At 39.5% G+C, this 40,777-nt stretch carries 44 protein-coding genes; 16 read left to right on the forward strand and 28 right to left on the reverse strand.

Annotated elements, in window-relative coordinates; genetic code table 11:
• Positions 1–610: 610 nt before the first annotated feature.
• Positions 611–787, reverse strand: a complete 177-nt coding sequence (locus tag ACM44_RS15370; RefSeq protein ID WP_160304032.1) for a hypothetical protein — start codon at positions 785–787, stop codon at positions 611–613.
• Positions 788–846: 59 nt separating this feature from the next.
• On the opposite strand from ACM44_RS15370, the gene ACM44_RS12020 reads away from it, so the two are divergent.
• Positions 847–1,359, forward strand: a complete 513-nt coding sequence (locus tag ACM44_RS12020; protein ID WP_048500299.1) for a metallophosphoesterase family protein — start codon at positions 847–849, stop codon at positions 1,357–1,359.
• Between the two features lie 81 nt (positions 1,360–1,440).
• A complete protein-coding gene (locus ACM44_RS12025) occupies positions 1,441–1,989 on the forward strand; it encodes a hypothetical protein (protein ID WP_183325440.1) in 549 nt (182 codons plus the stop codon).
• A 25-nt stretch (positions 1,990–2,014) separates the two neighbouring features.
• Here the strand turns inward: ACM44_RS12025 and ACM44_RS12030 are convergent, their stop codons facing one another.
• Both ACM44_RS12030 and cdd read right to left on the reverse strand, forming a co-directional pair.
• Positions 2,015–2,902, reverse strand: coding sequence for a Ppx/GppA phosphatase family protein (locus ACM44_RS12030; protein WP_048500300.1), 888 nt, complete (start codon positions 2,900–2,902; stop codon positions 2,015–2,017).
• Between the two features lie 282 nt (positions 2,903–3,184).
• A complete protein-coding gene (gene cdd / locus ACM44_RS12035) occupies positions 3,185–3,664 on the reverse strand; it encodes a cytidine deaminase (protein WP_048500301.1) in 480 nt (159 codons plus the stop codon).
• Between the two features lie 152 nt (positions 3,665–3,816).
• Between cdd and namA the strand changes: the two genes are divergently transcribed.
• Together namA and ACM44_RS12045 are read left to right on the forward strand one after the other, a co-directional pair.
• Positions 3,817–4,863, forward strand: coding sequence for an NADPH dehydrogenase NamA (gene namA / locus ACM44_RS12040; protein ID WP_048500302.1), 1,047 nt, complete (start codon positions 3,817–3,819; stop codon positions 4,861–4,863).
• A gap of 69 nt (positions 4,864–4,932) precedes the next feature.
• A complete protein-coding gene (locus tag ACM44_RS12045; protein ID WP_048500303.1) occupies positions 4,933–5,172 on the forward strand; it encodes a hypothetical protein in 240 nt (79 codons plus the stop codon).
• A 122-nt stretch (positions 5,173–5,294) separates the two neighbouring features.
• On the opposite strand, the gene hemL is transcribed toward ACM44_RS12045, so the two are convergent.
• The 15 genes from hemL to ACM44_RS12125 form a co-directional block, all read right to left on the reverse strand.
• A complete protein-coding gene (hemL, locus tag ACM44_RS12050; protein WP_048500304.1) occupies positions 5,295–6,578 on the reverse strand; it encodes a glutamate-1-semialdehyde 2,1-aminomutase in 1,284 nt (427 codons plus the stop codon).
• 131 nt (positions 6,579–6,709) lie between these two features.
• Positions 6,710–7,759 (reverse strand): glucosaminidase domain-containing protein, encoded by a 1,050-nt coding sequence (locus tag ACM44_RS12055; protein WP_048500305.1) that lies wholly within the window; start codon positions 7,757–7,759, stop codon positions 6,710–6,712.
• Positions 7,760–7,918: 159 nt separating this feature from the next.
• A complete protein-coding gene (locus ACM44_RS12060) occupies positions 7,919–8,824 on the reverse strand; it encodes a 1-aminocyclopropane-1-carboxylate deaminase/D-cysteine desulfhydrase (RefSeq protein ID WP_048500306.1) in 906 nt (301 codons plus the stop codon).
• A gap of 325 nt (positions 8,825–9,149) precedes the next feature.
• Positions 9,150–9,686 carry an AAA family ATPase gene (locus ACM44_RS12065; protein ID WP_083993726.1) on the reverse strand — a complete coding sequence of 179 codons (537 nt, stop codon included), beginning with the start codon at positions 9,684–9,686 and terminating at the stop codon, positions 9,150–9,152.
• Positions 9,687–9,719: 33 nt separating this feature from the next.
• Entirely contained in the window at positions 9,720–11,096 is a 1,377-nt protein-coding gene (locus ACM44_RS12070; RefSeq protein ID WP_048500308.1) for an MBL fold metallo-hydrolase RNA specificity domain-containing protein, read from the reverse strand.
• 8 nt (positions 11,097–11,104) lie between these two features.
• Positions 11,105–11,944, reverse strand: a complete 840-nt coding sequence (locus ACM44_RS12075; RefSeq protein WP_048500309.1) for an ATP cone domain-containing protein — start codon at positions 11,942–11,944, stop codon at positions 11,105–11,107.
• Positions 11,945–12,131: 187 nt separating this feature from the next.
• The gene (locus ACM44_RS12080) at positions 12,132–12,581 is read right to left on the reverse strand and encodes a heme-binding domain-containing protein (RefSeq protein WP_206540197.1); all 450 of its coding nucleotides are present in this window, start codon (positions 12,579–12,581) and stop codon (positions 12,132–12,134) included.
• Positions 12,582–12,591: 10 nt separating this feature from the next.
• Entirely contained in the window at positions 12,592–13,803 is a 1,212-nt protein-coding gene (locus ACM44_RS12085; protein WP_048500310.1) for an efflux RND transporter periplasmic adaptor subunit, read from the reverse strand.
• 12 nt (positions 13,804–13,815) lie between these two features.
• Positions 13,816–15,066 carry an efflux RND transporter periplasmic adaptor subunit gene (locus ACM44_RS12090; protein WP_048500311.1) on the reverse strand — a complete coding sequence of 417 codons (1,251 nt, stop codon included), beginning with the start codon at positions 15,064–15,066 and terminating at the stop codon, positions 13,816–13,818.
• Positions 15,063–16,310, reverse strand: coding sequence for a TolC family protein (locus ACM44_RS12095; protein ID WP_048500312.1), 1,248 nt, complete (start codon positions 16,308–16,310; stop codon positions 15,063–15,065). Before ACM44_RS12095 ends, ACM44_RS12090 begins: the two co-directional genes overlap by 4 nt.
• Before the next feature lie 17 nt (positions 16,311–16,327).
• Positions 16,328–18,292 (reverse strand): efflux RND transporter permease subunit, encoded by a 1,965-nt coding sequence (locus ACM44_RS12100; RefSeq protein WP_048500313.1) that lies wholly within the window; start codon positions 18,290–18,292, stop codon positions 16,328–16,330.
• A 2-nt stretch (positions 18,293–18,294) separates the two neighbouring features.
• On the reverse strand, positions 18,295–19,578 hold the full coding sequence (locus ACM44_RS12105) for an efflux RND transporter permease subunit (RefSeq protein WP_048500314.1): 1,284 nt from the start codon (positions 19,576–19,578) through the stop codon (positions 18,295–18,297).
• A 15-nt stretch (positions 19,579–19,593) separates the two neighbouring features.
• A complete protein-coding gene (locus tag ACM44_RS12110; RefSeq protein WP_048500315.1) occupies positions 19,594–20,208 on the reverse strand; it encodes a DUF3347 domain-containing protein in 615 nt (204 codons plus the stop codon).
• A 37-nt stretch (positions 20,209–20,245) separates the two neighbouring features.
• Positions 20,246–20,644 carry a hypothetical protein gene (locus ACM44_RS12115; RefSeq protein ID WP_048500341.1) on the reverse strand — a complete coding sequence of 133 codons (399 nt, stop codon included), beginning with the start codon at positions 20,642–20,644 and terminating at the stop codon, positions 20,246–20,248.
• A gap of 779 nt (positions 20,645–21,423) precedes the next feature.
• Positions 21,424–21,753: a hypothetical protein gene (locus ACM44_RS12125; protein WP_048500317.1), complete on the reverse strand. Its 330-nt coding sequence runs from the start codon at positions 21,751–21,753 to the stop codon at positions 21,424–21,426.
• Between the two features lie 39 nt (positions 21,754–21,792).
• On the opposite strand from ACM44_RS12125, the gene ACM44_RS12130 reads away from it, so the two are divergent.
• Positions 21,793–21,975 (forward strand): DUF5522 domain-containing protein, encoded by a 183-nt coding sequence (locus tag ACM44_RS12130; protein ID WP_048500318.1) that lies wholly within the window; start codon positions 21,793–21,795, stop codon positions 21,973–21,975.
• A gap of 2 nt (positions 21,976–21,977) precedes the next feature.
• Positions 21,978–22,505, forward strand: a complete 528-nt coding sequence (locus ACM44_RS12135; RefSeq protein WP_048500319.1) for a DUF4136 domain-containing protein — start codon at positions 21,978–21,980, stop codon at positions 22,503–22,505.
• Positions 22,506–22,743: 238 nt separating this feature from the next.
• Here ACM44_RS12135 and ACM44_RS12140 read toward each other — a convergent pair whose 3' ends face one another.
• The 5 genes from ACM44_RS12140 to pafA form a co-directional block, all read right to left on the reverse strand.
• A complete protein-coding gene (locus tag ACM44_RS12140; protein ID WP_048500320.1) occupies positions 22,744–23,307 on the reverse strand; it encodes a M23 family metallopeptidase in 564 nt (187 codons plus the stop codon).
• Positions 23,308–23,319: 12 nt separating this feature from the next.
• On the reverse strand, positions 23,320–23,742 hold the full coding sequence (locus ACM44_RS12145; protein ID WP_048500321.1) for a hypothetical protein: 423 nt from the start codon (positions 23,740–23,742) through the stop codon (positions 23,320–23,322).
• 814 nt (positions 23,743–24,556) lie between these two features.
• On the reverse strand, positions 24,557–24,754 hold the full coding sequence (locus ACM44_RS15205) for a hypothetical protein (RefSeq protein ID WP_152669353.1): 198 nt from the start codon (positions 24,752–24,754) through the stop codon (positions 24,557–24,559).
• Positions 24,755–24,782: 28 nt separating this feature from the next.
• A complete protein-coding gene (locus ACM44_RS12150) occupies positions 24,783–25,049 on the reverse strand; it encodes a hypothetical protein (RefSeq protein ID WP_048500322.1) in 267 nt (88 codons plus the stop codon).
• A 243-nt stretch (positions 25,050–25,292) separates the two neighbouring features.
• A complete protein-coding gene (gene pafA / locus ACM44_RS12155) occupies positions 25,293–26,939 on the reverse strand; it encodes an alkaline phosphatase PafA (RefSeq protein ID WP_048500323.1) in 1,647 nt (548 codons plus the stop codon).
• 757 nt (positions 26,940–27,696) lie between these two features.
• Between pafA and ACM44_RS12160 the strand changes: the two genes are divergently transcribed.
• The gene (locus ACM44_RS12160; protein WP_048500324.1) at positions 27,697–30,825 is read left to right on the forward strand and encodes an ATP-binding protein; all 3,129 of its coding nucleotides are present in this window, start codon (positions 27,697–27,699) and stop codon (positions 30,823–30,825) included.
• A gap of 39 nt (positions 30,826–30,864) precedes the next feature.
• Here ACM44_RS12160 and ACM44_RS12165 read toward each other — a convergent pair whose 3' ends face one another.
• Positions 30,865–31,230 (reverse strand): hypothetical protein, encoded by a 366-nt coding sequence (locus ACM44_RS12165; RefSeq protein ID WP_048500325.1) that lies wholly within the window; start codon positions 31,228–31,230, stop codon positions 30,865–30,867.
• Between the two features lie 292 nt (positions 31,231–31,522).
• On the opposite strand from ACM44_RS12165, the gene ACM44_RS12170 reads away from it, so the two are divergent.
• From ACM44_RS12170 to ACM44_RS12210, 9 genes are all read left to right on the forward strand, one after another.
• The gene (locus tag ACM44_RS12170) at positions 31,523–31,897 is read left to right on the forward strand and encodes a hypothetical protein (RefSeq protein ID WP_048500326.1); all 375 of its coding nucleotides are present in this window, start codon (positions 31,523–31,525) and stop codon (positions 31,895–31,897) included.
• Between the two features lie 28 nt (positions 31,898–31,925).
• Entirely contained in the window at positions 31,926–32,723 is a 798-nt protein-coding gene (locus ACM44_RS12175) for a hypothetical protein (protein ID WP_048500327.1), read from the forward strand.
• A gap of 95 nt (positions 32,724–32,818) precedes the next feature.
• A complete protein-coding gene (locus ACM44_RS12180) occupies positions 32,819–33,226 on the forward strand; it encodes a bulb-type lectin domain-containing protein (protein ID WP_083993728.1) in 408 nt (135 codons plus the stop codon).
• 98 nt (positions 33,227–33,324) lie between these two features.
• The gene (locus ACM44_RS12185; RefSeq protein WP_048500329.1) at positions 33,325–33,882 is read left to right on the forward strand and encodes a LemA family protein; all 558 of its coding nucleotides are present in this window, start codon (positions 33,325–33,327) and stop codon (positions 33,880–33,882) included.
• A 42-nt stretch (positions 33,883–33,924) separates the two neighbouring features.
• Positions 33,925–34,650: an RsiV family protein gene (locus ACM44_RS12190; RefSeq protein ID WP_048500330.1), complete on the forward strand. Its 726-nt coding sequence runs from the start codon at positions 33,925–33,927 to the stop codon at positions 34,648–34,650.
• Between the two features lie 13 nt (positions 34,651–34,663).
• Positions 34,664–35,719, forward strand: a complete 1,056-nt coding sequence (locus ACM44_RS12195; RefSeq protein WP_048500331.1) for a DUF3137 domain-containing protein — start codon at positions 34,664–34,666, stop codon at positions 35,717–35,719.
• A gap of 4 nt (positions 35,720–35,723) precedes the next feature.
• Complete coding sequence (locus ACM44_RS12200; RefSeq protein ID WP_048500332.1) at positions 35,724–36,212, forward strand: hypothetical protein; 489 nt, start codon at positions 35,724–35,726, stop codon at positions 36,210–36,212.
• Between the two features lie 46 nt (positions 36,213–36,258).
• Positions 36,259–36,732, forward strand: a complete 474-nt coding sequence (locus ACM44_RS12205) for a hypothetical protein (RefSeq protein ID WP_048500333.1) — start codon at positions 36,259–36,261, stop codon at positions 36,730–36,732.
• Positions 36,733–36,975: 243 nt separating this feature from the next.
• Positions 36,976–37,422, forward strand: coding sequence for a hypothetical protein (locus ACM44_RS12210; protein WP_152669354.1), 447 nt, complete (start codon positions 36,976–36,978; stop codon positions 37,420–37,422).
• 109 nt (positions 37,423–37,531) lie between these two features.
• On the opposite strand, the gene cas2 is transcribed toward ACM44_RS12210, so the two are convergent.
• From cas2 to ACM44_RS12230, 4 genes are all read right to left on the reverse strand, one after another.
• On the reverse strand, positions 37,532–37,870 hold the full coding sequence (cas2, locus tag ACM44_RS12215) for a CRISPR-associated endonuclease Cas2 (RefSeq protein WP_048500335.1): 339 nt from the start codon (positions 37,868–37,870) through the stop codon (positions 37,532–37,534).
• 50 nt (positions 37,871–37,920) lie between these two features.
• On the reverse strand, positions 37,921–38,814 hold the full coding sequence (gene cas1 / locus ACM44_RS12220) for a type II CRISPR-associated endonuclease Cas1 (RefSeq protein ID WP_048500336.1): 894 nt from the start codon (positions 38,812–38,814) through the stop codon (positions 37,921–37,923).
• A 3-nt stretch (positions 38,815–38,817) separates the two neighbouring features.
• Positions 38,818–39,969 carry a hypothetical protein gene (locus ACM44_RS12225; RefSeq protein WP_048500337.1) on the reverse strand — a complete coding sequence of 384 codons (1,152 nt, stop codon included), beginning with the start codon at positions 39,967–39,969 and terminating at the stop codon, positions 38,818–38,820.
• 82 nt (positions 39,970–40,051) lie between these two features.
• Positions 40,052–40,777, reverse strand: a 726-nt coding sequence (locus ACM44_RS12230; protein WP_262486483.1) for a thymidylate synthase, incomplete at its 5' end; no start/stop codon positions are given.

Consider the following 40,777-nt stretch of genomic DNA (forward strand, 5'->3'; position numbering starts at 1 on the left):
CAGATGAATAATGTGGAGGCAGAATACTAGTCGTGCATTCATGGCGATTTTTTGTCGATGTCAATCTGCGTGATCGGCGTCATCTGCGGGAATATTTTTTCTTGCCCTGAAATCGGAGATTCGACGGAGTGAATGGACGAATGATTTTTTGTCAATGTCAATCTGCGTCATCTGCGGGAATATTTTTTTGCCACGAAATCGAAGATTCGACGAAGTCAATCCACGAATTTTCGACTTGATAATACGTCTTTATTTCATTAGTGAATTCGTGGCAGATAAACTCCTATCTCAATTTTTCTGCAAAATTAGCGGAATCTGCAAGAACAGCTTCAGGACAAAAATTGAAAGAATTCCCGCAGATTTCACAGATTGCGCAGATTGCTGGTTACAATCAGCAAGAATAGAATCGCCATGAAATCATAGATTTCGCGGATTTCTCAGATGAATAATGTGGAGGCAGAATACTATTCGTGAATTCGTGGCAGATAAACTTCTACCGCAATTTTTCTGCAAAATTAGCGGAATCTGCAAGGACAACTTCGGGGAAAAAATTGAAAGAATTCCCGCAGATTTCACAGATCGCGCAGATGAATAATGTGAAGGCAGAATACTATTCGTGAATTCGTGGCGATTTTTTGTCGATGTCAATCCGCGTGATCTGCGTCATCCGCGGGAATATTTTTTTTGCCACGAAATCGGAGATTCGACGGAGTGAATGGACGAATGATTTTTTGTCAATGTCAATCTGCGTCATCTGCGTCATCTGCGGGAATATTTTTTTTGCCACGAAATCGAAGATTCGACGCAATCAATGTACGAATAAGAAAATTCCATTATTTTCGTGTCATGAAAATCCTGCTCCTCTCCGATACCCATTCCTATATGGACGAAAGAATTCTGGAATACGCCAAGAATGCCGACGAAATATGGCATTGCGGAGATTTCGGAAGTATTGAAGTGATCGAAGAATTGGAAAAAATCAAACCCGTTCGCGGGGTGTATGGAAATATTGACAACGAAAAAATACGAAAGATCTTTCCGGAAGTTTCTAGGTTTACCTGTGAAAAGGTGGAAGTTTTGATGATTCACATCGGTGGTTATCCGGGGAAATATTCGCCTTTAGCCAAAAAGGAGATTGCAGAAAATCCTCCGAAACTCTTTATTTCAGGGCACTCACATATCTTAAAGGCCATGTTTGACCCAAAAAACAACCTGCTCCATCTCAATCCCGGTGCGGCAGGAAGCCAGGGATGGCATAAAGTACGGACGATGATGCGGTTTGAAATCAATGGCGATAAAATCGAGCATCTGGAAATCATTGAATTGGGAGCAAGAGGAGTGGTTAAGTCGAATAATTAATGTCGACCTATTCCGGGCTAAATAATTTAACAGCCATGACAAAAGCGCATCAATTTTCCTTAAATTTGAAAAAAATCCGCCATGAGAAAGAAACTCGAAGAAATGCCGCTATACAGGAAAGCAGAAGAAATTCGCCAAACCGTGAGAACCATCTGCGACCTCATTCCGGAGGAAAACAATTACCTCCAAGAAACCAAGATGCACATGCTTGAAAACACATTGGTCATGCAGGCGAAAATCGCCGGAGCCTATAGTGTAAATCTTTGGGACCTGAAAATGGAAAACGCAGCGATCATCAGAAAATGCGCCCGGGAATTGCTGGTGAGTTATCACAGTTTGACGGCTTTCGGTTTCGATGAGGCGGATTATTATTTGATTGTCCGCAAACAGTTGGAAGAATTCCGTTTGCTTTTTCGGGAATGGGTGGCTTCTTTTGACCCGAAAAAATTCATCGTGGATGAATGGGGTCTTTTCAATCCGCCGGGGATTCCGCAGGATTATGTGCAAAGCGATGCGGAACTCGACTTCCTGGACGAAGATGATGACGGGCTCGATTTCGGTTTTGATCCCGGGGATTTCGAAGGATATGATTCCAGTGATGACAATTTCGAAGACGAAGGCGGAGATTGATGGGCCCTGAGAAACCTTCCCCCGACTATTTTTTTTTCTTCAAATCATCATAAATCTGATGAATCAGACCATCGGCAACCGATATTTTCGGAACGAAGATTTTGTTGATGTCGCTCCAAGTCATCACTTTGGTGAAGATTTCCAGAGCGGGCACCAAAACATCGGCACGGTCTTCACGGAGGTTGTGTTTGGTCATTCGCTGCTCCACCGATAAACCGCTCAATTCCTTATAAGTATTTTTCAATCCCGAAAGAAACAGGGGTTTTCCGTCTTTTGTTTTGCTCATGGAGAAGACTTTGTTGATATTTCCGCCGGAACCGATTGCCACCACCGTTTTCTTGCTGTTGATATTTTTTCGGATTTCCTCACGCATTTCCTTCCAAAGGTCTTCGGAAACCAGATTATTCAGCAACCGGATCGTTCCGATATTAAATGAGTTTTTATATTTCAACTTGCCGTTTTCGTAGAAAGTGAGTTCGGTGGAACCCCCTCCCACATCTACATACAAATACGCAAAATCTTTGTCAAGTCCTTCTGCAATGTGGTTTTCGAAAACAAGCGATGCTTCCTCGTCACCAGAAATAATTTCAATAGCGATTCCGGAACTTTTCTTTACCTGCTCTATGATTTGTTTTCCGTTTCTCGCATCACGCATCGCAGAAGTAGCACATGCGCGAAAATGTTCCACCCCATAGATCTTCATTAAATCCGAGAAAACTTTCATGGAATCCACCACCATTTTTTCTCTTTGCGCACCGATTTCGCCTTTCGTAAAAACATCCATCCCCAATCGCAGCGGAATCCTGAGCAGGTTGAGTTTCGTGAATTCTGGTTTTCCTTTTTTGGGTTCCAGGACTTCGTTGATCAAAAGTCGCGCGGCATTACTTCCGATATCGATGGCAGCTATTTTCATTGAAATTTCAGTTTAAAATTGATGTTGGAGAAACATTTTGAAATATTATTTCAAAATTAAGGACATGAAGTTATTAAGGACATTCACGAAGCTCATGGTTAAGTTTCACCAGTGAAAATTAAGCAATAAAATTAAACATTTTGATGCGAAATCCCTTAATCAATTCACAAAAAATCCTAACAATAGGAAGCATGATTTCCCTTAACTCCCTATTTGTCTTAAAGGGTAAAAATATGCAGCATCAAAAACTACATCATTTAAATAACAAAAAAATTCTTTCCTTTAAAGATAAGAAGAATCAAAAGAAAAAGGAAGCAGATCCCGAATGGATTTCGTTTTATAGATTTCGCCATCCAAAGAAGCAAAGTAGATTTCGATTTCCTCTTTCTGCTTCGATTCGTATTCCAGAATGGATTGCCGGCACGCTCCACAAGGAGGAATTGGTGTAGAAGAAACCGCATCTTTCGGGGCACCGATCACAAAAAGTTTCTTGATCTTCACCTCCGGAAAATTGGCGGAAGTCCAAAAAATGGTAGTTCGCTCTGCACATAAACCCGATGGATATGCTGCGTTTTCCTGGTTGCTTCCCGTGATGATTTCACCATTTTCCAAAAGAATTGCGCAACCGACATGGAAATGGGAATACGCCGCATAGGCAGTTTGACGAACTTTTTGTGCCGCATCGAACAGTTTTTTCTCGGTCTCATCAAGCGCGTCATAATTGCTGATGGCTTCAAAAGTGATTTTAAATTCTTTTTCCATATTTAAAAATCGGGAAGCAAAGATAAGGAAAAATGGTTTTGGTTGTTGAAAGTTGGTGAAATGTTGGTTCAGTGGATTCAAGATTAACAGTCTATATTTTTGATGTAATTTTGTACTTCTCAACTCTAAGCAAACGCATCAAATAAAATAATATGCTCTACTCAAAAATAAAATTCCGCAACCTTGAACTGAAAAACCGCTGGGTCATGTCGCCGATGTGCATGTATTCCTGCGAGAACGGTGTTCCGAACGACTTTCATTTCGTGCATTACGGAAGCCGCGCCCAAGGCGGAACCGGACTGATTATCGTGGAAGCGACCGGCGTGGTTCCCGAAGGAAGGATTACCAACAAATGCACCGGAATCTGGAATGACGAACAGGCAGCAGCTTTCAGCAAAATTGTAAAATTCGTGCATGAAAACTCCGAAACCAAAATCGGAATCCAGCTGGGTCATGCCGGGAGAAAGGGTTCCACCTGGAACGGAAAGCAGATTTCCTTGGAAGAAGGTTGGGAAACCGTGGCTCCATCGCCAATTCCCTATCTGGAAGGGGAAAGAGTTCCCCATGTTTTGACTGTTGAAGAAATCATGAATTTGGTTCAAAGTTTTAAAAATGCCGCAAAACGCTCGGTGGACGCAGGATTCGACTTGGTTGAAATCCACGCCGCACATGGATATCTGATCCACCAGTTTCTATCGCCGTTGTCGAATATCAGAAAGGATGAATACGGCGGAAGTTTTGAAAACAGAATTCGATTTTTGTTGGAAATTGTTGATGCCGTGAACGAGGTTTTGGATGAAAATCATCCGCTTTTCGTGAGGATTTCGGGAACTGATTATACCGAAAACGGTTGGGATATAGCGCAAAGCATTGAATTGGCAAAGATCCTAAAAACCAAAAACGTAGATTTAATCGATGTTTCCAGCGGCGGCAATATCCATGGTGCGAAAATCACCCTGTTTGATGGTTACCAAGTTCCATTCGCCTCCGAAATCAAAAAGCAGACGGGAATTCCGACGGGTGCCGTAGGATTGATCAAGACCGCAAAACAGGCGGAGGAAATTCTTCAGCATGGGGATGCAGATTTGATTCTCGTGGCCCGTGAAATTTTGAGAAATCCTTATTTGGCGATACAGAATTCATTTGAAGGAAAAGAGGAGTGCTTCTTTCCGCACCAGTACGAAAGGGCAAGATTGTAGCTTTAAAGCTGCGAATATTAAACCACTTTCAAATTATTCATCTGCGAAATCCGCGAAATCTACGATTTCATGGCAAAAAAAATATTCCCGCAGATCACGCAGATCACGCAGATTGACATCGAGAAAAAATCATTCGTCCATTCACTCCGTAAAATATCCGATTTTGTGGTAGAAAAAATATTCCCGCAGATCACGCAGATCACGCAGATTGACATTCACAAAAAATCATTCGTGCATTCACTCCGGCGAATCTCCGATTTCATGGCAAGAAAAAATATTCCCGCAGATCACGCAGATCACGCAGATTGAAATTGACAAAAAATCGCCACGAATGCAAGAATAGTATTCTGCCTTCACATTGTTCATCCGCGAAATCTCCGATTTCGTGGCAAGAAAAATCCGCTCCATATAATTGAAGCGGAAGCATGTTTTTAAGAATACTCAAATTTTCGGATCACCTCCAAGGTTTTGTCGATTTCCTTTTCCTGGATCGCATTTGAGATGAACCAGGTTTCATAACCGCTTGGCGGAAGATAAATTCCATTTGCCAAAAGTTGGTGGAAGAAATTGTTGAACAAAGAATGATTCGCCATCGCGGCCTCATCAAAATTGGAAACCGAATTTACATGGAAGAAAACGCTCATCATGGAACCTTTTCGATTGATTCGGTGTGGAATATTTTTAGAATTCAGGATTTTCCCGATTTCGAAATCTAAGGTTTCTGCAGCTTTATTGATTCTTGGATAAAAATCGGGATCGTTCTTAATGAGTTCCAGCGTCGTTAAACCCGCTCTCATCGCCAAAGGATTTCCGCTCAAAGTTCCGGCTTGGTAAACTGCTCCCTTCGGTGCGAGCGCATCCATAATCTCGTTTCTTCCGGCAAATGCGCCTACCGGCATTCCACCGCCGATGACTTTTCCGTAGGTCACCAAATCGGCTTTCACATTGAAAATTTCCTGTGCACCACCGAAAGCCAAACGAAATCCTGTCATCACCTCATCAAATATCAGAAGCGTTTTGTTTTCGTCGCAGATCGTTCTCAGTTTCTGCAGGAAATTGTTTTCAGGCAAAACACAGCCCATATTTCCGGCAACCGGCTCGATTATGACTGCTGCAATTTCCCCTTGATTGAGTCTGAACAAATCTTCCACCTGCTCGAAATCGTTGTATCTCGCCAGTAAAGTATCTTTTGCTGTTCCAGCGGTAACTCCGGGTGAATTTGGGTTTCCGAAAGTTGCGGCACCACTTCCCGCCTTTATTAAAAACGAATCGGAATGGCCGTGATAGCAACCTTCAAACTTGATGATCTTGTCCCTTCCGGTGTAGCCTCTCGCCAAACGGATTGCACTCATGCATGCTTCTGTCCCCGAAGAAACCATTCTGATTTGGTCGATATTCGGTACATTTTCCACAATTAACTTTGCGATTTCAGTTTCGAGTTCGGTGGGCGTTCCAAATGAAAATCCCTTTTCGGCCTGCTTCTGTATGGCTGCCAAAACTTCGGGATGCGTGTGGCCAAGAATTGCCGGACCCCAGGAATTGATATAGTCGATATAGACCTTGTCATCCGCATCGGTCATATATGCACCTTTCGCGGATTTCATGAAAACCGGCACTCCACCTACAGATTTAAAGGCACGAACCGGAGAATTCACGCCGCCGGGAATATATTTTTGGGCTTCGTCGAACAAAGCTGAACTTCTTTGATATAACATTATTTAGTTTGGGGTTTAAAGCCTGTCTGCCGACAGGTAGATTTGAGGTTTGAAGCCTGTCTGCCGACAGGTGGATTTTAGATTTAAAATTTGCTCGAGGAAATTGGCAGCGAAGCAAATTCCTCCGCCAATCATCCTCTCGGTTTTTTCGCCTGCAGATAAATTAATTGTCCCGGTTTCGGCTGCTGCCCGTAATCCATTCGGTTTTTGGAATATAATTTCTTGAGTTTGATTCCGAATTTTTGGGAGATATCATGCATAGATTCACCAGATTGTGATTGGTAAGTTGCCACATTTCCAGTGGAAGATTTCGATTCCAAAAAAAGGATATCGTTTTTTCTGAGTTGGCTACCGTCGAGCTCATTCCATTTCATGAGCTTGCTTTCGCGAATTCCAAATTTTTTCGCAACCGATTCCAAATCCAAATCTTCCGGAATGATGATGAATCTTCGGTTTTCATTGGGGTGACTTTTAATCAGAATGGAATTGAGTATTTCGGTTTTGCTTAATGAGCCTTCTTCATTTTTCTTCGGTTGTGCAAAAATGGTTTTCGGAGTTGAATTCACTTTGACCTCCGGCTTCTTCACAGCGTTGGTCTGGTCAAGCTGCGCCATGAAAATTCTGTCGTTTTGCAAAGCGGGGTACAATTTTAGGACGGCATAAAAAACCTCCTTTGAATTGGTATTGTCGAATTCATAAAGTTTATACTTTTCGATTTTGTCTATCAAAATGTAGGCATATCGCGGATTAGTGGCATATCCTGCTTTTTTCAGTCCATGCGCCCAACTCCGGTAATCTTTCATGTCGAGTTTGAAGAGATTCTGATAATATTTCCGGAAAGCCAGGAATTTTGAATGGTCTTCATAGGAATCCCGCGGATCTTCGTAAACGCGGAAACATTCATTTGGCGCGTCATCAGTGTGCGTCATGGTTTTTCCGGTCCAGTCTTCCTTGCACTTGATTCCGAAATGGTTGTTGCCCTGAATGGCGAGTCGGCTTTGTCCACCGCCGGTTTCCAGGAGTCCCTGCGCCAAAGTAATTGAGGCAGGAATTTTATATTTTTCCATCTCCTCCACCGCAAACGGCGCAAATTTCTGAATGTATTGGTCTTCAGTTTTCCAAGTCTGAGCCTGGAATTTTGATAGAATAAGAATTGCTAAAGCAAATATTATTTTTTTCATAAAGTGATTAGATTTAGGTAAAATCACATTTTTTATTAAAGTTTCTTTTTGTCTTATTTATAAAGGAAACAAAAAATCAAGACTCCTTACTTTGCGCAAAAATCTGATGGGTAAAACCCATTTTGCAAAAATTCGTGTTATGTAATAAAGTCCCGAATTTCATTCAATAATCAAAGTTCTACCTTGTTTTCGTAACATTTCGTTGGCTCCTTCAATTCCCTGCAAACCACCCGTGTGAAATGCTAAAATTTTGCTGCCTTGCGAAAAAAAACCTTCGTCCATCAGTTCAAAAATCCTCTGCATCATTTTTCCCGTATAGATGGGATCCAATGGAATTCCGAATTCATTTGAAAACCAATTGATAAAACGAATATTTTCGTCAGTTATTTTACCATAACCTCCGAAATGTGCATCCAACAATGGGATCTGATCTTTTCCGGAAAGCTCCGAAATCCTTTTGCCGAGTGAGGAATCATCAACCACTTTGAATCCTAAAATTTTCTGGTTTTTTTCAGAAAACTTCGAAATTCCAGCAACCGTTCCTCCGGTTCCAACGGCGGTGCAAAGATAATCAAAACTTTTTGTTCGCTCGTCGAGCATGTGTTTTACCCCTTCCACAGCGAGAAAGTTCGATCCACCTTCCGGAATGATCAACGCGTTTGGGAATGCAATCTCAAAGGTTTTGGTCAAAGATGGCTTGTCCCGATATTCCGTTCTGGTGACAAATCTGAAATCCATCCCATTTTTTTGGGCATGACTTAAAGTTGGATTTTGCTGCCATTTATTGGAGATTTCTTCGCCGCGGATGATTCCCAATGTTTTTATCCCTAAAGATTTCCCCAGTGCGGCAACCGCTGAAATATGATTAGAGAAAGCCCCTCCGAAAGTGATCAAGAGCGGATTGGAGGTTTGAAGATCCAAATAATGATTGATATTGTAAAACAGTTTCCAGTATTTATTTCCCGAAATTTCAGGATGAATAAGGTCTTCTCTTTTAATGAAAAGACGGATGTTTTTGTTTAATGGGATTTCAGTGATAGGAATCTCAATTTCGGGGAGTTTCATTTTCCGGATTTTCTCATTGCTGATGCAAATTACGGAGAATTAAAATAATTTTTTCCTTGGAGGAGAACGAAATTTCTTGTTCAACCCAAATTTTGAACGACACGGAATCTGATCTCCAGATTGAAGCCGATGTTTTAACCCTTTTTGTGGCATTGCGATGCTTAAATTGGCAAATCGAAGATTCAACATCGTAAGTAATTCCTATTGCTGCCTAAAGTGAATTTTTTCATGATCTAATTTTTTATGTTAAATCTGTCAGGTAATAACAGTTATTTCAGGTAAGATCATTTCTTAACTTCTAATGTTCTGGGTGACTCTTCTTCGTTTATAAATTATTCAAAATAAATTGCACCCGTTCCTCCGGAGGCAAAACCGGAACAAAAACAATTGGAAAACCGAGATTGGTATAGGTTTCTATGATTAATTGATGAATTACTTTTTGGTCATCTTCATTTTCGGTTCGCGCATAGTCTTTCGTAAAAGGCAATCTTTCTAAAATAAAGATTTTTTTATAGGAAACTTCGTTCACTGCTTTCCGTAACTCTTCATCATAATCCAGCTTCAAAAATTGATAATATGCCATGGCATCGGGAATGGCCCGGTCTAGAAAAACCAAATCGTCTTTATTGAGCGAGGCTTCCTGAGCGATTTGCATTTCTAACACTGCCAATTGAAATTTCTTTTTGTTGCTCCTGATTTCTTCTACAGAATCCCCCACATTACGCATGGTATCAATATAATGTCTGGCGTATTCGATAGTTGTATGGTAGCCAAGTTTCTGCAGCAGGTCAATAGTGGTGGTTTTCCCTGTACTGGGTCCGCCGGTGATCACATACCAGTTAGTCTTTTTTGAATTCAGCACTGTGCTATTTTTTATGATCTTTTTACCTTGAAATTATAGTTCTGCTATATCATAAAGTTGCGGTATTTTAGCTTCCCAACCATAGGTTTCTTTTATTCCTGTTTGAAGTGCTTCCGCGCTTTCTTTTTCGCCATGAACGACATAAATTTCTTCGGGCTGATGTTTTATTTTACTCATCCAGTTGAGTAATTCTTTATGATCGGCATGTGCCGAAAGTCCTTCAATATTCACGAGGCGCATTTGAAAAGGCTGCCATTTTCCAAAGATTTTGATTTCTTTATCGCCGTCGAGCAGTTTTCTGCCGCGGGTTCCCTCTGCCTGAAAACCAACAAAAAGCAGGGTATTGTCCGGATTCTCCGACTGTGTTTCCAGATAGTTCAGCATTCTGCCACCGGTGAGCATACCGCTTCCGGCTATGACGATTTTAGGTTCGTTATCGGATCTTAGAGTAATTGTTTCCTGATAACTGCTTACAATGGTAAAGTGAGCGCACATCTCATCACATTCCTCCTCACTGAGTCTGTGCCAGTCCCTGGTTTTATGAAAAAGTTCTAGCACACCGGCGCCCATCGGACTGTCCATAATCATTGGGACCTGTGGTATTTTTCCTTCTTTCAGCAGCCTCCAGAATATCAGCATCATCAGTTGGGCACGTTCTACGGCGAAACTTGGGATAAAAAGACTTCCACCGGAATTTAAGGTTTCATTCACCAGTTTTTCGATTTCGGGAACAGCTTCTTCTTCATTAGGATGAAATTTACCCCCATACGTAGATTCTATAAAAAGCACATCTGCTCTTTTGGGTTTTTTTGGCGGAAACAAAAGTAAATCTTCGGCACGGCCGATGTCTCCAGAAAATACCAAACGTTTTCCGTGTACATCCAACTCAATGTAAGTGGCACCTAAAATATGTCCAACATACTGAAATCTTGCTTTAATGCCTTCAAAAAGCACCATCCATTGTGAAGGAGCTATTCCTTTGAAAAGAGGCAGTGTTTTTTCCACATCTTCCAGATCATACAACGGTTTGGCGGGGTTGTGTTTGGAATACCCTTCTTTATTCGCACGTTCGGCTTCCTGCTCCTGAATTTTGGCGCTGTCGTTCAGGATAATTTTCGCAATATCCAAAGTTGGATAAGTTCCATAAATGGGTCCCTTAAAACCATGTTTTACAAGTCTTGGCAGATAGCCTGTGTGATCCATGTGGCCGTGGGTGAGCAGCACCACATCGATTTGTGAAACATCCACAGGTGGATATTCCCAGTTTTTCTCGCGAAGTTCCTTTAAACCTTGGAAAAGTCCGCAATCGACCAGGATTTTTTTATCTCCGGTATCCAGAAGATATTTTGAACCGGTGACCGTTCCTGCTGCACCTAAGAAATGAATCTGTAAATTTTGGTTGGTGTTCATAGCTTAATTTATTTTTGTCCACACAACTCCCGGGAATCTTCCAGGATTTTTTTCTGTCTTGATTTATTAATTCCGATATGATCCAGGAGTTCCGGCTGATTCGCCAGTTCTTCACAAATAACAATTCCGCTTTCGAGCAGCTGGCTTTTCTCATTTTTAGTAAGTATTGAAAGCGCAGTTAGCGGATACATCCCGGCATCCTCGATCCTGTCTTTCAGGGCACCATTTTCCGGATAATCCCAGCTCACCAGCATCAGTCCGACACAGGAGCCATATTTTATGGCATCAGTACTGAACCGGGTATTGGTAAAAAGAGCACCGAGATGCATTTTGTGGGCGTGCTCCACCTGCGTCTTCCAATGCTGTTTGATGTCCAGAAATCTGGATTGAACGTACAGCGGGATTTTCACATCACAAACCCGCCCGGGATCGCTGTGGTATTTGCATTCGATCATGTAATGACTGTCGGTTCTTTCGGCAATCACATCTACTTCGTGAGAAACACAGTTTCCCTCCACGAAAACGCCAATTTGAGTTTTAAACCCATCTAATTCCATGAGTTTGCCCACTAATTTTTCAAATGGAAATCCGGTGGGGCCCAGTTCCATGAGCGATTTCTTCAGTTTGTACCTTGATGCAGTGGTTCGGGAACTGTTTTTAAGCATGTTGAATGCCATTTGGTAGATCTTTTTAGTAGTCATCCCTTCTTCAATCCGGCCTAAAATATTACTGGCAACCTCCTGAACCAAATCTTCGTCGGCTTTGGAGCGGCGCAATGAACGGATCAGTTTGTTGACATCAAAATTCTCGAATTTCCCAGAGTTTTTCTTTATTTTAAACGTTTTCATTGCATTAAGGTTTGGGCATTTTTGCTAAAGTTTAATAGCAAGTTTAAATTTACTCAAAATTCTGCAATGAATATCTTTAGGAACCGTTTAATTGCAATCCATTTTAATGGTGATTAAAATCCCTGGTAATGCGATGGTAATTTATATCTGAAGATTATTAATATTCATCTTATTTTCAATTAATCAATTATTGAGATTTCAGTATTTCAAAATAACTGGTCAGCACTTTTTTGTTCTTTTCTGAAAGTGCCGCATCTTTATGCATGAACAGATAAGATTTTAGCGGCATTTTATTCTGTTCAATCTGTTCAATAATTCCCGTGAATCTGGACCGTTGCTGTCTTTTACCCAAATTTTTTAGCTCATCAAAATTCAATTTTTCCTTTCCTTCGGAAATATGATTGGCGAGGAGCATACCAATGGGTTGAATCTCTGCATACCAAGGATATGCTGTATTATTGCTGTGACAGTCGAAACAGGATTTCTGCAGAAGAATTTCAACATCTTTCGGTGGATTAAAACCATGAACAAAATTCTGCGTATAAGGAACTGTCGAAACATTTTTCGGGGATGTGATAAACTGCAGAATCATCCCAACAAAAATTATCCCAATGACGATTCCTATTCTAAAATTCATGATCAAAAATTTACATACTTCCATGGTCGTGGCCCGCCATTGGGTCAGCACCGGTTTTAAAAATATATTCGCTGTTGAGGAGATACGCACCGGAAGTAACCACTTCTTCACCAGCATTCAATCCGGAAAGGATTTCAATCTGATCGTCGAATTCCAAACCGGTCGTTACCATTTTGCTTTTATAGGTGTTTTGATCTGTTTTCACCCACACTGTAGCCATTTTTCCGTCTCTGATCACCGCATTGATTGGCAAGGTCAAACTATTTCTTTTGGGATGTTCAATCGTTACATAGACCGGCATTCCCGGTTTTAAGGTGCCATCAGGATTTGAGATTGAAATTCGGATTAAATTCACTCGGGAATCGGTCACCAGTTCCGGATTGGTAAAATCAATTTTGCCGGTCATTGTTCTGTTGTCCAAATCGGGAATCTGAACAATGGCCTTGCTTTGACGATTGATTAATGGCATCTGCGACGAATACACCTGCGCTTCTGCCCACAAATTCGAGAGATTTGCTAAAGTGACAATCGTTCCGCCTTCGCTTACGTAATCGCCTTCCACGATATCCAGCTGGGTGATATAGCCCGCAGCACTGCTGAAAATTGTGGTAGTCGTGGGCGCCGATTTAGCTCTCGAAAGTGCTGAAATCTGAGCTTCCGACATTCCCCAAAGCAAGAGTTTATTTTTAGCACTTCGAACTACTTGTTCAAAATCTATGGAAGTACTTTCGGACAGGACTTTCCTTCGTTCTAAAGCAAGCAGATATTCCTGTTTGGCATTATTGAGCTCTTCACTGTAAATTTCGGCTAAAGGTGCACCTTTAGGAACGTAATCACCAATGTTTTTGTAATGAAGCTTTTCAATTCGCCCCATTACTCTGGAACTTACCGACTGCATATTATACTGATTAAAATTCAAAGTTCCAGTGAGCGTAAGATGATCTCCCACGGAACCTTCTGTAATCTTTTCAGTTTTAATATTTCCAAGTTGAATTTGAGTATCATTGAGGTGTACTGCATTTGGATCTGTATTTTTATTCTTTTTCACCTTCACCAAATCCATGTGACAAATCGGGCAAGTTCCCGGTTTATCGGAAACAATTTGTGGATGCATGGAACAGGTGTAGTACATATCGTCGCCATGATCGTGTGCTGTTTCTTCTTTTTTAGAACAAGAAAGCAGCAAAACCAATGCAGCGAGGACGGTTATTATATATTTCATTGTCATCTGATTTTAATTATTTGTTTTAATAAAACTTTCACTGTCCACCAGGAACTGTCCGTTTTCGGCAACCTCATCGTCAGCTGAGAGTCCTTCACTAATTTCGATTTTCCCATTGGATTCAATTCCGGTAATGACTTTATGCGCAACGAAACCGCTTTCTTTCCTGAGAAACACCACTTTTTCTTTTCCTAAAGAAACTACTGAAGATCTTGGCAGCCAGTCGGAAAGTTTGGTATCTCCTGAAATCACAGCTTTCACCTGACTCCCTATTGGAATCTGTGCGCCGGAATTATCGAAATAAACCCTTGCCGAAAGCGTTTTGCTATCAGGTCTGAAGAAAGGTTCTATAAAGCCGATGGTTCCCCGAAAAGACTTATCGGGAGCCGCTTCAGGAATAACATGAACCGGTTTGCCTTTGGAAACCAGCGAAACATCCTCAGCGAAAATATTGAGCCGTGCCCAAACCTTTCCCGCATTGTACACCGAGAAGATATTTTCACCTTTCTTCACATACATTCCTTCTTTAATAGGAAGTTCTGCGGTAGTCGCTGAAATGGTTTGCATCGGCTGATTCTGCACGGAACCTGGATTCATTCCACCACCTGCTCCGGATTGCTGAATATGCCCGGAATAATTACTAAAAACCGGTACGGTGAGATCGGGTTTTCCTCTACGGATCACGTTCTGAATCTGCTGTGCCGGCATCCCTAAAAGAAGGAGTTTCTGTCGGGAAGCATCGATCATCATTTTATTGGAAGGATCATTTTTCAGCACAAACAGCAGATTTTCCTGAGCGGTAAGAAGTTCCGGACTGTAGATATCCAGAATACGCTCTCCTTTGGAAACCTTCTGATATTTGTAACGCACATAGAGTTTTTCAATTCTTCCTTCCACTCGGGAAGAAATACTGCCCACATTGCGCATATCGTATTCAATCACGCCCACAGCTTCCACTTCCGTTGGCCTACTTTCACGAGCTATTTTCACTAATGGGATGGAAGAAACCACAAACTGATCTGTTGGCTGAAGGAGCGTTTCCAGTTTAATTTCAGCTTTTTTCGTGGCCGGATCTTCTTTTTTCACCAAATCCATTTTGCAGATCGGGCAAGTTCCCGGCTGATCCGAAATGATTTCCGGGTGCATCGGGCAAGTATAAACTGTTTTGCCATTTTCCAACTGATGATCGGGATGTTTTGAGGTTTCGTTTTTACATGAAACCGACGCTACAGCCAACATCAGTACTAAAAATAAATTTCTCATCTTCTTTCAATTAAACGGTCAATTTCAGTTTGGGTTTTCAGTGCTTTGGTCAGGATTTCCAAATATTCTAGCTGAGTCATATTCAGTTTTTCCCACGCGTCGTAAAGCATGAAAAGTTCTTCGGTATTCTGTTCATATCCCAGCTGCATCGCTTTGTAATTGTTTTTCAACGCCGGAATTATGGTGTCTTCATACAGTTTCAGCCGATTTTTACTGAGTTCGAGTTCATTGCGCATTCCGTATGCCATTCCACTGTATTCATTCACCATCATTTTCTTTTGCGATACCAACGCTTCCTTTTTAAATTCTAAACTTTCGATATTCGCTTTGTTCATCTTCGAAGACCAGGACACAAAAGGCAGTTTTGCCATCAGCATCAGTGAAAACTGAAACGGCTGACCACCGAAACCATACATATTGTCGTATTTCACTCCAAATTCTGGTTTCAGATTCTGCCTTTCAAGATCCTGCTGAAGTTTTGCGATTTCAATCTGGCGGTCAACAGCACGCAAATCACTTCTTTTTTCCTTGAAAAGTGCCTCATCAAAATTCTCCAAACTATAATCGTTTAGGGTGTAATTCGGTTCAATTTCAAGCGGTTCCATCGCATTTCTACCCATCAGTGCATTCAGGCGGATTCTCTTTTCACGGATGTCGTTATCGTACATCAGTTGCATGTCCTTAGAAGTTCCCAAAGCGGCTTTTGCTTTGTAGTACGCCGACATTTTATCGAGTCCGTTTTTATATCGGATTTCAGCATTTTTGATCATAAAGGAGAGCATCTGTTCATTTTCTTTTACGATTTTCTGCTTTTTATCAATAATCAGCCAGTCGAAATACAGAGCTTTTGCATTCTGATAATTTTCATTGAGTGACGCGTATAGCTTTTCCTTTTCTACAGACGACATTGCCTTCATCAGATTTTCGTTGGCATCGAGTTTTTTTTGATTTGGAAACATCTGCTGCACAGAGAACATCGCTGATCCCATTCCGTTCATATCACCGTTTTTTTGCCAAAGATTGACATTATATGGCGCCATGAAAATTCCGGCTTCCACTTGAGGCGGCATCCAGCTTCGGGCACCTTTTACGGCAGCATCCATTGATTTTATTTCCGCATCATACATCTTCACCACGGGATTTCGGGCAGAAATAGAATCCAGTATTTCAGGTAAACTCATTTTTTGTGCGGCGACATTCCCGATGGTGAATATTGTAATAATTACTATAATTACTTTTTTCATAATTCTAAACATTAAGGTTAATGGCTGGCATCCAGAATATCTATTTTGCCTAGTTTTCTAAGTTCCCATTCTTTCTGAAGTGAGAAAATAATCGGTGTGACCAAAAGGATATGTATCGCTGAAGTGAAAACACCGCCCACCATTGGCAAGACTATTGGTTTCATCATATCACTTCCTACACCGTGGCTCCACAAAATGGGTACTAAACCGAATAAAGTAACGCAGACCGTCATGATTTTCGGTCTCAGTCTTTTGGCGGCACCATAGATTACATATTCCCGGATATCTGCATTGGTAATGGTTTCTCTGGAATTTCCTTTTTTCTCCACCAACTGTTGCATGGCATCATTCAGATAAATCACCATCACAATACCTGTTTCTACCGCAAGTCCGAACAAAGCAATGAACCCAACGGCGACAGCAATGGAAAGGTTGACCTCCCAAATGGTAATCATCACTACCCCGCCAATCAGCGCAAACGGAATACTGATGAGATTGAAAAATGCTTCACGAAAGGAGTGAAATGCGAAATACATCGCCAGGAAAATCACCACCAGCACGATGGGAATAATCATTTTCATGGTCTGTTCCCCACGGATCAGGTTTTCGTACTGTCCGCTCCATTCCACGAAATAACCTTTCGGCATTTTGGTGACCATCGCATCCAGCTTTTGCCTTGCTTCCTCCACGGTACTTCCTAAGTCACGGTCTCTTACATTGAAAAGGACGGTTCCCCGAAGCATGGCATTTTCTGAATTGATCATTGGTGGACCGTCGGAAAGTCTTACGTCAGCCACTGCACTTAAAGGAATTGAGCCAAATTCCATGGTCTGTACCGGAAGTCTTTTAAGCGCTTCAATATTATTCCGGAAGTCCTGTCCATAGCGGGCATTCACCGAAAAACGCTGCCGTCCTTCAATGGTTGTAGTGAGTTTCATTCCACCCAAAGCAATTTCCACTACAGCATTCACATCATCAATGCTGAGTCCGTACCTGCCTATTTCGTTTCGGTTGATATCGATATCAATATATTTTCCACCGGTGATGGGATCTACATACATATCTTTCACACCCTCAATACCTTGAAGTTCATTTCTGATTTTGGTAGAAAGTGCATAAATACTGTCTAAATTCTGACCATACACTTTAATTCCGACATCTGTCCGAATTCCGGTGGAGAGCATATTGATCCTGTTAATAATCGGCATGGTCCAGCCGTTGGTAACACCGGGAATTTGCAGTTTTGCATTGAGTTCTTCGATGATGTGATCCTTTGTATATCCAGCACGCCATTCCTTTTGAGGTTTCAGGAGAATGATGGTTTCAATCATTGAAATCGGGGAATTATCGGTTGCGGTACTGGCCCGTCCGGCTTTTCCCAGTACGTGATCCACTTCGGGAACGGATTTAATGATTTTGTCCTGAACCTGAAGAATTCTTTTCGCTTCAGCGTTGGAAACATCTGGAAGCGTCACGGGCATGAAAAGAATAGAACCCTCATCCAGTGGCGGCATGAATTCGCGACCGAGATTCATAATCATTGGAATACTGATGATTAAAGCAAGAACGTTGATTCCCAATGTGGTTTTTCTGTATTTCATACACCAACGAATGATGGGTTCATATACACGCTCCAATCCTCTGTTGATGGGATTTTTATGATCATCTTTAAACTTGCCTTTCATAAAAAATGAAATCAGCACCGGTGCTAATGTGAGCACCAGAATGGCATCAACTACCAAAATAAAAGTCTTGGTGTACGCCAGTGGATGGAAGAGTTTACCTTCCTGTCCGGTGAGCATAAATACCGGCAGAAATGACACTACGATAATGACTGTGGAAAAGAAAACCCCTCGGGAAACTTGTTTGCAGGCTTTTTCGATGATGCTCATGCGCACCTCTTCCGGAATTTTTTCGTAATCTTCTTTATCCTCGGAATCTTTATTCCGTTTTTTGAATCTATTTTTAAACCAATTTTTCATTGTTATTCTTTTTTATTGTGTCGTTCGTTTTGCCACGCCGACAAACTTCGGTAGGCGTTTTCAGACATAATGATTCCGTTGTCCACAATTACCCCAATGGCAAGTGCAATACCAGTTAAAGACATGATATTTGACGAAATACCCAAGGCATCCAAAATGATAAAACTGATGGCAATGGTAAGTGGAATCTGAATGATAATACTTAATGCACTTCGCCAATGAAAAAGGAAAATCATGACGATAATTGCAACGACCGAAATTTCTTCAATCAGTTTAAATTTAATATTGTCGATGGCTGCTTCAATAAAAGTACTTCTATCATAAGACGGTTTGATGGTTACTCCTTCGGGCAATCCTCTTTCGAGATCTTTGATCTTGGTTTTCACATCGGCAATCACCTGATCAGCATTTTCGCCGTAGCGCATCACCACGATTCCGCCTACTACTTCACCGGTTCCGTCCATATCAAAAATACCGAGGCGTGTATCACCTCCCATCTGCACAGATCCAATGTCTTTTACTCTTACAGGAATACCGTTAACATTTGTCAATGCGATGTTTTCAATGTCTTCTATATTTTTAACATATCCTAAACCCCGAATGATGTAGGCCATGTCTGACATTTCGAATTTGCTTCCACCGACGTCGTTATTATTGGCTTTCACTTTATTCATGATATCCATCAGCGTGATATTGTAAAACTGAAGTTTTACAGGATCAATTACCAGTTGGTACTGTTTTTCAAAACCACCGAAGGAGGCTACTTCCGCGACACCGGGAACGGTCTGCAACCCAAATTTGAGATACCAGTCCTGCAGTGCACGCTGTTCGCCAAGATCCATTTTCGGGGCATCGAGATGATACCAATAGATATGCCCTAAGCCGGTTCCATCGGGACCCAACGCCGGAGTAACTCCCTGCGGAAGTAACCGCTGCGCATAATTGAGCCGCTCCATAACCCGGGTTCTGGCCCAATAAATATCTACATTATCCTCGAAAATAACATACACGAAACTCATCCCAAACATGGAGGTTCCCCGTACATTTTTGATTTTCGGAATACCCTGCATATTGGAAACCAGTGGGAAAGTCACCTGATCTTCGATAATCTGCGGACTTCTTCCCATCCATTCGGTATAAACGATGACCTGATTTTCACTGAGATCGGGTATTGCATCAATTGGATTCCGCTTAATTGCAGAAATTCCCCAAACGAAGAGTCCTGCGGCAATCAACAGCACGACGTATCGGTTTCTCAGGGATAATTCAATTAATTTTTTAACCATAATTTATAGGTTTTATCATTTAATTTCTTCCTGAACCACTCCACAGGAAATCATTTCCTGACCGTAGTATGGATTTTTCACTTCTTTTGAGGTACTGATCCAGTAGGCTCCTTTGTTTTCGTTGTACATTGGGCAGTGGATTTTGTAGAGGGTTTTTCCTGTACCAAATTTCGTCGCAATTTCATAGAAATCCTGGCTCAGCAAATCAAGATGTTCCCTCTGGTGCTTAATATTTCCAATATTTTCTTTGATGTGCTCGGCATGTTCTTTCATGTCCGCTTCCAGGTCTGCATATTCTTTTGCCTGATCCGCGGAAAGGGCAACTTTATCCACTTTGGCTAATGCTTGCAAAATTCCGTTGGCACCGTTTGCAGCTTCTTTATCATCATCCGAGGCGAGTGCTGAGGTAAGATACTGGTAATGTGAATACAATTCTGTAAAATCTGCTTTCAAATTTTTAGGACTTTCGATGACTTTTACATCACTTTCAGGCATCCCAGCATGATTCATGGAACTCATTTCGTGTTCCTGACCTGTGGTTTTGGTCGTTGAAACTTGATCTTTTTTATCAGAACATGATGTAAAAGTAAACAGCAACGCTGCGAGAATTGTTAAAATAATGGCTTTCATAATATTGATTAAATTTTAATGGTTGTTTAAAGGTTTATTAATTTGTAATACCTGATTTATATTTTGCAAAAGACTCTTTGCTTTCAAAATACATCACCTCGTCGCGGTCGCCGGTAATGGCAATCACTGCGGTGGCTTTGTCCACCCCTTTTCCTGTTATCGGGTCGATGGCGATTCTGGCGCTGGTTTCGGTCGGGATTATTTTCTGGCAGTTTTCGCAGCATCCGAAATAGGTTTTGCCTTCGAATTCTACTTCGAACTGTTTTTTGCCCATATAGGCATTGTTGACCATGCACACCTGATCAGCAGGAACAATATCTCCTTTTTTATACTGAAGCGCTGTGGTTTGAATTTGGTTTTCGGCAGCTTTGTTTTCGCTGCAGGAATAAAGGAACAATGACGAAACCGCCAGAATTCCGAAAAATAAATTTTTCAATGTGAATGAATTTGTTGGGTTAATACTCCTCCGGAAAATCATCGGCCTCAACATTCATCAGCAACTGCTATACAATATTACTGGAAATTAATGATTTACGCGGAAATAATTGTTAGATAGCACCTCTTCTTCAGACCTTTAGGTTCACGAAAAGACACAGTTTTGGCTGTACAAAAAAGTATTAACCTATTTTAGGCGGTTGCCAAATGGAATGAAACCCGAATGAATAGTGCGGGTTTAGATAGAAAAAATTATTCTTTTTGGAGGATATGGCAAAAGACATATCACTAAGATCAGATTTTTGGTTCTCCATAAAAAACTGGAAACCGGCGGGTGAAGAACAGGTACTGCCACCACAACTTCCGTTGCAGTTGCCCTGCTGGCAGTGATGTGAAGTATTATTGCAACAGTCATCTTTACAGTGACCGGTATCGCAGGCAGAAAGACCATGGGTATTATCTTTCAAAGTTACTTTTTCAGTTTTTACCTGATGATTTGCGGGTTCTGTGTGTTTTCTTGCACAGGCATACGACAAATCCGGCATCAGGAAAAGCCCTAATGTAAAAAAGAACAGCGATATTTTAAGAACATTGCGCATGTAAATTTGCCCTGTAAAGTTGTACAAAGTTAGGAAATAAATTGAATTAACTGCGGAAATTAACTTATTTTAAACTGTTTGAGTATTTCAAAACAGCATTGTTTCTGTGCAATGAGGCCGATTTGTCAGATATATTTGAACTGAACTTTAGACTGCCTTCCGTTTACAGAAAGGATTCAAATCAAGACCTGTATTTCCAAAAGCTCCAGAGTTTCCGTTTTTGAAGGTACTGCAAATCAGCTTCCATAGCGAAGGCTTCACGCTCGAAAGAGATGTATTTATAGGCTAAGAAATGATCGTTGAGTTTGAAATACCAATAATAATACTCGATGACATACCAAAGATAAAAGAAAATCACCAACAGCTCCAGCTGCTGACGAAGGTGGATTTTTTCATGATTGATGAGAACAGCGTTGGTCCGGTCTTCCGGTTTGCGCAGGAAGATGAAAGGAAAAAGGGTAATCCCGTTAATTTTCGTATTTTTGAGTACTGTTTTGCAAACAATTATCATAAGGCAAATATAAAATTTTCAGCGATTTCGATTTAACCAATGGATCATAAAACCATCAAAGAACACGAAGACTTCTATTATAATGAACAGGGCTACAAAGTTTTTACAGCGCAATATCACCTGAAACGAGGTTATTGCTGCAAAAGTGGCTGCAAGCACTGTCCGTATGGTTATGATAAAAAGACGGATACCTTTAAGAAAACAATAAAAAAACAATCATAGAAATGAAAAAATATGTTTTACTTGTACTCGCTGCCGGGACAATGGGACTCACCTCCTGCAGTCCGTTTCAGGTACGGTCTGATTATGCGGAAACCGCCAATTTCAATTTGTACAAAACGTATAAACTAAGAATTGACGATTTGAAACTGAACGATATCGATAAAGACAGGGTATTGAATGAGCTTTCCAAACAGCTTCAAACTAAAGGATTGCATCCCGGAGAAAATCCGGACTTGATTGTGAATGTGAAAGCCAACCACAAAAAAGTTCAGGATGTGCAGTCTTCAAGACCTTACGGAATGTACGGATGGGGAGGCCCTTACGGATGGGGAGTTGGAATGAGCAGAACCTGGACTTCCAATTATAATGAAGGAACTTTGATTGTGGATTTGATTGACGCTGCCTCCCAAAAATTGGTTTGGCAGGGAATCGGAAGTGGTATTTCTGTGGATTCGCCAAAATCAAAACAGCGACAAATCCCGGAAATCGTGGCCGAGATTATGGCCAATTATCCGCCGCAAAGGAAATAATCTTTAACTTATATAGAACTGCAGTTTATCGAATTGAACTGCAGTTTTTTTTAACTTTTTTCGTTCCATATCTTACAAAATTATTACATTTTTTGGTTTATAATTTGGGGCTGAAACATCGGGCTTTTGCTGTAATCGCCAGAAACACGCCGTACGTACATACTTACAAATTTGCCTCCTAATTTTAACGGTTTTTATTTGGTTTTTGTCATAGAATGCGGCAGCGGGGGGGGCAAAATCACATACCATAAATTTTAGGTTGGCAATTTTCACAAATAATAGTTTCACAAGTTATTGTATCAATAGATATAGGATTGTGTATCATATCCCCAGTTTTACTATCAATGTAATAAAAACTCAGGTTTATGCTATAGATTTCTCCATCGTAATTTAAAATTTTTTTATAATTCTTCGGAGCAAAACTATTTAACTTGACCTCACCTAATATTGTACCTTTCTCTACAATATCATTTCTTTTAAGAACAACATCTTTCATTAAATCATAAATAATAACCTGATTATCATCATATATTATTGCAATATAATCTAATTCACTACCAACAGCAACTACTTTACCATTCACAATTGATCTTACTACAGCACTCTCATTATTAGTTATAATAGTTAAATCAACGGGAGTTATATCAGGATTATCCTTTAGAAAAGTTCCTTTATATATCTGTTGAGCCTCATTATTTTTATAACCCTTTACTACTTTTCCACCATCTATAGGACAATTACAGGATTGAGAAAATATTTGCTGAGATAAACAAAAAAAAAGTAGTATATAATAAATCTTCATTTTTCCTTTTTTTTAATTTCCTTCTTGTTTAGTTTTTTTGATTTCATTTTTAATAGCTGTTTTTATAGGACTAACAGGAGGAGTAAAGTCTTTTACTTTTGTTTTAGATAATGGTCCTTCTGTAACAATAGGATTAGCATCTTCATAATCATTTCTAGCGGTAACCCCATTATTAGATTTAGTTTCTGCTTCAACAACCTCATATTCAGATATAGAAGATTTAAATCCTTCGATAGGCGTTTCATTATATATACCAAGTGTTATACCTTCGTCAACAGCCCATAAATTAAAATGATTAAGTTCATGAACTAGAACAGATGCAGGAGATAAAACTTCTCCTGTTGTAAGTCCCTCCAACCCAAGTGTAGTATTCCAACTTAGTGTTTGATCACTATCACTAAAAACGGAGCCGTAATTTGTTTCTCTCAGGCTCACTGTCTTAGAACTATTCAACCCCGCTCACGCGCGAATCTTTCGCGTGTGTAGCTCTTTCAACACTCCCCGCTATCCCATAAAATTGAAGATTCGACGAAGTCAATCTTTTGAACCCAATCTTTTGAACCCAATCCAATACCACGTACTTTCAACATCAATGAAATCTCTGTTTTCAGATGATGTAAATCACAATTCCTGCTCATACCAGGTTATCGCGTAAAAATACTGTTTTTAAATTGTTGAACAGAAATTATTTGAACTTCAGAAATTAATCTAATTGTGGCCACGCGAAAGATTCGCGCGTGAGCGGGGTTACAAATCCGTGCTATCGGGTTACCATTCATTTATAATAAACCCTAATCCTAAAATAATTAAAGCAAACGCAAGCATCAGCATCCTAATATTACTTACTTTTTCAAATAAAGTATTACCTTCGTCTCGAAACCATGTATTTTTTTTGATAAAATACATATAAAGTATGAACAATCCTGTTACTATGCAAATAATCCCCAACATATAATTAATATATTTTAATAGCACGTTCTAATATTTGGAGTCCCAATATCTCCAGCTACAAATGACGTAAAAGTAGATGCTGTTTCTGATCTTATTGTTAACTCCTTTACAGCCTTTTCTCCACCAATTTTACTGGCTTTTAAAACTTCTTTTGAAGAGGCTAATGTTTTATAAACTAATCTACCACCTGCTCTATCTAATACTATCCCTCCCAACTCACGCACTCACGCGCGAATCTTTCGCGTGTGTAGCTCTTTCAATACTCCCGTTATCGCACAAAATCGAAGTTTTCACGAAGTTAATCTAAAATACCTTGGACAAATAAAATTACCCCTACAAGAAATAACGTAGAAACACCGCCCCAAAAACTAATTATTTCTGGACTAATATAAAAATAGTTTCTAGGAGGATCTTCTTTGAAAATCTTTCCTTTCACCTTAAAATAAATCAAAAAGACAGCTATTATTATGCAAAATATCCCCCATATAGCTTTCATTAGTATGATGTTTTAGTTGTACGCTCTATTATTGGCATAGTGATTTCAGATGTGAGCATTTCCACTGTTTGTTTCCCAAAATCCCCATTATATCCTCGAAAAATATTCCCCCGCTCATGCGCGAATCTTTCGCGTGTGTAGCTCTTTCAATACTCCCCGCTACCCCACAAAATCGAAGATTCGACGAAGTCAATCTTTCGTGTGGCCAATCTTTTGAACCCAATCCAATACCCCATACTTTCAACACTAATGAAATCTCTGCTTTCGGATGATGTAACTCGCAATTTCTGCTCATACCAAGTTATTGCGTAAAAATACTGTTTTTAAATTGTTGAACAGAAATTATTTGAACTTCAGAAATTAATCTAATTGTGGCCACGCGAAAGATTCGCGCGTGAGTGGGGTGGCCAAGATTATGGCCAATTATCCACCGCAAAAAGGAAAATAACAAGAATTCCATATACAGAAAAAACCGCTTTATAGCGGTTTTTTGTTTTTTTATCCTGCAAGGATGCGAGATCGTTTCAGGAACCAATTTTTATTTTCCGATTACTTCCACAATGGGATTTCCGATGTTTCCACTTGGGAATTGGATCCTCAGTAAAGATGCTATGGTGGGAGAAATATCCGTCATATTGTATTCCTTATTGCTTTCGCCGTTTTTAATTCCCCACCCCATGAAAATGAGCGGAATATGGGAATCGTAAGAATTCCAAACACTGTGGGTAGTTCCGGTTTTTGCGTATGGAGGCAGCATGGAATCATGAGAAATCAGTTGGATATCGCCACTTCGCTGCCAGTTGTAACCGTTAATGATTCGGGTTTTTATCGGTTCCGGGATGGGTGCGCTACCCAGCTCTTTTAAACTGACTGCAAACAAAACGGTTTGGTCCTTGTTCATTTCATCCACCACATATTTTGTCACCTCATCCAAATTAAGTTTGTGGTCTTTGATTAACTTTTGGTCAAGATAAATCTGATAATTATTAATCGACATCACCATTTTATCTAACCCGAATTGATCTTTAAGCATTTGGTTGATGTTTTTTTCAGCATTATCTCCAAAAATTCCGGTTGGCATTTTGTGTTCCTGCATAAATCCTACTGCATGTGCTCCACCGTGGTCTGCGGAAAGAAAGACGGTATATTGATTTTTGCCGACTTTCGAATCCAAATATTTGAAGAATTCTGCCAAATCCTGGTCTAACCTTAAATAAACATCTTCCACTTCAATGGAATTGGGACCAAATTTATGCCCGGCATAATCGGTGGAAGCAAGGTTGACTGCCAGAAAATCGGTAATTTGGTCTTTTCCTAAACTTTCCCCTTCTATGGAGGCTTCCGCAACTTTTAAAGTCAAGGTATTTCCAAATGGGGTATATCGAATATTGTCTTTTTTGGCTTGGTAATCTGCCGCCAGATTATTGTAGGGGAAGGTAGGCGTTTTGGCACTTCCCAAAAGTCCTTCCCACGGCGAATTGTCAGGTGAACTTTCGGTGTATTGGTTGATGGGCAGCAAAGTATTCCACCCGTTTGCCACTAATTTATCGGGAAGGTTTTGCGAGTTGAAGTTTTTCAACCATTGTGGCAAGTCGTTCATATAATAGGAACTTGTCACAAAATTTCCGGTGGAATCATCAAACCAGAAAGCACCGGTAGGATTGTGACCAGCCGGCAGAATCGACGCTCTGTCCTTTAATGAAACGCCCACCACCTTCGCCTGGAAATTGGTTGCCAACCGAAGTTCATCTGTAATGGTGGTGGACCAAAGGTTTTTCGGGGAATGACTTCCCACTTTCACGTTGGTTGTTCCCACCGGTTTCACGGATTCGTCCGTGGTACAGTAAACATTTTTTCCGGTCGCTTTATCCGTCCAGTCGTTTCCGGCAATCCCGTGGATGGCGGGAACCGACCCGGTATAAATAGAAGTATGACCAATTGCAGTTACCGTGGGAATGTAATTGATGTGGACATTGTTCAGGGAATAGCCTTGATTTAGAAGTCGCTTAAAACCATCATTCCCATATTTGTCATAATAACGGTAGAGATAGTCCCATCTCATTTGATCCACCACAATACCCACGACGAGTTTAGGCTTCTGCATGGAGGTATTGGAATTTTTCTGAGCATGAAGTCCGGAGGTTCCCAAAAGGATCACAGCCAGCATGGTAATTTTTCTGAACATAATAACGGTTTTATTGACATACAAAGATAAGTCCTTTGTTTGGGATGTAGGTTAAGCAAAACTTAAAGTTCGGCGGGAGTGGTGAGAAAACAGTTCAATCTGAGCTATTAGGCATACTATATCCATACTATATCCATGCTATATCCATGCTGTATCCTACAATGGACTATCTTTGGTTAACGCTTTAATCTTCGCTGAGATGGCAGTATTTCAAGGGCGTCTTAAAATTACCGAAAAGCTGGACCGGCTTTCGTTTTATAAAATGAAAGTCAAGATCATCGTGAGGCGGTAAGTACCATTAATTCATACTGCATGAGTTCAGCAAATCGTTTGTAAGTAACGTTTTGTTTGAAATTCCTCCCGCTCACGCTTCTGCACGTAGGAAATGTAAAAGTGTTTAAATATACTAAAGCCGCTCAGTTTAAAAAGGATCATGATGGTCATGACTTCGGCGCTGCTCATTTTTTGGGTTCTTCTTTGGAGGGTTTCCAATTAAAAAAGGTTGGGTGAATATTTCAAACTCAGTACAAAATTCATCAACCATAGAAAAAACATCGGTGATTTCATCAAAGTCAATCAAGAGAAATAGTTAATAAAAATTTGAATGTCATCAACTTAAATACTGAACCTTTTCTCTTTGTATGTATTATTTTTATTCAAAAACATTCATTGAGCTCCCATTTTATGCTAATTATTTATATTTTCCAGGGATTTCTTATGAAAAAAAATAATAAATTGCAGCTTATATTATTTTTTAATGAAAAAACTAATACTCCTGTTATCGATCATTTTGATTGGCTTATGCGGATCAGCAGCAAAAGCCAATCTGCCTTCAGAAAAAAGCATCGATTCCCTTAAATTGGCTTTATCAAAAGCTAAAGACCGTTACCAACATGTGGATATTCTCAACCTGCTGAGCCAACTGGAAAGGGGCCGCGAAAATGGTGGTAAAAAATCTGCTTTGAACTATGCGAAATCTGCTTTTTCCGCTGCCAATAAACTGAATTATGCCGAAGGAAAGGCAGACGCCTTGCTCAACATCGGCATTGCAGAAAGGGAAATGAAAAATTACGATTCCGCTCTTGCCAGTCTGGAAGCGCTCATTCACCTCAGCAATAAAACACGTAACATTACCGCGAAAGCCGAAGCTTATGACCATATTGCGCATACTTATCGTGAAAAGGAGGACAAAAAGCAAGCGCTGAAATATCATTTTTGGGCATTGACTCTTTGGGAGAAATTAAAAAACCAAAGTAAAATTGCGGCCTCGAACAATCATATCGGGAAAATTTATTTTTGGAATCTGGATGCCTATTCGCTATCTCCTCCCTACTTTAAAAAAGCGCTTTCGATCTATGAAAAGCTCAATAACAAAGAAGAAATCGCTAAAACGCTAAGCAGCCTAGTAATGAATTACAGGTTTTTGGAGAAAAATACCGAAATGCTTCAGTATGCCCAAAAAATGCTGGAAGTTTCTGAAGAAATAAAGGAAAACGCTTTAATTTCTGAAGCCTATCAAGCTATTGGCAATGTGTACTTTAATGGGGGAGATTATAAAAAAGCCAAACAATACTTCGAAAAAGCCGTGAAAATATCCGAATCGGCGAATGATTATGTCATGGTCATGCAAGGCTATTCCTGGCTTTCCAGTATTTACAAACAGCAACGGCTGTGGAACGAAGCAAAACGAAGCTATGACAAACTGTTATTTTTCGCTAAAAAAAACGATAACAAAATAATGATCACCGTAGCTTATTTTGGTATTGCGACCATCCTCAACAGGGAAAACAAATCAGACGAAGCCTTAGCGTATCTGGATTTGGCAGAAGAGAATGCCAACAAAAATTTTGTAGCCGTGATACAAGGATTAAGAGCAATTATCTACAATAAGAAAAAAGAATACGCAAAAGCAAAAGCATACGCGGAGCAGTCACTGGCATTTCATAAACAAACGGGAGAATTTACAAAACTGGTTGAAAATTATGGAACCCTATCTTCCATCAACGAAAATATGGGCAATTACAAGAATGCATTAGAATATTATAAACTGTTCCATACTTATCAGGATAGTCTAAAACTTGATGATACCTCGAAATTGGTAATGAAATACGAGTTCGACAAAAAAGAGACTGAAATGAAAGCTCGCCAGGAATCCGAAATCACAAGAAAGAACACCATTTCCAATGTGGTTTACGGCATTTTGGGCACGTTGATCCTATTGATTGCCTTAATTTTATACATCTATTGGATCCGAAATAAAAAACTGAAATTAGAAAAGCAAAACCTCGAGCTCAAAAGGCGCGAAGCAGAGCTCGCCAAAGAAACAGAAACATTCAAATCACGGTTTTTGTCCAACATTTCACACGAGTTCCGCACACCGCTTACCTTAATCAACGGACATTTGGAAATCCTCAAAAGAGACGGCAGTGAAAAAGATAAAAAACGTTTTAATGAAATGGAATTCAGCGGGCAAAGGCTGCTCCAGCTCATCAACCAATTGCTTGACCTTACCCGATTGGAAAAAGACAAATACCGGATTTATTTCAAGAAAGGAAACTTGCTGAACGAAGCACAAAATTATGTGCAGGCATTTCAGTCCCTTGCCCAGCAACGAAATATTAACCTGACCATGAAAATCACGGAATCTGCAAAAGATAAATTTTATCAAAGAGATTTTGCCTATTCGTCGGAAACTTTGGCGAGCGTTTTCAATAATTTGATTTCCAACGCTATAAAATTTACACCGAACGGAGGAAACGTGCAGTGCAAAATAGATTTCAGGAAAAACAAATTGATTTTTTCAGTTTCCGATACCGGACCAGGAATTCCCGAAAAAGATTTGCCGCATATTTTTGATCGTTTTTACCAGGTGGCTACCGAAGAAAAACCAATATATGAAGGCTCAGGAATCGGTTTGGCTATTGTGAAAGAATTGGCTTTGCTGCATAATGGTGATGCTTTTGCAGAAAACAATGAAAATGGTGGATGCACCTTTACGGTCTGGTTGTCGGAAGGCAAAACCATTTCTGATTCCGAACATCCAAGGACTTCAATTCCGCCAATAATCCCCAAAAAAGAAATTTCTGTAGAAGAAATTTCTACAGACGAAGAAAAGCCCTTGATTTTAGTAGTAGAAGACCAAAGAGAATTAAGAAAATTTGTAGTAGAAAATCTTGGGAACAGCTTCCGATTTTTGGAGGCAGAAAACGGAAGGCAGGGAACGGAACTCGCTTTGGAACATCTTCCGGATGTGGTCATCAGCGATGTGATGATGCCCGAGATGGATGGCTTTCAGCTTTGTGAATCGTTGAAAGAAAACGATATCACCAGTCATATTCCTATCATTCTGTTGACTGCGAAATCGGATCAAAATGATAAGATCGAAGGTCTGCAAACCGGTGCAGATGATTATCTTACAAAACCATTTTCGATTTCAGAACTCGCTTTGCGGGTACAAAACAGAATTAATCTGCAGAAAAAACTTCAGCGGAAATTTGTGGGAAATGCAATTCCCGTTCATGAAGATGCTCCCGAACTGAACCAAAGGGACCGAAATTTCCTAGAAAAACTGAACAAAATAGTTCTTGATCATACCGGAATGGAATTTAGCGTTACCGATTTGGCTTCGGAAATAGGACTGAGCTCAAGCCAACTGACCCGCAAACTGAAAACGATTTCAGGACAAACGCCGGCAAACTTCATCAAAAACATCCAAATGGAGCTTGCTTTGCAAATGCTGAAAAATGGAGATTCCGTCTCGGAGACGGCTTGGAATATCGGATACGGCGAACCGGCGTACTTTACCAAAGTTTTCAAAAAACATTTCGGGTTTCTGCCTTCAGAAAAGGAAAAGCTTAAAGGCCATAAAATACACTATTCAAAATAAAAAAGACCGGAGATTATTCCGGTCTTTTTGATTGGGGATTTATTGTCTGAGGGTAAGCTTCCAGCCAGCGCCGATCGCTTTTCTGTTATCGTCAATATTAAAGACCCAGATGTAGCCGTCTTCATAATAATCAATTTGGTAACCGTTCAGTTGTCCATCAATTACAAAGGCATTGAAAACCGCCTTGTTCCCATTTCTTGACTCAAGCACTTCGAACTCGGTCCATGTTTTTGCTCCTCTGCTTGCAAATTTCACATTTTCTGCCGTTCCGTTTCTCACGGTAAACATCACCGAGAATTCTTTTCCGTCATAGACTTCGTAATCCTGTGCTTTAAGCGTGGAAGAAAAGGCAGCAACCAAAATCAGGCAAAAAGTGATTGCCAATTTTTGAAATACATTTTTCATTTTAAAAAATTTTTAAAGTTTTTTGTTTTTGTTTATCATCAATTATTGGTGATGAAACAAATTTATGTCGCCCACCACCAACTCGGTTAGTAGAAATAAGGCATTTTTCAGGTAAAAATCACGCAACTATAGACCTGATTTTCAGAAAAAACGCAGACCGTTGATTACAAGATGCCGCCTGTTTTTTATCTGTAATTTGCGTGTATTTTACTAACTGTATTCCAGCATTGCCGTGTAATTTTGTCTCGAATTTAAACCGAAAAATAAAGCCGGTTTTTTTAAAATAAGCACGATGAAAAAATTAGCTTATACCATTTGTCTGATGATGGCGAGCTTTATCACCGCTAATGCCCAATCCAAATCATCCATAACCATCGGAGGAAAAGTATTTTCTTATGATAAAAAGAGCGGTTATGGCTGTCTATTTGTAGATTCGGAAATGGTAAAACAAGGCATTACGATAGGTTTCGGGAAGAAAACTGCCGGCACTAAATGCATCAGCAAAAAATACGGAAACGGTGTTGCCATTAATTTTTCAGGACTAAATCCCAACAGCGATTATTCTTATGCCCCACAGCAGAACGTTTTGATTTCCGTCACCGGCAAATGGATTAAGAAAGGGGAAACCTATGAGTTTTACGCTACCGAATGGGAACCTTTCTTTTAATTAAAATCTAAAATCAATTCTTTGGAATATGAGAAATCTAATCAACAAAATCACCATAATAGGCTTTTCAATTTTTTCCCTTATCACTTTCGCCTGCAGTTCTTCTGATGAAGTACCGTACACCTTGGCGAAAAATTATTTTGTGAAAAATAATTATCCCGACCGAAATCTCCACATGCTCAAAATCACAAATGATGAGAAATTCAATAGCGTTTTCGGAACGGCTCCAGTGATGGGGGAAAAAGGAAAGCCCACGGAAATCGATTTTTCCAAAAATTTCGTCATCGCACTGATTGACGATACCAGTACTATTTCTGCCGGAGTTTCCGTGAAATCCCTTGTGATGGAAAATGGCACTTTGAGGCTGACTTATGACCTCGAAAGAAAGAATAATCCGGACACCGCCTATTTCAGGCATTTTACAATCTTAATTGTAGATAAAAAATATGAGTCCCCCGTTTATGCAAATATAGCTCCACAAAACGGTTATCCGCTAACCGGAGGAGATTTGGACGATTCCGGTTGTAAACCTTCTACAGGATATTCTTGGAGCATTTTAGAAAACGACTGCATCCAACCTTGGGATACGAAATATGTTTTTGAGGGTGAAATAAATAATGCCCCACTTATTTTCAGCAAAGACCATAACCAAGCAGAAATTATGAGAAACGCCAAGTTTCCTGACAATCTGATCCTGACAAAAAAGCTAAAAAGCAAATTAAACACTTGGGCAAAAGGAGACTTAATGCTGATACAAATCAAAAAAGATTCCTTCGTTCTAAAGGAAAAAAATAGAGCAATCGGCATTGGAAAACCGAGGAAATAGTCAACAATCCATTTTTATAATGTTTGTGATAGAAAAAAGGGTCACCGTCTTATCCGAAGAACGAAAACGGTAGGAAAAATCAAAAAATCGTCATTATGAAAAAAGCAGTTTTATTTTTAAGTTTCATGGTATTCGGTGCATTTTCTGCCGTGGCACAGACTCCTGCTGTGTCAAAAATTGTGTCCTGGAATCCAGGCGGAACCATTATGAGGTCAATGAATGGAATTTTCACGCTGAGATTTCAGAATGACGGCAACCTGGTTTTATACAAAAACGGCAACAATCCGATCTGGGCATCGCAAACCCATGGAAAAACCTCCAAAAAATTCCGTTTCCAGGATGATGGAAATCTGGTGATCTACAATGCTGCCGACAGCGCAATCTGGTCAAGCAACACCCATGGCAAGAATGGTTCCTATATGGTATTGCAGGATGATGGCAATCTGGTGATTTATACGATCAATAATCAGTCGATTTGGGCAACCAATACAGGTGGCCTGTAAATTTCAAATGTTTTTGCCGGAGCAAAAAAATTTCAGACAAGTTCACACTCCGGCAATGCATTGATAGGAAGAAAAATTAACCCTGAATTATTAAAACAATGACCACAATCATCATTTTTGGAGCACCTATCCTGCTTCTTACCATCTATTATTTCAATCACCTGATCAGGCGAAAAAATGAGGTGGACAATGCAAGCGGAAGCATCAATGTAATGCTGAAAAACCGATACGACCTCATTCCAAATCTTGTGGATACCGTAAAAAATTACATGACCTACGAATCCCAAATATTGGATAAATTGACTATGATGCGGACACAAGCTCTTTCTTCTGACACTTCTGATGTGGAGAAAATGAAGCTGAACAATGACATTGGCGGTGCCCTGAAACAAATTATGGTTTCTGTAGAAAATTATCCGGACCTGAAAGCCAGCAACAATTTTCTGCAACTGCAGGAAAGTTGGGCAGATATCGAAGACCGAATTTCGGCTTCCAGAAGGTTTTTCAATAATGCGGTTACCGATTACAATAATGCCGTGGCAAGCTTTCCGGGAAATATTTTTGCTGGAATGATGGGCTACAAAACCAAATCCACTTTTGAAACGTTGACAGAAGAATCTCAAAACCTAAAAGCAAAAGACCTGTTCGTTGGTTAGAATAATATTTCTTGGAACCATAAACATAAACCCTGTTGCAGAATGAAATTCTTCTTATTATCAATGGTCTTTTTCTTCATCTGTTCTTGCCGAAAAAACCCTAATGCCCCACAAAATACAGAAACGTCAATATACGAGTCCATCTTGGATTCTTCGGGCAACTTTATCATTAAAGCAAAATATCCTGTTTCTGCACAAGATACCGCAAACGGGATCAAAAAATTAGTGGACCTCATCATTTCCCAAGAAAAAGAAAACCGGGAAAAGATCGATTTGCCCAAAATTGAAAATCTGCGGGTATCCATTGATTACGAAGAATTTGATGACCCCAAAAACGGAATAAAAAGCTATCTGATAAAAAAGCACTTGAAAGCAGGAACAGAACCGGAAACCGCCAAGGTTTGGACAATTGTTTTCCAAAACCAAAAAGAAATAGATATAGAAACATTTTTGGATTTATCAGGCGACATGGACCTTCAAGTCACAAAACTGCTGTCACAGCATGCGATGAGGCAAAACAAAAAAATGGACAAAAATCTGCTTGATCAAGGATTGGGACTCTATTATTTGGCTGCCGACGGCAAAACCCTTGACCCTAAAAAATTCCATGGTGACGGATATCTGTTCGCTTCCAATCTTCAGAATTTTGTGGTTGAAGATTCCGGATTCACTTTTTACTTCGACAGTGGAGCTATCGCGCCCAATTCAGAAGGTGTACAGAAAATTCATCTGACCCGGGAACAATTAAAGCCTTTTTTAAGGCCGTAACAAATTAAGATTTATGGTATTTTCAGAAACAATTCAACAAGAAATTCAACAAAATTTTCGAGAAGACCGGGATTCCGATTTATCGGATCTCGAAAGACTGCGAAAAGAGACCGCCCTGAAAGCAGGAGCTGCGTTGGCGTTTTGGGGCTTATTGATTTTATTTGTTTTGATATTTCTGACCTGGAAAACAGCCGAAATCACCTTTCAGGAATTCCGAATCCACGAAAACGATAGCGACATTATTTTGGCAGGCGTCGGATTTTTGCTGTTCCTTTATTTGATGGCATTTATTATTTTTTTCAACATCAAGAAAAAAAATATTTTCCACCGATATCTTTATACGGGAAAATATGCCGCACAATACCGGAAAGAAATCAAGAAAAAAATCATTCCCTACTTAAAAGGAAGCATGACCTTCCATCCGGAACAAGGTATTTCCAGAGCCGATTTTACGGAAAGCGGTTTCCCGATGTTCAACCGTCCGAAAAGGTATTATTCTTCAGGAGCAACAACCGGAGAAATCGGAAAAACGACTTTTACTTTTGCCGAAGTCTTAGCGGAAGATTTGCAGGAAAGTTATCATCATTTTTTTGGCAGTGCGCAATATACCGATCTATTTCGGGGTGTATTCTTTGTTGCCGATTTTAACAAAAACACCGATTGGAACACATTGGTTTATCCCGATGGCTACAAATATATTTCGCCGCTGATTTTTATAGAAACACAGGAAAAGTATAAACGGATCAAGCTGGAAGACGTTGAATTTGAAAGATATTTTGAGGTTTACGGCACCGACCAGGTGGAATCCCGATATGTTCTTTCTCAGGCTTTGATGGCAAGAATGGTAGATTTCAAAAAGAAATCAAAAAAGAATATTCAGTTTTCCTTTAAAGACTCCAAAGTGTATTTCGGCATCCATTATCCTAAAGGGAAAGACCTCTTCACACCGCCTCTATTTCGGTCTGTGCATAACTTTAAAGCTATGGAAAATTACATTTCAGACATCCAAATGATGCTGGACATTATTGAAGAACTCAATTTGAATTCCCGATTGACTTTCAAATCATAAACCCATGAAAACTACAAAATACCTCGCACTAAAAACAGGAGCTGTATTCAGCGTGCTCTCCTTAATATTCACGTTCACCATCGTGGTTCCTATGTTTTCAATCATGCATGCGCTCTTTTTGGAACAGGCATTTCAGTTGATTTTCCCGGAAATGAATTATGCCAACGGTGGCAAGATCACTTTGTTATTTTTCAGTGTTTTATTTGTAATCACTTTGGTTTTGCTGACGAAAAGAATAAAAACTTTGGTTTGGAAACACCAGAATATCCGACTCGGGGAAAGCATTTTAGTTATGTTGATTTTTTACGCTATCGTTCATCCTATTGGATATTATCTTTTGCTCTGGCTCCAAGGTTTTCCGGTGGATGCCCTGAATTCCATTATGAGCGTTATCAGTTTTTTGTTCTCAAGCTTTGCCTTCGTCATTCTTGGATTTGTGATAGATTGGTACTGGAAAAAATTAAATAACCGTGAAAATAATGCAGTGTTTTAGATCAATTATAGACTCAAATCATTATTAATAACATAAATTTTTTACAATGAAAAAATCATTTTTTACTATTTGTCTTTTATTGTCCGGTGTGATGATGGTATTGGCCCAGACAGGAACCATTTTGGGTTCTCAGATTAGAATTGCCGAAAAAAAAGCCGGGAAATATGTCGGCTGGACCACCGATTGGATTGAACTTTCAGGAAACGATCGTCCAATCCTGGAAATTACTGCAGATACCTTAGTTGATGCCGGTACCAAGTATTTCGTTTATTACATCAAATTTACCTATGAAGGGGAAACCACGGAGGGAACTTATGTTTATGATTCCGTGAAATCAGAGGCCGTGCGAAAAGAATGGAACAAAAAAGTGGTAAACTGCTATGTGGACGAAGAAGGCGACTATATCTATGTAGAAGACATCTCGCTGCAGCAATTGGCAAAAGATTCGAATACTTGGGCGAAATATCCAAATTCAACCATTCAGTTTATCAATAAGGACATGAATATTGCGTTTAAATAAAATAAACAATTCATTTTCAGCAATATGCAATTAAAGAAAAGGTCGGAAAAATAAATTTTTCCGACCTTTATTTTGCATTAATGGGTTTCTTCAAAAAAGAAAAAATCAGAATTTCAAGTCGCCATTCAATTCTCTTACAGCATTTGCTGCCTGTGCGAATTTTTCTTTTTCAACATGAATTTTTTGAATTACTTCTGAATTAATTTATTATTTTCGTGAAAACACTGCATTTAGTATCTGAAATTGCAAAAATACCATGTTCATTTATTCTTAAATCAATCTATTATGAAATTAAAAATCACACTTTTTATTGCCGCATTCTTCTTCAGTTCTATTTCATTTGCGCAGAAGAAATTTGAGGGGACTTTTTCAAATGGTTACAAAGGTTCCAAACTAAGTTTCATTTTATCTGCTGATGGCAAAGAAATAAAGGATTTTACTTTTCAAGGTTACTGGAGATGTGGTGGCTCTACAGAAATGATCACACTTGGTCCAGAAAAAAAATTTCCGGTAACCAATAATAAGATCAATGGAATCATTGTAGAACCAGAAAATGGCGGAGCATCAGCCATTCGTTTTCAACTGGAAGGTTTAATAAATGGGAAAAAAGCGTCCGGTATTTATAGAATGAGTATTACGGGATTGAGCTGCGATACTTATGAATTAAAATGGACGGCTGCAGCCAAATGATTTTTTTGTGAATTGCTTTCAGAATTTATTACCTTCGTGACGAAGCACAACCTCAATTCAAAAACCTCCTGATCCAGGAGGTTTTGATGAGGTTTTTAGCATTCAAAAATCAGAATAATTCAAGCTGCTGATACGTCGGTGGCGGCTCTTCTTTGCTTCTGGCATAAAACAGTTCGATGTCACCAAACTGTTTATCGGTAATATTCATAATGGCGACCTTACCATATTTTGGCAACCAACTTTTCACTCTTTTGATGTGTACCTGGGCATTTTCGCGACTGGGACAATGCCGTATATAAATTGAAAACTGAAACAAGGCAAACCCGTCATCCTCCAATCTTTTCCTGAAAAGATTGGCGGCCCGCTGCATGGCTTTGGTTTCAGTCGGCAAATCGTATAACACCATGACCCACATAATTCGGTAAGCGTTAAATCGTTCGGCGTTCATTTTTTATGGTGAAAGATACCATGTAAAAAGTACAATGGCCTTCAAATAATTCAAATTAAAACAGGAAAAGAGATGATCCGTTTTTCTCCCGTATAGCACTTGTATAAGGAAGAAACGGTTGTTTTTACTGCCACCATCAGTGGACGGTTCAGCCGGTCAATATTGGTGTCTTTTGTTGCAATACTGATCAAATACGCTTTGAGTTCTTTGGTCAGCTCTTCGGCATCGGGATGTGTTTTCAGCCAGTTCATCACCATTAAATCCACATAAGGGCGATACGGCTCCATTAAATCATCAGCAAGACAGTACGGATTGTATTTATTTTTATGAAATATCCCCAACACAGGAAGTAATCCGGTTTCTACAATCGCCCTAGCAACAATGCTTCGCAAAACAATATATCCAAAATTGAATAGATGGTTCGGACTGTCACCATATCTGCCACGCAGGAAATCCGGATGGATGAGATATTTCCAATAATGTTGGGCGGCAATCCCTTCCATATTGGTGATATCACCCGATTTCACATTTTTTAGATACTCGTGCATGGGTTCGAAATAATTGCCTAACTTTTCCAGAACAGCGATTTGGTTGGATATTTTACATTCTACGGTTTGCTTCCACAACTGTTTTTTCAGCGGTTCGCTTGCTTCTAACTGATTTTTCACTCTTTCCGAATGTTCAGTATGACCAAAAATCGGAAGCATCTGACCTTTCGGCATGTGCTGTTCATCACAACTGATGACGACTACATTATGGTCCATCATTTTCTGAATCAGCTGGTGTGAAAGTGTAATCTGAAAATGATCCAGCATCAGCAAACCCAAATCCTCCACCGCCACTTTGCCTTTCGGCTCCTTAGTTTCAGGACACAAGATGTACATCTGATGGTCTTTGAGCTTCAGATAAGCAGGATTGCCGATGTAGATGGAGCGGTAGAGCATCTTTTAGAATTTCCAAAAAATTTTACCATCAAGTGAAATTTCAAAATCTTCTCCTTCAAACAGAAAATTCCATTTTTCTTTTGACATCTTTAAAAGTGGTGTTTCCCCTTCTTTTTCTATAAACGATGACTGTTTTTTAAATCCATCAAGACTTCTTTTTAGTTTTTGTACTTCGTCAGAGCCCATAAACGGTATTAATCTATTAAATCTATTGTCTTTCAACCCAACGAATCTAAATTTATCATCCTCATATTTTTTCTTACGTTGTAGTGGATCAGTAATATCATAGTCCAAAACTATTTCAGGAAGATTAAATTTTTTATCAAATTCTGAAATTATTTCGTCTTTTTTCAATTTGACCTTTCTATCAATATCATCATCTTTTATTGCTTCCAAGTGATATTTTAACCATATACTACCATCTGAAAATTGAGTAATAACATAAAGTCTTTTTTGCTGAAAGTCTATTTCATTTTTCCTTTCATATTCATTATCGTTATTAAGAACTAAAAGCTTTTGACCAACTTTGAGAAGTGTAAAACTCCAATCTATAAATTCCGGATAATTATTTTCAATAAAATCCTCAGTTTTGAAATTTTTGAATTTTCTATAGTGCTTTGAGGTTTCAAATGATGGAACGGGAAACATTACTTTTTGTAATTCATTATTAATAGTTTTTTGTAATAACAAAGCGTAAGGAATCTCATCTGAAGCTGCGTAATATTTATTCTTGTAGTCGTATTGAGAAATATAATTAACTCGTTTTTTAACCTCTCGTCCAGCTTTTGTTTTAATTCTTACGTGACGAATAATATTTCCTTGATGGTCTTTTATCTCATTATTGTCCTTTTGTTCTATAACTAATTTTTTAATTACAGGGTCAATAATATCATCAATTTTACTAAGCACATCTTTTATTGGCTTTCTAACTGCAAATAGAAATTTTTCATCTCCTTTTTTATATTCCCATTCGTTTTGATTATTTCTTTTCGGTTGTCCGTTATTGTATCTTTCTACATCTCTTATTTTCGCCAAGAAAGTATCTTTATACAAAGAACTTCTTATTGTATCACCTTTTGCATTCTTAATAATTTTAGCGCCATTTTCATCATATAAAAATTTATAATCGGCAAATCGAAAAGTAAGCTTTTTCAAAACAAAATGTAAAGAAAAAACACAAATTCAAATTGCAGCTACAAATATAAGCCTTTCGAGTGAAAGGCTTTTTAAATAACATTTAATTCACATTTAAAGCGAATTTAACCGACTCACCATTCAATAGCTTCAATGTGCTTTCCCGGTTGTTTTCATACACATGAACGTTGCCCAGGAATAGCGAAATACTTTTTAGTGGCAAATCAATCTGCCGGCTGATCAGATATAAGTGATAAATGTCGGCAGGCAGTCCCAAATTAGCGTCAGAGCTCCGTTGGTATGCAGAAACAACCAATTTACCTTGATCGATCTGGAACTGAATCAAAGACAAGCACGGCTGTTGATTACTATCAGTGTCATTCTTACCCAGAAACAACACGTAATTCTTACTGTTTCGCTTTTCTATATTGATTTTCTTAATCAGATCTGGAAGTTGTTCAAAGTAAGTTGGATAACTATTCACCAGAATAGGTCCGCAATAATCCCACCAGGTAATCCCAGCTTCACGATAACGCTCAGTAAGTCGTTCACCGGACTGGAACAACTCCAATTCTGTTTTAAGCTTATTTCGGGCAATTCCGTGTCCTTCAAATATTTCCAGTAAGTCTGCTGGTTTTAGAGATAAATGTTCATTAAGTAGGTAAGTGATATTTCCCTTCTTGTTTTCCTGCACCTTACCTTTTGTAAGGATTTTTTCTAATGTTTTGTGATACTTATTCATGATTTTTAATATTAGTTCTATATTTGCAAAACCACACCAAACGAAAAAATCCAACAGCTTCCAGAAGACTTTTAAGTCCTCCAGTAG

Origin of the sequence: Chryseobacterium koreense CCUG 49689 (assembly GCF_001045435.1) — a bacterium.
Classification (GTDB): Bacteria; Bacteroidota; Bacteroidia; order Flavobacteriales; family Weeksellaceae; genus Kaistella; species Kaistella koreensis.

What these genes read in the sequence shown, in the direction of transcription:
- ACM44_RS12135 (WP_048500319.1), top strand. Translation starts at nt 21,978, where the DNA reads ATGAAAAAATATGTTTTACTTGTACTCGCTGCCGGGACAATGGGACTC.
- ACM44_RS12170 (WP_048500326.1), top strand. Translation starts at nt 31,523, where the DNA reads ATGAAAAAATTAGCTTATACCATTTGTCTGATGATGGCGAGCTTTATC.
- hemL (WP_048500304.1), bottom strand. Translation starts at nt 6,578, where the DNA reads ATGTTATATCAAAGAAGTTCAGCTTTGTTCGACGAAGCCCAAAAATAT.
- ACM44_RS12195 (WP_048500331.1), top strand. Translation starts at nt 34,664, where the DNA reads ATGGTATTTTCAGAAACAATTCAACAAGAAATTCAACAAAATTTTCGA.
- ACM44_RS12165 (WP_048500325.1), bottom strand. Translation starts at nt 31,230, where the DNA reads ATGAAAAATGTATTTCAAAAATTGGCAATCACTTTTTGCCTGATTTTG.
- ACM44_RS12175 (WP_048500327.1), top strand. Translation starts at nt 31,926, where the DNA reads ATGAGAAATCTAATCAACAAAATCACCATAATAGGCTTTTCAATTTTT.
- ACM44_RS12090 (WP_048500311.1), bottom strand. Translation starts at nt 15,066, where the DNA reads ATGAGAAATTTATTTTTAGTACTGATGTTGGCTGTAGCGTCGGTTTCA.
- cas2 (WP_048500335.1), bottom strand. Translation starts at nt 37,870, where the DNA reads ATGAACGCCGAACGATTTAACGCTTACCGAATTATGTGGGTCATGGTG.
- ACM44_RS12060 (WP_048500306.1), bottom strand. Translation starts at nt 8,824, where the DNA reads ATGAAACTCCCCGAAATTGAGATTCCTATCACTGAAATCCCATTAAAC.
- ACM44_RS12125 (WP_048500317.1), bottom strand. Translation starts at nt 21,753, where the DNA reads ATGATAATTGTTTGCAAAACAGTACTCAAAAATACGAAAATTAACGGG.
- ACM44_RS12105 (WP_048500314.1), bottom strand. Translation starts at nt 19,578, where the DNA reads ATGGTTAAAAAATTAATTGAATTATCCCTGAGAAACCGATACGTCGTG.
- ACM44_RS12110 (WP_048500315.1), bottom strand. Translation starts at nt 20,208, where the DNA reads ATGAAAGCCATTATTTTAACAATTCTCGCAGCGTTGCTGTTTACTTTT.
- ACM44_RS12030 (WP_048500300.1), bottom strand. Translation starts at nt 2,902, where the DNA reads ATGAAAATAGCTGCCATCGATATCGGAAGTAATGCCGCGCGACTTTTG.
- ACM44_RS12160 (WP_048500324.1), top strand. Translation starts at nt 27,697, where the DNA reads ATGAAAAAACTAATACTCCTGTTATCGATCATTTTGATTGGCTTATGC.
- namA (WP_048500302.1), top strand. Translation starts at nt 3,817, where the DNA reads ATGCTCTACTCAAAAATAAAATTCCGCAACCTTGAACTGAAAAACCGC.
- ACM44_RS12150 (WP_048500322.1), bottom strand. Translation starts at nt 25,049, where the DNA reads ATGAGCAGAAATTGCGAGTTACATCATCCGAAAGCAGAGATTTCATTA.
- ACM44_RS12130 (WP_048500318.1), top strand. Translation starts at nt 21,793, where the DNA reads ATGGATCATAAAACCATCAAAGAACACGAAGACTTCTATTATAATGAA.
- cas1 (WP_048500336.1), bottom strand. Translation starts at nt 38,814, where the DNA reads ATGCTCTACCGCTCCATCTACATCGGCAATCCTGCTTATCTGAAGCTC.
- ACM44_RS15205 (WP_152669353.1), bottom strand. Translation starts at nt 24,754, where the DNA reads ATGAAAGCTATATGGGGGATATTTTGCATAATAATAGCTGTCTTTTTG.
- ACM44_RS12190 (WP_048500330.1), top strand. Translation starts at nt 33,925, where the DNA reads ATGAAATTCTTCTTATTATCAATGGTCTTTTTCTTCATCTGTTCTTGC.
- ACM44_RS12140 (WP_048500320.1), bottom strand. Translation starts at nt 23,307, where the DNA reads ATGAAGATTTATTATATACTACTTTTTTTTTGTTTATCTCAGCAAATA.
- ACM44_RS12080 (WP_206540197.1), bottom strand. Translation starts at nt 12,581, where the DNA reads ATGAATTTTAGAATAGGAATCGTCATTGGGATAATTTTTGTTGGGATG.
- pafA (WP_048500323.1), bottom strand. Translation starts at nt 26,939, where the DNA reads ATGTTCAGAAAAATTACCATGCTGGCTGTGATCCTTTTGGGAACCTCC.
- cdd (WP_048500301.1), bottom strand. Translation starts at nt 3,664, where the DNA reads ATGGAAAAAGAATTTAAAATCACTTTTGAAGCCATCAGCAATTATGAC.
- ACM44_RS12200 (WP_048500332.1), top strand. Translation starts at nt 35,724, where the DNA reads ATGAAAACTACAAAATACCTCGCACTAAAAACAGGAGCTGTATTCAGC.
- ACM44_RS12075 (WP_048500309.1), bottom strand. Translation starts at nt 11,944, where the DNA reads ATGAAAACGTTTAAAATAAAGAAAAACTCTGGGAAATTCGAGAATTTT.
- ACM44_RS12045 (WP_048500303.1), top strand. Translation starts at nt 4,933, where the DNA reads ATGGCAAAAAAAATATTCCCGCAGATCACGCAGATCACGCAGATTGAC.
- ACM44_RS12100 (WP_048500313.1), bottom strand. Translation starts at nt 18,292, where the DNA reads ATGAAAAATTGGTTTAAAAATAGATTCAAAAAACGGAATAAAGATTCC.
- ACM44_RS12180 (WP_083993728.1), top strand. Translation starts at nt 32,819, where the DNA reads ATGAAAAAAGCAGTTTTATTTTTAAGTTTCATGGTATTCGGTGCATTT.
- ACM44_RS12055 (WP_048500305.1), bottom strand. Translation starts at nt 7,759, where the DNA reads ATGAAAAAAATAATATTTGCTTTAGCAATTCTTATTCTATCAAAATTC.
- ACM44_RS12025 (WP_183325440.1), top strand. Translation starts at nt 1,441, where the DNA reads ATGAGAAAGAAACTCGAAGAAATGCCGCTATACAGGAAAGCAGAAGAA.
- ACM44_RS12185 (WP_048500329.1), top strand. Translation starts at nt 33,325, where the DNA reads ATGACCACAATCATCATTTTTGGAGCACCTATCCTGCTTCTTACCATC.
- ACM44_RS12020 (WP_048500299.1), top strand. Translation starts at nt 847, where the DNA reads ATGAAAATCCTGCTCCTCTCCGATACCCATTCCTATATGGACGAAAGA.
- ACM44_RS12085 (WP_048500310.1), bottom strand. Translation starts at nt 13,803, where the DNA reads ATGAAATATATAATAACCGTCCTCGCTGCATTGGTTTTGCTGCTTTCT.
- ACM44_RS12095 (WP_048500312.1), bottom strand. Translation starts at nt 16,310, where the DNA reads ATGAAAAAAGTAATTATAGTAATTATTACAATATTCACCATCGGGAAT.
- ACM44_RS12070 (WP_048500308.1), bottom strand. Translation starts at nt 11,096, where the DNA reads ATGAACACCAACCAAAATTTACAGATTCATTTCTTAGGTGCAGCAGGA.
- ACM44_RS12205 (WP_048500333.1), top strand. Translation starts at nt 36,259, where the DNA reads ATGAAAAAATCATTTTTTACTATTTGTCTTTTATTGTCCGGTGTGATG.